Source organism: Paenibacillus protaetiae, assembly GCF_004135365.1.
GTDB classification, from domain to species: Bacteria; Bacillota; Bacilli; order Paenibacillales; family Paenibacillaceae; genus Paenibacillus_AP; species Paenibacillus_AP protaetiae.
Window position 1 is genome coordinate 57,672 of sequence record NZ_CP035492.1, and the last position, 57,671, is coordinate 115,342.

47 protein-coding genes and 1 pseudogene (2 of these 48 cut by a window edge) are annotated in these 57,671 nt (G+C 53.0%); 30 read left to right on the forward strand and 18 right to left on the reverse strand.

The window, feature by feature from the left end:
* A protein-coding gene (locus tag ET464_RS00240) for a hypothetical protein (protein WP_129437201.1) crosses the window boundary here: on the reverse strand, nt 1-211 show its start. The gene continues 593 nt to the left of window position 1, outside the view; only the first 211 of its 804 coding nucleotides appear in the window; the start codon lies at nt 209-211; its stop codon lies off the left edge, out of view.
* A 60-nt stretch (nt 212-271) separates the two neighbouring features.
* A complete protein-coding gene (locus ET464_RS00245) occupies nt 272-1,180 on the reverse strand; it encodes a hypothetical protein (RefSeq protein ID WP_129437203.1) in 909 nt (302 codons plus the stop codon).
* A 379-nt stretch (nt 1,181-1,559) separates the two neighbouring features.
* Here ET464_RS00245 and arfA point away from each other — a divergent pair, with 379 nt between their 5' ends.
* The 9 genes and pseudogenes from arfA (at nt 1,560) to ET464_RS00290 (ending at nt 17,199) form a co-directional block, all read left to right on the forward strand.
* Nucleotides 1,560-3,071, forward strand: a complete 1,512-nt coding sequence (gene arfA, locus ET464_RS00250; RefSeq protein WP_129437205.1) for an arabinosylfuranosidase ArfA — start codon at nt 1,560-1,562, stop codon at nt 3,069-3,071.
* A 90-nt stretch (nt 3,072-3,161) separates the two neighbouring features.
* The gene (locus tag ET464_RS00255; protein ID WP_129437207.1) at nt 3,162-4,088 is read left to right on the forward strand and encodes an ArsR/SmtB family transcription factor; all 927 of its coding nucleotides are present in this window, start codon (nt 3,162-3,164) and stop codon (nt 4,086-4,088) included.
* Between the two features lie 422 nt (nt 4,089-4,510).
* Complete coding sequence (locus tag ET464_RS00260; RefSeq protein ID WP_129437209.1) at nt 4,511-5,467, forward strand: ABC transporter permease; 957 nt, start codon at nt 4,511-4,513, stop codon at nt 5,465-5,467.
* Between the two features lie 18 nt (nt 5,468-5,485).
* Nucleotides 5,486-6,369: pseudogene (locus ET464_RS00265) on the forward strand (carbohydrate ABC transporter permease).
* A 137-nt stretch (nt 6,370-6,506) separates the two neighbouring features.
* Complete coding sequence (locus ET464_RS00270) at nt 6,507-8,114, forward strand: extracellular solute-binding protein (protein WP_129443911.1); 1,608 nt, start codon at nt 6,507-6,509, stop codon at nt 8,112-8,114.
* A gap of 173 nt (nt 8,115-8,287) precedes the next feature.
* Nucleotides 8,288-10,648: a helix-turn-helix transcriptional regulator gene (locus ET464_RS00275; protein ID WP_244226602.1), complete on the forward strand. Its 2,361-nt coding sequence runs from the start codon at nt 8,288-8,290 to the stop codon at nt 10,646-10,648.
* 383 nt (nt 10,649-11,031) lie between these two features.
* Complete coding sequence (locus tag ET464_RS00280) at nt 11,032-13,644, forward strand: exo-rhamnogalacturonan lyase family protein (RefSeq protein ID WP_129437211.1); 2,613 nt, start codon at nt 11,032-11,034, stop codon at nt 13,642-13,644.
* A 24-nt stretch (nt 13,645-13,668) separates the two neighbouring features.
* Nucleotides 13,669-14,946, forward strand: a complete 1,278-nt coding sequence (locus tag ET464_RS00285; protein ID WP_244226603.1) for a hypothetical protein — start codon at nt 13,669-13,671, stop codon at nt 14,944-14,946.
* A 12-nt stretch (nt 14,947-14,958) separates the two neighbouring features.
* The gene (locus ET464_RS00290; RefSeq protein WP_129437213.1) at nt 14,959-17,199 is read left to right on the forward strand and encodes a glycoside hydrolase family 88/105 protein; all 2,241 of its coding nucleotides are present in this window, start codon (nt 14,959-14,961) and stop codon (nt 17,197-17,199) included.
* Nucleotides 17,200-17,277: 78 nt separating this feature from the next.
* Here the strand turns inward: ET464_RS00290 and ET464_RS00295 are convergent, their stop codons facing one another.
* From ET464_RS00295 to ET464_RS00305, 3 genes are all read right to left on the reverse strand, one after another.
* Nucleotides 17,278-18,123 carry a carbohydrate ABC transporter permease gene (locus ET464_RS00295; protein ID WP_129437215.1) on the reverse strand — a complete coding sequence of 282 codons (846 nt, stop codon included), beginning with the start codon at nt 18,121-18,123 and terminating at the stop codon, nt 17,278-17,280.
* A gap of 12 nt (nt 18,124-18,135) precedes the next feature.
* Nucleotides 18,136-19,038: a carbohydrate ABC transporter permease gene (locus tag ET464_RS00300; protein ID WP_129437217.1), complete on the reverse strand. Its 903-nt coding sequence runs from the start codon at nt 19,036-19,038 to the stop codon at nt 18,136-18,138.
* Between the two features lie 109 nt (nt 19,039-19,147).
* Nucleotides 19,148-20,539: an ABC transporter substrate-binding protein gene (locus tag ET464_RS00305; protein WP_129437219.1), complete on the reverse strand. Its 1,392-nt coding sequence runs from the start codon at nt 20,537-20,539 to the stop codon at nt 19,148-19,150.
* Between the two features lie 297 nt (nt 20,540-20,836).
* Here ET464_RS00305 and ET464_RS00310 point away from each other — a divergent pair, with 297 nt between their 5' ends.
* From ET464_RS00310 to ET464_RS00320, 3 genes are all read left to right on the forward strand, one after another.
* Nucleotides 20,837-21,136 (forward strand): hypothetical protein, encoded by a 300-nt coding sequence (locus tag ET464_RS00310; RefSeq protein ID WP_129437221.1) that lies wholly within the window; start codon nt 20,837-20,839, stop codon nt 21,134-21,136.
* 117 nt (nt 21,137-21,253) lie between these two features.
* Nucleotides 21,254-22,276: an endo-1,4-beta-xylanase gene (locus tag ET464_RS00315; RefSeq protein WP_129437223.1), complete on the forward strand. Its 1,023-nt coding sequence runs from the start codon at nt 21,254-21,256 to the stop codon at nt 22,274-22,276.
* 142 nt (nt 22,277-22,418) lie between these two features.
* Entirely contained in the window at nt 22,419-23,198 is a 780-nt protein-coding gene (locus tag ET464_RS00320) for a Cof-type HAD-IIB family hydrolase (protein ID WP_129437225.1), read from the forward strand.
* Nucleotides 23,199-23,258: 60 nt separating this feature from the next.
* On the opposite strand, the gene ET464_RS00325 is transcribed toward ET464_RS00320, so the two are convergent.
* The 5 genes from ET464_RS00325 to ET464_RS00345 form a co-directional block, all read right to left on the reverse strand.
* Nucleotides 23,259-23,558, reverse strand: a complete 300-nt coding sequence (locus tag ET464_RS00325; protein ID WP_129437227.1) for a hypothetical protein — start codon at nt 23,556-23,558, stop codon at nt 23,259-23,261.
* Between the two features lie 177 nt (nt 23,559-23,735).
* Complete coding sequence (locus tag ET464_RS00330; RefSeq protein ID WP_129437229.1) at nt 23,736-24,950, reverse strand: ABC transporter substrate-binding protein; 1,215 nt, start codon at nt 24,948-24,950, stop codon at nt 23,736-23,738.
* Nucleotides 24,951-25,005: 55 nt separating this feature from the next.
* Nucleotides 25,006-25,986 carry a substrate-binding domain-containing protein gene (locus tag ET464_RS00335; RefSeq protein ID WP_165279856.1) on the reverse strand — a complete coding sequence of 327 codons (981 nt, stop codon included), beginning with the start codon at nt 25,984-25,986 and terminating at the stop codon, nt 25,006-25,008.
* A 19-nt stretch (nt 25,987-26,005) separates the two neighbouring features.
* On the reverse strand, nt 26,006-27,802 hold the full coding sequence (locus ET464_RS00340) for a cache domain-containing sensor histidine kinase (RefSeq protein WP_129437233.1): 1,797 nt from the start codon (nt 27,800-27,802) through the stop codon (nt 26,006-26,008).
* A complete protein-coding gene (locus ET464_RS00345) occupies nt 27,799-29,424 on the reverse strand; it encodes a response regulator (RefSeq protein WP_129437235.1) in 1,626 nt (541 codons plus the stop codon). The genes ET464_RS00340 and ET464_RS00345 overlap by 4 nt, the downstream gene beginning before the upstream one ends.
* Before the next feature lie 162 nt (nt 29,425-29,586).
* Between ET464_RS00345 and ET464_RS00350 the strand changes: the two genes are divergently transcribed.
* The 4 genes from ET464_RS00350 to ET464_RS00365 all read left to right on the forward strand — a co-directional run bounded on the left by ET464_RS00350 (nt 29,587) and on the right by ET464_RS00365 (nt 33,111).
* Nucleotides 29,587-30,291: an S-layer homology domain-containing protein gene (locus ET464_RS00350; protein WP_129437237.1), complete on the forward strand. Its 705-nt coding sequence runs from the start codon at nt 29,587-29,589 to the stop codon at nt 30,289-30,291.
* Between the two features lie 182 nt (nt 30,292-30,473).
* The gene (locus ET464_RS00355; RefSeq protein WP_129437239.1) at nt 30,474-31,016 is read left to right on the forward strand and encodes a CYTH domain-containing protein; all 543 of its coding nucleotides are present in this window, start codon (nt 30,474-30,476) and stop codon (nt 31,014-31,016) included.
* Nucleotides 31,017-31,018: 2 nt separating this feature from the next.
* Nucleotides 31,019-32,200 (forward strand): MalY/PatB family protein, encoded by a 1,182-nt coding sequence (locus ET464_RS00360; RefSeq protein WP_129437241.1) that lies wholly within the window; start codon nt 31,019-31,021, stop codon nt 32,198-32,200.
* A 359-nt stretch (nt 32,201-32,559) separates the two neighbouring features.
* Nucleotides 32,560-33,111, forward strand: a complete 552-nt coding sequence (locus ET464_RS00365) for an HNH endonuclease (RefSeq protein WP_244226604.1) — start codon at nt 32,560-32,562, stop codon at nt 33,109-33,111.
* A gap of 73 nt (nt 33,112-33,184) precedes the next feature.
* Here ET464_RS00365 and yhbH read toward each other — a convergent pair whose 3' ends face one another.
* Nucleotides 33,185-34,336, reverse strand: a complete 1,152-nt coding sequence (gene yhbH / locus ET464_RS00370; protein ID WP_129437243.1) for a sporulation protein YhbH — start codon at nt 34,334-34,336, stop codon at nt 33,185-33,187.
* A 368-nt stretch (nt 34,337-34,704) separates the two neighbouring features.
* Here yhbH and ET464_RS00375 point away from each other — a divergent pair, with 368 nt between their 5' ends.
* From ET464_RS00375 to ET464_RS00390, 4 genes are all read left to right on the forward strand, one after another.
* Complete coding sequence (locus ET464_RS00375; RefSeq protein WP_129437245.1) at nt 34,705-35,871, forward strand: exonuclease SbcCD subunit D; 1,167 nt, start codon at nt 34,705-34,707, stop codon at nt 35,869-35,871.
* Nucleotides 35,868-38,960 (forward strand): AAA family ATPase, encoded by a 3,093-nt coding sequence (locus tag ET464_RS00380; protein WP_129437247.1) that lies wholly within the window; start codon nt 35,868-35,870, stop codon nt 38,958-38,960. The genes ET464_RS00375 and ET464_RS00380 overlap by 4 nt, the downstream gene beginning before the upstream one ends.
* A 25-nt stretch (nt 38,961-38,985) precedes the next feature.
* Nucleotides 38,986-39,378 (forward strand): DUF423 domain-containing protein, encoded by a 393-nt coding sequence (locus ET464_RS00385; RefSeq protein ID WP_425271735.1) that lies wholly within the window; start codon nt 38,986-38,988, stop codon nt 39,376-39,378.
* An 88-nt stretch (nt 39,379-39,466) separates the two neighbouring features.
* Nucleotides 39,467-41,350 (forward strand): putative bifunctional diguanylate cyclase/phosphodiesterase, encoded by a 1,884-nt coding sequence (locus ET464_RS00390; RefSeq protein ID WP_244226605.1) that lies wholly within the window; start codon nt 39,467-39,469, stop codon nt 41,348-41,350.
* 49 nt (nt 41,351-41,399) lie between these two features.
* Here the strand turns inward: ET464_RS00390 and ET464_RS00395 are convergent, their stop codons facing one another.
* Both ET464_RS00395 and ET464_RS19660 read right to left on the reverse strand, forming a co-directional pair.
* On the reverse strand, nt 41,400-41,585 hold the full coding sequence (locus tag ET464_RS00395) for a hypothetical protein (protein WP_129437249.1): 186 nt from the start codon (nt 41,583-41,585) through the stop codon (nt 41,400-41,402).
* A gap of 98 nt (nt 41,586-41,683) precedes the next feature.
* Nucleotides 41,684-41,839, reverse strand: a complete 156-nt coding sequence (locus ET464_RS19660) for a hypothetical protein (RefSeq protein WP_165279857.1) — start codon at nt 41,837-41,839, stop codon at nt 41,684-41,686.
* Between the two features lie 192 nt (nt 41,840-42,031).
* Here ET464_RS19660 and ET464_RS00400 point away from each other — a divergent pair, with 192 nt between their 5' ends.
* The gene (locus ET464_RS00400; protein WP_129437251.1) at nt 42,032-42,337 is read left to right on the forward strand and encodes a YunC family protein; all 306 of its coding nucleotides are present in this window, start codon (nt 42,032-42,034) and stop codon (nt 42,335-42,337) included.
* A 126-nt stretch (nt 42,338-42,463) separates the two neighbouring features.
* On the opposite strand, the gene mtnA is transcribed toward ET464_RS00400, so the two are convergent.
* Entirely contained in the window at nt 42,464-43,528 is a 1,065-nt protein-coding gene (gene mtnA, locus ET464_RS00405) for an S-methyl-5-thioribose-1-phosphate isomerase (protein ID WP_129437253.1), read from the reverse strand.
* 17 nt (nt 43,529-43,545) lie between these two features.
* A complete protein-coding gene (gene mtnK, locus ET464_RS00410; protein WP_129437255.1) occupies nt 43,546-44,763 on the reverse strand; it encodes an S-methyl-5-thioribose kinase in 1,218 nt (405 codons plus the stop codon).
* 236 nt (nt 44,764-44,999) lie between these two features.
* Here mtnK and ET464_RS00415 point away from each other — a divergent pair, with 236 nt between their 5' ends.
* From ET464_RS00415 to sufB, 6 genes are all read left to right on the forward strand, one after another.
* Nucleotides 45,000-45,605 (forward strand): DUF1802 family protein, encoded by a 606-nt coding sequence (locus tag ET464_RS00415; RefSeq protein ID WP_244226606.1) that lies wholly within the window; start codon nt 45,000-45,002, stop codon nt 45,603-45,605.
* A gap of 175 nt (nt 45,606-45,780) precedes the next feature.
* Nucleotides 45,781-46,560, forward strand: a complete 780-nt coding sequence (sufC, locus tag ET464_RS00420; protein ID WP_129437259.1) for a Fe-S cluster assembly ATPase SufC — start codon at nt 45,781-45,783, stop codon at nt 46,558-46,560.
* A 21-nt stretch (nt 46,561-46,581) separates the two neighbouring features.
* Complete coding sequence (gene sufD / locus ET464_RS00425; RefSeq protein ID WP_129437261.1) at nt 46,582-47,889, forward strand: Fe-S cluster assembly protein SufD; 1,308 nt, start codon at nt 46,582-46,584, stop codon at nt 47,887-47,889.
* Nucleotides 47,886-49,112: a cysteine desulfurase gene (locus ET464_RS00430; protein WP_129437263.1), complete on the forward strand. Its 1,227-nt coding sequence runs from the start codon at nt 47,886-47,888 to the stop codon at nt 49,110-49,112. The genes sufD and ET464_RS00430 overlap by 4 nt, the downstream gene beginning before the upstream one ends.
* Nucleotides 49,099-49,521 carry a Fe-S cluster assembly sulfur transfer protein SufU gene (gene sufU / locus ET464_RS00435; protein WP_129437265.1) on the forward strand — a complete coding sequence of 141 codons (423 nt, stop codon included), beginning with the start codon at nt 49,099-49,101 and terminating at the stop codon, nt 49,519-49,521. The genes ET464_RS00430 and sufU overlap by 14 nt, the downstream gene beginning before the upstream one ends.
* Before the next feature lie 40 nt (nt 49,522-49,561).
* On the forward strand, nt 49,562-50,959 hold the full coding sequence (gene sufB / locus ET464_RS00440; protein WP_129437266.1) for a Fe-S cluster assembly protein SufB: 1,398 nt from the start codon (nt 49,562-49,564) through the stop codon (nt 50,957-50,959).
* A 143-nt stretch (nt 50,960-51,102) separates the two neighbouring features.
* Here the strand turns inward: sufB and ET464_RS00445 are convergent, their stop codons facing one another.
* The 3 genes from ET464_RS00445 to ET464_RS20485 form a co-directional block, all read right to left on the reverse strand.
* On the reverse strand, nt 51,103-52,173 hold the full coding sequence (locus ET464_RS00445) for an HD-GYP domain-containing protein (protein ID WP_129437268.1): 1,071 nt from the start codon (nt 52,171-52,173) through the stop codon (nt 51,103-51,105).
* Nucleotides 52,174-52,265: 92 nt separating this feature from the next.
* On the reverse strand, nt 52,266-53,342 hold the full coding sequence (locus ET464_RS00450) for a ThiF family adenylyltransferase (protein WP_129437270.1): 1,077 nt from the start codon (nt 53,340-53,342) through the stop codon (nt 52,266-52,268).
* A gap of 16 nt (nt 53,343-53,358) precedes the next feature.
* Nucleotides 53,359-54,099, reverse strand: coding sequence for a molybdenum cofactor biosynthesis protein (locus ET464_RS20485; RefSeq protein WP_129437272.1), 741 nt, complete (start codon nt 54,097-54,099; stop codon nt 53,359-53,361).
* A gap of 92 nt (nt 54,100-54,191) precedes the next feature.
* Here ET464_RS20485 and moaA point away from each other — a divergent pair, with 92 nt between their 5' ends.
* The 3 genes from moaA to ET464_RS00470 all read left to right on the forward strand — a co-directional run.
* Nucleotides 54,192-55,196: a GTP 3',8-cyclase MoaA gene (gene moaA / locus ET464_RS00460; protein WP_129437274.1), complete on the forward strand. Its 1,005-nt coding sequence runs from the start codon at nt 54,192-54,194 to the stop codon at nt 55,194-55,196.
* A gap of 41 nt (nt 55,197-55,237) precedes the next feature.
* The gene (locus ET464_RS00465) at nt 55,238-56,671 is read left to right on the forward strand and encodes a bifunctional metallophosphatase/5'-nucleotidase (protein WP_129437276.1); all 1,434 of its coding nucleotides are present in this window, start codon (nt 55,238-55,240) and stop codon (nt 56,669-56,671) included.
* A gap of 142 nt (nt 56,672-56,813) precedes the next feature.
* Nucleotides 56,814-57,671, forward strand: partial view of an HD-GYP domain-containing protein gene (locus ET464_RS00470; protein ID WP_129437278.1) — the 5' portion only. It continues 261 nt past the right edge of the window; 858 of the gene's 1,119 nt are visible here — the first part of the coding sequence; its start codon is at nt 56,814-56,816; its stop codon lies off the right edge, out of view.

Here is a 57,671-nt window from a genome sequence, read left to right on the forward strand (position 1 = left end):
AATATGCCTTGTAGGGAGACAAATCCGCTGATTCAAACGGTTTCGAAGCGATAAAAACAACTTCGTCCACGTCATCCGGCTCCCGGTAACGCCCGGCGTTGCCTGTGATGCATAAGATGATATACGCTTCAGGATGGAACTGCTTTACCGATCGGGCAAATACGGCAGCGTTCGCCAGCTGGCCAGGACCGGCAAGTGTCGCAATGATCAAAGCTGACTCACCTCTTTTTTGTTTTCCGGATTGGCTTTCGTACCGCCCGCAATCTGCGCCTTACGCCGGGTCCGCTTCTGGCGGGGAGAAATTCCTCTTCCGGCGGCGGGGCCGCAGCGGATATTTTTTGCCGGGCCGGCGCAGGTTTGGTTTTCTTCTGCTTGTTTTTCGATGATTGGTTCTGCCGGTTTTCCTTATGGGTGCCGGCTTTGCTTTACCTTTGCGCACAGGCTTAGAAGCTTCACTGCCGGCCTGCTGATCCGGCCAAAGCGGAACGCCGTCATCGAAACGAAGCTCCTCGGGGCGCGGAACATACACGCCATATTCAGCCAGCAGTGAAGCGTCCTGCGCATGCGGCGAGCCGTCCTCGTAGCCGTCATCCAGCGGAAGCGGGGCAGGGAGCGTTCGTTTTACAGGCGCCCCGTCCATAATAGCTACGCTGTGCAGAGAATGCGGAAGCAGCTTCGGCCATATGTAGCCGAGTGAGCTGCCGGATGAAGATTTGCCGAACACGGGAAGGCAAAGCCGCAGCGCTTCTGGTGTAAATACAGGTGCCGCTGAAGATACAACGTTGGTGTACCGCAGCAAATAATCGATATGATGGGCAAATAGCGGATGTTTAGCATGTTTTTTAAAAGCAGGGTGGGCGAGTGACAGCTTATATTCGGAAAACAGCTTGAACAGTTGATGTATACCGTGAACATCGGTTTGAATGTTGTCATCCGGCAGCCATATGGCCTGGTAGCCGTCAAGCAAGCCGCCAAGTTCGTTTATCCAGGCGGCCAGCGCCGCATACTTGGAGCCTTGCCGCTGCTCATAACGGTCGCAGCCTGCCGCAAAGGCGCCCGGCCGGCTGCCGCTGTAGCTGACAAATAAGTCAAAGTGGCGGGGGATAGGCGCATTCAGCCATGTTTCATGCTGAGACTGGTCTCCCGCACGCACGATGACAAGGAAGCTTCTATCTGGCATAGTACAGTCCTCCCTTGCTTATTTCTCATTGTCCATAACGTTCTACTAAACTTGTAAGCTTGTAAGCCTGCAATTGCGTCATAAGAGCCGGCTGGCCGCGAGAGCTGTCCGTTTCTACCTAACCTGCCATATTAAGTTATGCTAGAAAGAGACAGAAGCATGGACACGTATACCCGATCGCGAAAAATTGGCGTAAACCTAACGTTTGCCAGCCGGACAGATGGCGGGGAGTTAAAGTTGTCTTTGTTTATTGTATTAATAAAAATATTAATTCTACGAAGTTGTTGAAATAATTATATAAATAGGTTTTAATGAAATTGCGATTATAAGGCAGGTTTTCAGCTATAAAAATCATAGTAATCGGATGAGGTGACGGGATATGGCAAGCCATCGGGCATCTATCATTATTGACAAGGACTTTCAAGTTGGCGAAGTGGACAAACGGATTTACGGCTCTTTTATCGAGCATTTGGGAAGGGCGGTTTACGGCGGCATTTACGAGCCGGATCATCCGCAAGCGGATGAGCAAGGTTTTCGCACGGACGTGCTGGAGCTGGTGAAAGCGATTCAAGTGCCGATTGTACGTTATCCCGGCGGCAATTTTGTATCCGGTTACAATTGGGAGGACGGCGTTGGCCCTAAAGAACAGCGCCCGCGCAAGCTGGACCTCGCCTGGCGCACGACGGAAACGAATCAGGTGGGCTTAAACGAATTTATGGACTGGTGCAAAAAAGCGAACGCCGAGGCGATGATGGCCGTTAACCTCGGAACAAGAGGGGCGGATGAAGCGAGAAATTTGCTCGAATACGCCAATTATGCCGGCGGCTCTTATTGGAGCGATCTGCGCATTCAGCACGGCTATACGCGGCCGCATAATATTAAAACATGGTGCCTCGGCAATGAAATGGACGGGCCATGGCAAATCGGGGGGAAAACAGCGGCCGAATACGGCCGGCTGGCGAGCGAGACTGCTAAAGTAATGCGCTGGACCGATCCGTCGGTTGAACTTGTCGTGTGCGGCAGCTCCAGCATCTACATGAATACGTATCCGGAATGGGAAGCGACCGTGCTTGATTTGACTTACGATCAGGTAGATTACATTTCGCTGCATACCTATTACGGCAACCATAAAGGGGATTCCGCGAATTTTTTGGCACAATCGCTGGGCATGGACAGCTTCATTCATACGGTTGTATCTATCTGCGATTACACGCAGGCGAAAAAAAGAAGCAAAAAGAAAGTCAACCTGTCGTTTGATGAATGGAACGTATGGTATCATTCTAATAATCAGGATAAGAAGATCGAACCGTGGTCCATTGCACCGCCGCAGCTCGAAGATGTATACAACCATGAAGATGCGCTTGTTGTCGGCTGCATGCTCATCAGCCTGCTGAAGCGGGCAGACCGGGTCAAGATGGCGTGTCTGGCCCAGCTCGTAAACGTGATTGCGCCGATTATGACGGAGAACGGCGGCGCTGCCTGGAAACAGACGATTTTTTATCCATACATGCATGCCAGCTTGTTCGGGCGCGGAACCGTGCTAGTCCCGCTCGTGAAATCGGATAAATACGATTGCGCCGATTATACCGATGTTCCGTATGTGGAAGCGGTAGCGGTCCATAACGAAGAGCTTGGCGAAGTCACGATATTTGCGGTCAACCGCCATCTGGAGCAGGCAATCCCGTTTGAAATCGACCTGCGCAGCTTTGTGAAGGGCCAGATTATCGAGCATATCGTGCTCGAAAGCAGCGATTTGAAAGCAGCCAACACGGCGGCGGAGCCGAACCGGGTTGCGCCCCATAACAGAGGCAATGCTGCGGTTACGGATAACGGAAAAATCGAGGCTGTTCTTCCGAAAGCGTCCTGGAACGTTATCCGCATTCATGTATAAGATCATTCGCATGAAGCACGAGCCGGGTCCGCAGCGCGGGCTCGGCTTGTTTATTGCAAACAGCGAGCTGAAACGAAAAGGAGTGAACGTATGATCAGGGCAAATACGAACCCGGTTTGGCTGCCGCTGTACGAGGCGCTGGCCAGCAGCGTGCGGCTGTCCATTATTGACCTGCTGGCGGCCAAGCCCATGAATGTCAAACAGCTGGCCGAGGAGCTGGAGTTAAGCAGTGCGATCGTGTCGATGCATATCCGCAAGCTGGAGAAAGCAGGCATCGTAGAGACGCGTATGGTCCGTTTGAACGGCGGCACCCATAAAATATGCTCGCTGCTGGAGCATTCGATCGCCATCGACCTGCCGCGGGAACGCCAGGAACCGGTGAAGCAGCATGAAGCCAGCATACCGGTCGGCCACTACACCCAGTTTGAAGTGCATCCGACCTGCGGCATCGCTACCTCGGACAAAGTAATCGGGCAATTTGACGATCCCCGCTTTTTTAATGAGCCGGAGCGGATGAACGCTTCTATTATCTGGTTTGCGAAAGGTTACGTAGAATATAAGATCCCGAATTATTTGCTGCCGGGCGAGCAGCCGACGGAACTGGAAATTTCGCTTGAAATCGGTTCTGAAGCGCCGGGTTCCAATGCCAATTGGCCGTCCGATATTTCGTTCACGCTCAACGGGATTCCAATCGGCATGTGGACAAGCCCCGGTGATTACGGCGACCGGAGAGGGAAGTTTACGCCGGACTGGTGGATGGATTCCATTAATCAATACGGCCTTCTGAAAGTGATCCGCATTCAGCATAACGGCACCTTTATCGACGGTCAGAAAATGTCGGACGTTAGTATCCACGATATTGGCCTCGACCGCAATCATTGGACATTCAGGCTTGCGGTTCAAGAAGATGCGGTTCATGCCGGAGGGCTGACCATCTATGGCAAAGGCTTCGGCAATTACAATCAAGATATGCTTTTTCGCGTATTTTACCGCAGTCCTGAAGAGGGGAAGCGCTAATTGCGGTCCCCAATGCTGGCGGCCGCTTCTTTGCTGCTTTTTCCGGGCTGCAGTTATCGCCATTCCGTTCCCGCAGCTGGCGGCTCCTTCCTTTCGTCCCGATGATGAAAGCGCAGCTGAAGCAGGGAGAAATCCGTTTCTGATCTGCTTCCGCTTAAGGGCCGGCCGCTTTTTTTTCCCCATTATGACCTTTAACCGTTATCCGCTTTTCTCCTTCGCATGATGCCTGCTTCGACTTTGTTGCGAGGCGGTTTAAGCAAGCCTTTCACTCTTTTGCCATGTTTGCACTTTCTTTAAATAACCTGCGATTACCGGCGTTTTCCGGGTACAAAAATGTCTCATTGCCGGAAAATGAACCCTCGCGACATAATAGGTCAACACCGCCTCATCAGGCGATGAACGACATATGGAGGTGACAGGGGATGAAGCAAGCAACCGCTCCGGGGACGCAGACGGCCAGTAAGCCGATTCGCCGCACATGGCGCATTTCACGCTTGAAGCGGGACAAATGGCTGTATGTGCTTCTGCTTCCGGGATTGCTTTACTTTTTAATTTTTAAATACGTGCCGATGTGGGGCGTACTGCTTGCATTCAAAAACTATCAGCCGTTTACGGGGTTTTGGAAAAGCGAGTGGGTCGGGTTCGATCATTTTAAAGTGTTTTTTGAGAACCCCGAGTTTTTTATGCTGCTTCGCAATACGCTTGTTTTATCGCTGTACAATCTGATTTTCTATTTTCCGGCGCCGATCGTGCTGGCCCTGCTGCTGAATGAAATCAGGCGGGCCGTATTCAAGCGTACCATCCAAACGATGATCTACGTCCCGCATTTTATATCAATGGTTATCGTTGCGAGCTTGACCTATGTATTTCTGACGACCGAAGGCGGCGCTGTAAATGAGCTGCTTTATCAATATACAGGAAATAAAATCCAGTTCTTGTCCGATCCGGGATGGTTCCGGCCGCTCATCATTTTGCAGCTGATCTGGAAAGATTGCGGCTGGGGCACCATTATCTTTTTGGCGGCGCTTTCCGCCGTTGATTTGGAGCAATATGAAGCCGCCACGATAGACGGCGCCAACCGTTGGAGGCAAATTTGGCATATTACGCTGCCGGCTATCCGCAGCACGATCGTCATTTTGCTTATTTTGCGGATGGGCCAGGTGCTCGATAACGGCTTTGAACAAATCTATTTGATGTTAAATCCGCTTAACCGCTCAGTAGGCGAAGTGTTTGATACGTATGTGTACACAATGGGGATTACGCAAGGCGCCTTCAGTTACAGCACCGCGGTTGGCTTATTTAAATCGGTTATTGGCGTCACGCTCGTGCTCGGCACGAACTGGCTGGCCAAGAAATTCGGCGAATCGGGGCTTTATTGATGAAAGGGGTGACAGGCGTTGGTTAGACGTTACAGAACTACATCCGGCACCATATTTGATATTGCAAATTACTTGTTTCTCGCTTTGGCCGGCCTAGCCGCCGTCCTTCCGTTTCTATACGTCATCGCCGGCTCTTTCGCTTCGGATGCCGAGCTGACGAGCCGTGCCGTATTTTTTATTCCGAAGACGTTTACGCTTGCTGCCTATACGTTTATTTTTTCGACGGACACGATTGTGCAGAGCATCGGCATTTCGGTTTACGTAACGGTCATCGGCACGCTGGTTAACTTGTTTTTTACGGTAACGATGGCTTACCCGCTGGCCAAACGGCATTTATGGGGACGCAACCTGTTTATTAACCTGATTGTGTTCTCGATGCTGTTTGGCGGCGGGATGATTCCGACTTACCTGGTCGTCAAGGAGCTGCATTTGCTGGATTCATTATGGTCCTTGATGCTTCCGGGCGCGATCAGCGCGTTTAACCTCATTATTGTCAAAAACTTCTTTCAGGAGCTTCCGATTGAGGTGGAGGAAGCGGCCCGCATCGACGGCTGCTCGGATATGGGCTGTTATGGCGGATTGTGCTTCCGCTTTCCAAGCCGGTGCTGGCCACCTTTACGCTGTTTTATGCGGTTGGCCACTGGAACGACTTCTTCGCCGCTTTATTATATATTAACGACCCGCAAAAATGGCCGCTCCAGGTCATGCTGAGGCAGATCGTATTGCTGTCGCAGGCTGCCGCAGGCGATCTGAATTCGATGGACCCGAACTTCGTCAAGCCGCCGGACCAGTCGATCAAAATGGCGGTTATCGTAGTCGGCACGCTTCCGATATTGTGCGTCTATCCGTTTTTGCAAAAGCATTTTGCCAAAGGCGTATTGCTGGGTTCGGTGAAAGGCTGACCGTTCCCGCCTCAATTTGATGTAAATCCGCTTCGCCTCACCTTGCTGCGGCATATTGGTAAGCGCTTACTTGCGGGCAGGCGGTTTTGCTATAGGATAAGAACCATAAAAGGGAGGAAATAAAGGTGAGAAAAACAATGAAATCCACGAAACGTATTTCCACTTTCCTTATTCTCGGCACAGTGTGCGCCGTAGCTTTGTCGGCCTGCTCTTCCGGCAGCGGGAATAAAGGCTCGAATGGAGGCAGTGCATCGGCTACGCCAAACGCAACCTCATCCGCAACTGCAGCTGCGTCCGCAGACACGAAGCAAGACCCGCTTAAGCTTAATATTATGCTGCCGATCTTTAAAACAAACTTTCCGAAGGACGACAGCCCGGTTGCGGCGGAAATCGAAAAAAGAACGAATACGGACATTCATTTTGAGTGGGTGCCAAACGCTTCGTATTCGGACAAATTTAATATTACGCTTGCTTCCGGCACGCTGCCAAGCATCATCTACGTGCCTGACCCTAAGGCGCCAAGCTTCGTAAGCGCAGCCAAAAGCGGCGCATTCTGGGATTTGACCGATAAGCTGAAAAACTATAAAAACTTGGGCGAAGCGAATCCGGTCATTCTGAACAACTCCTCGGTCGACGGCAAAACATACGGCATTTACCGCGGACGCGCGCTTGGCCGCAATGGCGTGTATTACCGGAAAGACTGGCTGGATAAAGTCGGCTTGCCGGTTCCGAAAACGATCGACGATTTTTACAATATGCTCAAAGCGTTTAAGGAACAAGATCCGGACGGCGACGGCAAGGACGATACGTACGGGCTGGTTATGGTCAAGTGGACGGGCGGCTGGGGCGCCGGCTTCGACCAAATCAAGCTTTGGTTCGGAGCGCCTAACGTTTGGGGCGTCAAAGACGGCCAGCTTGTGCCGGAGTTTGAATATGACGAATATTTCGAAGCGCTTAAGTTTATGAAGAAGCTGTATGACGAGAAACTCGTCAACCAGGACTTTGCCGTTATGGACTCGGCCAAATGGGTTGATCCGATCGTCAACAATCAAGCCGGCGTCATTGTAGACGTTGTGGACGGAGCAGCACGCGCCGACGATAAAATTCATGCTGCACTGGCCGCTGCAGGCAAAGATGATCCTAGCAAGCAGTTTATGGACGTATTTGGGGCTGTATCCGGTCCTGACGGCCAAATCCATACGCTTCCGACCTCCGGTTTTGCCGGCATGTTGTCCATTCCGAAATCAAGTGTCAAGACGGAGGAGCAATTGGACCGCGTGCTGACGTTCCTGGATCAGCTGAACGAGCCGGATATGCAAACGCTGCTCGGCTATGGCATTGAAGGCGTACATTACACGAAGGTGGACGATAAATCGCTGGAAACGATTAAAGATACCGTGAAGCTGGAATCGGAAGTGGAAGGCTTGAACCAAATGATTCCATACATTCCGGAAACACGGGGGCTGCTGCCGAAATCGACGCCGCTGCGCGACCGTCAAACCGAGCTGCAAAAAGAAAACGAAGCCACGATCGTCGCGAATCCGGCGGCACCGTTTATTTCTGAAGTCTATTCGCAAAAAGGCGCCCAGCTGGATAATATTATCAACGATGCGCGCATCAAGTTTATTGTTGGCCAAATTGATGAAAAAGGCTGGAAAGATGCCATTGAAGTATGGAAAAAATCCGGCGGCGATGATTATGTGAAGGAAATGAATGAGCTGTATGCAGCTACCGGCGGCAAATAAACCATCATAAACGGAAACAAACGGATTTATTAAAATCAAACCAAAAGACCATACGGAAACGTATGGTCTTTTTTTGTGTTCGTTTTAACAAAATTTAAGTGGAACAATTATTCATTTCGTTATATGCTGTAAGCATAGGCCAATGGTTCGGATGAGCGGGCGGCTTTTAATTTATGAATACGCTTACAAAGGAGTCGGTTAGTAAAATGGAACTGATCAATAAACAATTAGGCAAATTCCGTTTGGCTGGCGGCTCCGGCAAATTTTATAAAAAAAGTCTGGTACTGCTCCTTATCGTAACGAGCATACCGGGAATCATTACAGGGGCGCTTGTTTATTGGATGGCGGGCGGACGGCTGGAGAGCGAGCTGCTGAAGCTTCATAACTACCAGATTGAGCAGCGGGCGGGCAATTTGGATGAGCAGCTGGAAAATTTGGAGCTGATGTTGTCCCACTGGGCGTTTGACTCCCGGTTTGATTATTCATTAAGCGGCCATGACTTCGTCCGCGATTTTGTGAAAACCCGGGATATCGTCAATACGCTGCTCGTCATGCAAGGGTCTAATACGATGATCAAAAACGTCAATCTTTATTTGCAGGGAGAGCAGCCGATCCTGTTCGACCCGGAGTATTCTTCGCTGCAGAGCGGGGCGCTGACCCATATTTATGACGGTTTGTTTACGAAAAAAAGGGAGACGTATTGGACGCAGCTGTCCTTTAATCCGTCCAATCCCGCTCAGAGGGATTTAACATTTGTCCATTTGATTCCGGGGGGAAGCATGAAGCCGTTTGGCGCATTGCTCATCCGTCTGGACAGCGATAAGGTGGCGCAAATGCTCCGGACGATGACGCCGTACAGCGACGGGGAAAATTTATTGATGGAAGAAGGCGGAGACATCTACGTTTCCGCTAGCGGCAGCTCCCAGGATTCTCCGTTCGTACAGTCGTTAAGAGGAAAAATCGAACAGCGCAAGGAAGGGCAAGGCTCGTTTTTTTTCGATTGGAACAATAAAACATACGCCGTTACTTATGGGCACGTATCCCGGATTGCGGAAACATGGATGTATGTATCCGCATCGCCGATTACAAGCATTACGGCTCCGGTGGTGCTCATATCCAAAATTATTTTTACAGTCAGCCTAAGCGCATTCCTCATTGCGGTGTTGCTGGCATGGCTGGCTTCCAAGCGGCTTTACTCGCCGGTGAAGCGGCTGATGGGCAACCTGCTTCCGGGGGTTTCTCCTTTCAGCAGACAGGAAGACGAGTTTACGCTGATTGAACGGGAGTGGAATGATTTAAGCCGGGAGAGCAAGGAGCTGAACGCCAAGCTGTCCGCCCAGCTGCCTTACGTTAAGGAAAGCTTCCTGCATCAGCTGGTACAAGGTTATTTGTACGCTTATTCCGAAGACGACCTGCTCTCCCGCATGGCCAGCTACAAGTGGGATGTAAGCGGCAAGCAGTTTGTGATGCTGTATGTGCAGCTGAACGGCATCGCCAGCATGGAGGGCAAGTTCAGCTACGGCGATGAAGGGCTTGTAACGTTTGCATCGGTCAATATGATTGAAGAGCTCGCGGGCAAATATTTTGAGCAGAGCAGCACGATTAACTTCCATGATCTTGGCGCGGGGCTGCTGCTTATACTGCCGGCAAACGAATCGTATATGGACAAAGTCCAGCCGTTCTGCGAAGAGCTGACTCAAGCGGTCAACCGGCTGCTCCTTATGCGGGTTACCGTTGCAGTCAGCCGTTCGATTGCCCATATAAGCGACGTGCCGTTTGCTTTTGAAGGGGTGAAGCATGCGGCCAGCTTCCGCAACTTCGACAATGAGAATCAGCTGATCGATATGGAACAGCTGAACTACGAGGACAGCTCCGAACCGCCTTATCCGTTTACGCTGGAGCGGGAGTTTATACAAGCGCTGCGCACCGGGCAGGAGGCCGACGCACGTACGCTGCTGTGTGATTTTATGCATGCATTGTCCGTACAGGGAGCCAAAGCGATTGACGTCCAGCAGGGCATGCTCCATTTGCTTGGTTCGGTTCAGCACGCCATACTGGTGTCCGGCATTCAGCCGAAACGGCTGTTCAAAGGCGCCAACTTATACGAGCAGCTGTCGCAAATTAAAGAACCGGGCCGCATTTGCGACTGGTTCCAGGCAAGGGTCATCGACCCGTTTATGAAAGAGCTGGTGGGACGGTCGGATTTGCAAGTGAAGCGCCTGATTGAAGAAGCGATGTTGTTCCTGCAAAAAAACTATATGCAGGATATTTCGCTGGATAACTGCGCGGACCATATCGGCACCAATCCGTTTTTCCTGAGCAAGTCGTTTAAGCAGGTAACGGGCAAAAATTTCATTGATTATTTAACCGAGCTGCGGATGGACAAAGCAAAAGAGCTGCTGCGCGAATCGGAATTAAAAATTAATGCAGTTGCGGAGCAGGTTGGGTATCAGCACAGCTATTTCAACCGGATATTCAAAAAGCTGGAAGGAATGACGCCAACGCGTTATCGCGAGCTGAGCCGGGCTGAATAAGCGCCGGTCAAGGAATTCTCTGCTGTAGGAAGCCGCTGTGCTGCATTCTCGGTGTTAAAGCCTGATTCTCCCAAGAGGAGGATCAGGCTTTTCTTTATATCTTTGGCGAATGTATTCAGGGGAGAGGAAAGCACGTATCGGAGCAGGAGGAACCCCTGATCCCAAAAGGGACAATATGCCCCGAAAAGCCCGGTAAGCTTTTAAATAGATGGCGTTATCCGTTTCATCAACAAAGTGCAAGGCGGGTGAAAATGTGCAAATCCGGCGCACGGCCCGGGCAAAAATGTGCCATTGCCGGGAAAACGGCGGTTGCCTACAATGAAGGCGTTCAAACGCGGATGAATGGGAGCGTCGCTCTACAACTGAACAGGGAGGATGAAGAAATGAGCGGAACCGCTGTTAAGGTGGGCTGGCTGAAGGAAGCGCCTTCCGTTCCGGCCGGAGTGACATGGGGCATTCCGTGGGGAGAAGGCGAACTGAACCGGAACGAGGAGCTGGCACTGGCAGTGCCTGACGGAGGCACTGCGCCGGCTTTGCAAAGCTGGCCAACTGCATTCTGGCCGGACGGCAGCGTGAAATGGACTGCGCATGCCGCTTCGTTTCCCGCTGCGGAAGCGGGGGGTTACGATGTCGTGAAAGGAAAGCAGGCGCCGGGAGGCGGCAAGCTTCTCGTGCAGGAGACAGAAGAAGAAATAACGGTGGATACCGGAATGATAGCTTTTATTGTGCCGAAATACGGGGACCGGATCATATCAAGCATTTTGCGCGGCGGCAAGGAAATATGCGGCGGCGGCAGGCTGATCGCTATGAAGGAGACTTCGTTTGCTGCCTCCGGCTTCCGGACCATCAAGGAAGAAAACTTTCATTCCCGCCTGCAGGAAGTAAAGCTGGAGCAGGCCGGTCCGGTGCGGGCGGTCATTAAGCTGTCGGGCAAGCACCGGTCCGCTGCCGGCAGCGGAGAATGGCTGCCGTTTTCAATGCGGCTGTACGCCTACGCCGGACTGGAGACGATTCGTATCGTTTATACCTTCCACTATGACGGCGACCCGGACACCGATTTTGTGAAAGGGCTGGGCATCCGCTTTACGGTGCCCATGAGAGGGAAGGGGTACAACCGGCATATCCGATTCGCCGGCGACAGCGGTTATTTCAGCGAGGCGGCCAAATCGCTCCACACCCGCAGGACGAAAGGCCGTTATGAAGCGCAATACGAGCGGCAGCTGATGGGCGAGACGTTAACGGATGAGGAGATGAATGATCCGTATTTCCTGAATCTGCTTGACGATTCCGCATCATGGAACAGCTTCAAGCTGGTTCAGTCTTCAGCGGACCATTACCGCATCATGAAGCAGACCAAGCCGGTCTGCAGCTGGGTCAAATCGGCGGAAGGCCGCAGAGCACGGGGGCTTGTGTATGCAGGAGGCGAAGGCGGCGGCCTGGCGATAACGATGCGTTCTTTTTGGCAAATGCATCCGTCCGGCTTTGAGGTCCGGAATCTGCTGCATGAGGAGGCGGAGCTGACTGTCTGGTTCTGGTCGCCGGATGCGCCGGCCATGGACATGCGCCATTACGACACGGAAACGCATGTGGAATCCGCTTATGAAGGTGCGGAGGAAATGCGCGCAACGCCTTACGGCGTCGCCCATACAAGCGAGTTGACGCTCTGGTGCAAGGCGGCGACGCCAAGCCCGGCGCAGCTGGACGCAATGGCCGGCTATAACGAATCGCCCGCGCAGCTTGTATGCGCCCCGGATTATTTTCACGCCAAGAAAGCGTTTGGCGTCTGGAGTTTGCCTGACCGGAGCGTCCCGGCCAAAGCGCAGTTGGAGGAACGGCTGGACGGCATTATATCGTTCTACCAGTCGGAGGTGGAGCAGCGCCGCTGGTACGGCTTTTGGGATTACGGCGATTTCATGCACAGCTATGATCCGGCGCGCCATGTGTGGAATTACGATCTCGGCGGCTGCGCCTGGCAAAATACGGAGCTCGCGCCCAATATGTGGCTGTGGCTTATGTTTTTAAGGACGGGCCGGGAAGATATTTACCGCATGGCCGAGGCAATGACCAGGCATACAAGCGAAGTGGATGTTTATCATTTTGGCGAATATGCGGGGTTAGGCTCGCGCCATAACGTCGTTCACTGGGGATGCGGATGCAAGGAAGCCCGAATCGGCATGGCCGGGCTGCACCGGTATTTCTATTATTTGACGGCGGATGAGCGGATCGGCGACATGATGGACGAAGCGGCCGATTCGGATTATGCAACGGTCCGCCTGGACCCGATGCGGGCGTATTTTCCGAAAGACGAGCACCCGACGCATATTCGGGTCGGTCCGGATTGGGCGGCGTTCAGCTCCAACTGGATGACCTGCTGGGAACGGTACGAGGATCGGCATTACCTTCAGAAGCTGCAGACCGGAATCGAGTGTATTAAGCAGGCGAGGTTCGGGCTGATATCGGGGCCGACCTACGGATACGATCCGGCAACGGGCGTGCTGGCGCCTATGGGCGACGACAACTGGGGAAGGCATTTGGCGCTGTGCATGGGCGGACCGCAAGTGTGGATGGAGCTGTCCGGCATGCTGAAGGATCCGCAGTGGGATGAGATGATGGCCGATTTCGGCGTTTTTTATAATTTGCCGCAAGAGGAGAAAGACCGGATCACCGGCGGAACGATCAGCGACCGGCATTTCGAGCATCCGGTGCTGACAACGGCGCTTGTCGCTTACGGGGCATGGTACAGGCAGGACCGTCGCACGGCTGACACCGCCTGGTCGATATTGCTTGGCAGTCGGTTTGCGCATACCGATCTGCAGCGGCAGGCAGCCGGCGTATCCTACGTGAGGGAACTGAAGGAAATCGGCTGGATGAACACCAACGAAGCGTCGCAATGGTCGCTTAACGTGATCATTAGCCTCGCGCTTATCGGTGAGGCGCTGCCCGGACAATGGGCGGAGTGCGCTGCGGCAGGCGGAGAAAACAGGAACTTACAATAGCGATAAACGAGGAGGGTGCACAAGATGGCACAGCAACAGGAAACGATGGAAGTGTTCCGCATTGCGGATTTGGATATTAGCGCGGCGGGTCCCCGCTGCAAAATGCTGCTGGGCGACTTAAACGGTGACGGGCGGGCCGAGTTATTGATGGTGCATCCGGATGACCGGCAAGATGTCCGGTATATTCCCCATCAGGTGCAGTGCCTGACGGCATATGATCTCGATGGCCATTTGTTATGGCAAACGGGGAAGCCAAGCGAGGAAGCGGGCAGCCAGGGCTCCGATTATCCGGCGCAAATCTACGATTGGGACGGTGACGGCAAGCTCGAGGTGCTGTGCGTGATGGACAGCCGCTTCTGCGTGCTGGACGGCGCAAACGGCAAAGAGAAGATATCCTATGAGCTGCCTTCGCCTCATGCCCATGATTGTATCATTATCGCGAACTTGACCGGCGGGCCGCGCGCGTCGGACGTGATTTTGAAGGACCGGTATCACCGGTTGTGGGCGATGGACAATCAATTCCGGCTGCTGTGGACATATGAGGGCAATCCGGGCCATTATCCATGGGTGTACGATTTGAACGGGGACGGCTTGGACGAGGTGATGGCCGGATACGATTTGCTGGACCATCAGGGGAACCGGTTATGGAGCTGCCGTGATCTGGAAGATCATGCCGATTGCATTTGGGTTGGCGATGTGAACGGCGACGGGCAGCCGGAGCTTGTCATCGGCGGCAGCGTTACCGTTATGTACGACCGGGAAGGCCGCGAGCTGTGGCGGCACTCCGGTTCGGTCGAGTCGCAGCATATCGCGCTCGGCCGCTTCCGGCCGGATTTGCCGGGGCTGCAGGTGGCCGGACTTGACCGGCTGGTGCGGGAGGACGACGGTAAAGGGTTAAAAGGCAAAGATGCGTTGTTCCTGCTGGATTCGGAAGGAAACGAGCTGTGGAAGGAAAACCGCCAGACAAGCGGCTGGCTGACCATAGCGGAAACGATGCACCGCTGGCTGCCGGATTCCGGGCAAGATTATATTCTTGCCTACCGTCGGGGAGGCGGCGTTTATCCCTCGTTGTATGACGGGCATTTAAACGTTGTCGCGGAGTTCCGCCATGACGGTTATGCCGTTCATGCCGATCTGCTTGGCACAGGAACGGAGCAGGTAATTATTTACAATGATACGTCTGCGGCTGTATTTGCAAGCCGGCCGCTTGCGCTGAAGCCGGAAGGAAAAGCCGTACCGCTGGCGCAGCCGAAACGGCTGTACAGCTCCACCTTATATCCCGGCGGTGAATATGATAGCTAAGGAGGGACGGGCATGCTGCCTTATTTTGACGCAAATGATTCCATTGCAAGGCGGACCGGCGGCAGTGACGAGCATGTGCTAGCCGCAATAGCCGGCCGTTTCGCCGGCGCGCATCCGAAGCTGCCGGTTGTTTACCGGCTGCATACGGAGCGGGGATTCCGCCGGGAGCAGGATTACCGGTATGACATGGATTTGCAGGCGCTTTGGCCGGACATGGAGGACGGACAGGCGGTATACGTATGGGGCAAAATATGGTCCGATCAGGAAACGGTTATGCCGTTTTCGTTAAGCTGCTACGGGCCTACCAAAGTATTCGTGAACGGCAGCGCAGCATTCGCCTCCAATTTGAACGATGATGTATTTCCGGACCGGCGCGTTTATTTCCGTTCCCCGATCCGCAAAGGCTGGAACCACCTTGTGCTGGAATTTGTAAAAACCGGCACCGGCTGCGGCGGCAAGTTTGGAACCGGCAGCATTAAAGGATTTCCGCTCCATGTGCTGGCGCCTTCCCCGGAGCTGTCCGGCATGGAGGGCTGGTGCTGCAGCGGGCCGCAGGCGGGCAAATGGCCGGAGGAGCAGCTGTTGTCCGCTTCTGTGGATGGGCTGGCGGATGCTGCAATATGGCATCCGCAATTGGCGGTCCGCCCCGAAGAGGCGGCATTTGGCCGGCTTGGCGCTCTATTTGCCGGAGCGGAGGCAGGGATGGCGGCTTATGCTTGGACAAAGCTGATGAACCGCCGCATCGACTCCGGTAAGGTAAGGCTGCAGGGCTCGCATGACGGCCCGTGTTCCCTATATTTGAACGGGGTACGGATCTATCAATCGGGCGCGGCAAGCGGTTCGTTTGTCGTAGAAGTGGACGGATTGCCTTTCGGCAGCAGCGATTTGCTTGTGCAAACCGTTAAATCAGGAATAAAATGGGATTTGGAACTGGAGGTCGCCGCGCCAGCCCGCCAACAGGACATGAGGGACGAAGCAATCGCATTAGTGGAACCTTATCCGGTGGAGGGTTTGCGGGAGCCATGGCTTTATTTAGGCCCGTTCCCGGCAGGCGAAGCGCCGGCGCCGGATGAACTGGGCCGGATGGACCGGGTGTACGGAGAAGGGGAATACCGGACATTTTGGCGGGGCGGCCAGCCCGGCACTTGGGTCAGGCCGTATTTGGAAAATGCGATGTTCGGCAAATGGAACTATCCGCTTGGCGTAACCTTGTATGGCATAATGCGAACCGGGGAGCTGCTGGACGATCCGCATTACATCCATTATGCGGCCGAACATATTGAGCAATGTACCGCATTGCACGATTATTCGTTATGGGACGGGAACAAATTCGGGTCGCCCGGCACGAATCACCAGCTGTCGTTTATTGACAGCCTGGATGATTGCGGTTCGTTTGGCGCCGTAATGCTGGAAGCGTGCAAACACCGGCCGCTTGAGGGGGCGGCGCAGGCAGCCGCGCATATCGCTTTGTACATTTCCCGCAAGCAGGACCGGCTGGAAGACGGGGCGCTGTACCGGGTGCGCGGCACAACGGATTTTATGGCGGATACGATGTGGTGCGACGATTTATATATGAGCACGCCTTTTTTATGCAAATATTATGAGCGCACCGGGGAAACCGCTTATTTGGACGATGCGGCGCAGCAGTTTCTGCTGTACCGGAAAAGGCTGTTTATGCCGGAGCACCAAATTATGCATCATGTATACGATTTGAAGTTCGGCAAGCCAAACGGGGTTGCATGGGGCAGAGGGAACGGCTGGGTGTTGTTTTCGCTGACCGAGCTGCTGGCCGTTATGCCGCATACGCACCGGCTGTATCCGCCGATACTCGCTTTTTTCCGCGAGCTGTGTGAAGGGTATTTGCGGCTGCAGGGCGCAAACGGATTGTGGCATCAAGTGCTGACCGATCCGGAATCGTATGAGGAAGCGTCGTGCACCTCGATGTTTGTTTACGCGTTTGCAAGGGGCGTCCGTTTCGGCTGGCTGGAGGAGCCGGAGCCTTATGCGGCGGCGGTGCTGCGCGGCTGGGAAGGTTTGAAAGCTCACTGCATCGACAAACATGGCAATGTGTATGGCGTTTGCCGGGGCTCCGGCTACTCTTATTCCCGTTATTATTACAAGGACGAGCTGACATGGCAGCTGAACGATACGCACGGCATCGGCATCGTGCTGCTGGCAGGAACGGAAACGATCCGGCTCCGTCAGCATATCAATGCGCAAAAGTCTCCGCAAGCCGGCCTCGCCGCCAACTAAACCTCAACTAATTCCGGAAAAGGGCTGAGATGATAAGCCCTTTTCCGGAATCCTGTAAATACGATTGAGCTTTGAGGGCTATTTGACCGCCCCGGCTGTAATGCCGTTTGCGATTTGGCGCTGAAAAAATATATACATAACGAGAACCGGTATGATCGTAATGAGCAAAGCGGCAAACAGCGGTCCCCATTCGGTCCGGTATTGCATCTCCGCCTGCATAACGCCGATCTCGACCGGCAGCGTATATTGGGCCGGATCGTTCACGAGAATCGTCCCCATAATATATTCGTTCCAAATGTTCAGCACGTTGACAATTGCTACCGTAATGAGGCCGGGCTGGGACAAAGGCAGCATCACTCGGAAAAACGTGCCGAAATGCGAAGCGCCGTCAACAACGGCCGCTTCCTCCAAATCTTTTGGCAGCGACCTGAAAAAACCGACAAGCACAAAGATGCCAAAGGCCAGTACGCTTGATGTGTATACAAAGATCAATCCGATCTTGGTATTGATCAAATGAAGCGAATTCATCAGGAAAAACAGCGGAATAAGCGCCAGCACAAAGGGAACCATCATGGACGCGATATAGAGCAGGTATAACGCATTGCTTCCTTTAAATTTGTAGCGGGCCAGCACATAAGCGGTAGAGGCGGAGAGCAGCAAGCCAAGCAGGACGGAGCCGGCTGTTACGATAATCGAATTCAAAAAATAGCTGCTGAAGCTGTATTTTTCCCAAACATAAGAAAAGTTGGACCATAACAGCGGAACATCGGGCAGCGCCCAAGGCGCTTTCGATAAAAATTGCTGGTTGTTTTTCAAAGCGTCCAATAACGTCCAGAGCAGCGGATACAGGACGGACACGGCCCAAATGAGAAGAATCGCATAGAAAATGATTTTGACTGCAGGATGTTTAATTGGCGATTGCATGGTCTGTCCCCCCTAAATCATCTCGATCGTTTCTTGTCGCATAATGCGCTGCAGTACGATGGTGGTGATTAGCGACAGCACCAATATTAATACGCCGATGGCCGCGCCGAAGCCAAAATGATATTGCCGGAACGCCATTTGATACAGATAGGAGCCCATAACCTGGGTAGAGTTATCCGGTCCGCCTTCTGTCATCAGCCACACGATGACGAATGACCCGTTCAGCGTTGTCATCATAATGTTCAGAATGGACACTTTCATCTGCTCCCAAATTAGCGGCAGCGTAATGCTCCGGAATTGTCTCCACTGCCCGGCGCCTTCCATATCCGCCGCTTCGAAATACGAAGACGGGATATTTTGGATGGCGGCAATAAGCAAAATCATATAAAAACCGATGCCGGCCCATATCGCCGGGGGCAGCAGCATCCAGATCGTATGCGACGGAAATCCGAGCCAGGCAATCGTCACCTGTTCCTTTGTAAAAAGCGACAGGAAGCCGTTCAGAAAGCCGATTTGCGGATTATAAATAAAATTCCACAATACGCCGACGACAACAACGGATATGACGTTCGGGATAAAAAAGATGGATCGGAAAAATCCGGCGAGCTTGAAGTTGAACCGGGTTAACGCAACGGCAAAAAAAGTAGCCAGCAGCATAATGCCGACGATTTTGCCGGCGACCAGAAAATAGTCGTTCCCGATAGCTCTCCAAACGATAGGGTCTTTAAACATATCCACGAAATTATCGAAGCCGATGAATGTTTTGTGCTGTGCCATGCCGGACCAGTCAAACAGCGAATAATAAAGCGCTTGAACAACCGGCCAAATCGTAAACAAGCAAAAAAACAGCAATGTAGGCAACGTAAAGGCGGCTATAAATATGTTTCGGCTAAAAGAGGCGGTCCCTCGTTTCATGGCGATACCGTCCTTTCTGTAAATGGGCGGAGGCAGAGCGGACTGCCAGCGTCCGCTTCTTCCTCCGCCTTTTTGGCTGTGGCGATCCCTGTTTCATGATTTCGCTGTTTTATTTGGCTACTTTTTTCACGGCGTCCGTTACGCGTTTGACCCATTCCTCCGGCGTAATTTTACTGATCGTCAATGCATCCGTTGCATCCTGCATCGCTTTGTCAACGTCGGCGCTGAACGTAATCGTCGGGATGACGACCGTGTCCGGCGAGGTCAAATATTTTGCTGCGTCCTTCACAAAGCTTGGCGCATTCGAATTGCTGATGTCGCCTTTAATGTTGGAAGGAGCACCGCTAAGCTCTGCCCATTGCGACGCTTGCGCCGCGGAGAAAATAAATTGCAGGAACGCTTTGGCTGCATCTTTGTTTTTCGCATTTTTCGCGATTGCAACCGTTGCGGTTGACGTATTGGCTACAACTTTGCCGCCCGGTTTTTGCGTTATGGACGGAATGAAGCCGAATTGGAAGCCGGACGGCACGTCTTTGGCCATTTCATTAGGCAGCCAGAGGCCGTTTGGAATAAAGGCGTCTTTGTGCTGCAGGAACATCATTTGCGAGTCGGTATGGTTGATTTGGATCGACGCTTTGTCGATAAAGCCTTTGTCGCGCAGCTCCACGATTTGATTAAGCGCAGCCAGCACGGCCGGGCTTTCATACGCTTCGACTTTGTTGGCGGCCATATCCTGCAGAATCGTATAATCGTCGTTGTTATTCGATACGATCGCCGGATACAGGAATGCACCGTTAATGTAATAAGGATATTTGCCGGTATGGATAAACGGTGTAACGCCGTCGGCGCTAATTTTGGAGCTTATATCCAGGAATGACTGGAAGTCGGTTGGTTCCGTCCAGCCTTTTTGCTGGAACAGCGCTTTATCCCAGAAAATGCCCCACGAGTTCAGCACAAGCGGAATGTTGTAAATTTTGCCGTCGTATTGCTGCGGCTGCTGGGCAAGCAGATCCAGAATCGGCGAACCGTCAATGTTTTTGGCTGTTTTGATCCAGTCCGTCAAATCTTCCAGCTGGCCGTCTTCGACCATTTGGCGGTCGTTCAGCTCAGGGCCGTCGATGTACACGAAATCCGGCGGGTTGCCGGCAATCCAGCGCGGTTTATTTTGCTCGTTAATTTTTGGACCGGCGGAAACTTTAATTTTGAGGTCAGGATTGGCGGCTTGAAAGTCATCAACCACTTTTTTCCACCATGCGTCGCCATATCCTCCAACAAAGTATTGGATTTCAAAATCGCCTGTCAGCTTTGTAGCCGTTGCGTCCGGAGTCGCGCTGGCGTCGGCTGAAGGGGCTGCTGATGCTTCAGCAGATGCCGAAGGCGACGGCGATGGTTCGCTGCTCGAGCCGCTGTTGTTCGAGCCGTTGTTGGAACCGCAGGCAGAGAGGAAGACGGAGACGAGCAGTATGGCGATTCCCAGCGAAGTCCATTTTTTAAATCGCATAAAACCAAACCCTCCTTTTAGATGTCAAATCGCGCTGCAACTGCGCTTAAGTCCATCATAAAGAGAACAAGCCGTACGGACTATTGAATATCTTCCATGAATTCTTTGTTATTATCTTTTTTGTAAAAACGGCCGATGGATACACTGTACGCAAACGGGAGAAGCGTTTCCTTATCGAAAGAGCAGCAATCGCTTTTTTGATTGGCGCTAGGGCGGAAAGGGAATTCAATGCATCAAGCTATTAACATGTTAAATGTTACATATAATGGAATATATTTAACTTGAAACAGGGAAGGGTTGAAGAACGTGGTTATTGCCGTTATTTTATGGTTATTTTTTGCTGCTATTTTCTTTTTCATCTTATACGGCGTCATCATGTGGGCGATGAATGACAGTAAGCTCGCGCAGGATGTCCGTCAGATCCGGCTTATTCTCGAAAAGCGGGCGGAGCTGGACGGCATTGACGTTATAACGGACGAACTGTCAGACCGGCCTTATGAAGTTCTGGCATGCCCGGAATGCGGCTATGGCTGCTCCGTAGACGATATTTATTGCTCAAGCTGCAAGACGAAGCTGCAGAACGAACCACAGCTCTAAACCAAAAGCGCAGGAATCGTAGCATATAGCGCATTTGTTGAGAGGCATGTAAGCGGACGGTTCCTTATAATGGAACGAAAAATGCTGTTTCTTCTAAGCATAAGGAGGGTTACGTTCATGACTTACGATAACAGCCGCCCGCAAGCGCCGGTTCCATCGCTTAAGGAACTTTACCTGCCGTATTTCGACATTGGCGCCGCCGTTAATTTGCGTACGATGGAGTCGCAAAAGGAGCTTTTGGCTGCGCATTACAACAGCTTGACAGCGGAAAATGATATGAAGTTTGAGCGGATTCATCCGCAAGAAGGCGTATATGCATGGGAAGCGGCCGACCGGATTGCCGATTTTGCGGCGTCAAACGGCATGAAGCTGCGCGGCCATACGCTTGTATGGCATAATCAGACGCCGGACTGGGTATTTGAAGGAGAAGGCGGCGCGCCAGCCAGCCGGGATACGCTGCTTGCGCGCATGAAGGAGCATATTACAGCGGTTGTGTCGCGCTACAAAGGCCGGGTGTACGGCTGGGATGTCGTCAACGAAGCGGTGGAGGATCAATCAGGCGACCGGCTCCGCCAGTCCAAATGGCTGGAGCTGGCCGGGGAAGATTTTATCGCAAACGCATTCCGGTTTGCGCATGAAGCGGACCCGGAAGCGGTATTGTTTTATAACGATTATAATGAATGCAATCCGGAGAAACGGGATCATATCATCCGGCTTGTCCAATCACTCCAAAACCAAGGGGTGCCGATTCACGGCATCGGACTGCAGGGGCATTGGAACTTGCATGGCCCAACTATCGGTATGATCCGCGAAGCGTTTGAGCGGTACGCCGAGCTTGGGCTGCAGCTGCAAATTACGGAGCTGGACATTTCGGTATTTGACCAAGCTGACCGCCGCACCGGCCTTACCGCGCCGTCCGCCGAGATGATCGAGCGGCAGGCCGAACGTTATGAGCAGATTTTCGGTTTGTTCCGCGAATTTAAAGAAGTATTGACGGCGGTTACTTTCTGGGGAGCTGCTGACGACTATACGTGGCTGAACGATTTTCCGGTCCGCGGACGCCGCAATTGGCCGTTTGTATTCGACGCGAACCATCAGCCGAAACCGGCGTTCTGGAAAATTGCAAACGGGTTGGAATAGGCTGGCGCAAGGCGTCTGCACAATTTTTACTGGCTGGAATTGTAGACATAACGGCACTTCTGTCCGTATACTAGACAACAATAGAGACAAGCCGCAGGATAGGGCGGTTACACATCAGAGATAGAAGAGGAGCCATAACGAAATGAGTTATAAAATTGTTTTTTTCGATATCGACGGAACGCTTGTGAACGAGGACAAGCAAATTCCTGCCGACGCGCTGCAGGCGATTGCTGAACTGAAAGCAAGCGGCGTGGAGCCGGTGATCGCAACCGGACGCGCGCCTTATTTTATTAAACCGCTCGCCGAGCAGGCAGGCATTGATTCCTTCGTAACGTTAAACGGCGGTTACGTCGTATACAAAGGGCAGCCGCTGTATTCCCGCACCATTCCCAAAACAAGCCTTGAAGCGCTTGTCAAGCTGGCTGGCGAGCATCAGCACGGGCTTGTTTTTGAAGGCGAGCACGAATTTTTTGCCGATACGGAAGACCATCCGTTTATTACGGATTCGGTTATGTCGCTGAAGGTGGACATGCCGGGCTACAATCCGGAATATTGGAAAACCAATGACATCTTCCAAGTATTCCTGCACTGCGAAAGCCAGGATGAACACTTGTACGAAACGCTTCTTAACGAGCTGAAGCTCATCCGCTGGCACCCGCAGGCGATGGACGTGCTTCCGGCCGGCGGCTCCAAAGCGCAGGGCATTGAAGCGCTGCTCGATAAGCTGGGGCTGACGAAAGAAGAAGCGGTAGCATTTGGCGACGGGCTGAACGACAAGGAAATGCTCGAGGTTGTTGGCCTGGGCATCGCAATGGGCAATTCCCACCCGGACCTGCTCCCGTATGCCGATTACGTCACGACCGACGTGAATGAAGGCGGCGTACGCAACGGCTTGATCCATGCAGGTCTGCTGAAAGGGTAACGCATTCAATGAAAGGGGCGCCCCGAAAGCGATTAAGCCGGCGGAGACGCCCCTCATTGTTTATTCCACGCCGTCCGTGAAGTTTTTAGTATATTGCTTAACCCCTTTATGCTCCAAATCCTCCAGCGTTTTCTCTAAAATCGTGACAATACGTTCTTTCACCTGATTCAAGGTCTCGTAAAACAGCTGCTCTTCGCCTCCGATAATTTTGACGCCGCTGATCGCCTGCATCGACGTAAACAACCGGTGCTGCTCGGCTAAGTTGTCAATCACCTCCAGCGTATGTTTGGTCTGCAGAAATAAATCTTTATGGTGCTGTTTGGACAGCCGCGACTCGAGCTTCTCTAATCTCTCACTCATCGATCCCACTCCTTTCGTTCGACAGAACCACCTGATACTGTATATGTACGAAAGAAGAGGTAGTTGTATTACGAAACAAAGCTGGAATCCGCGTCTGTCCCGAGGCGCTGTTCCGTCCTTTTTACCGGCTTTTGTCCAATGCAAATTGCTGCAGCTGATCCAGCGCATTTTGAGGGCTTAAGCCGTCATACAAGACGGCGTCCCAAGCTTGCGCGCCCGGTCGAGCACGGCCTGCCATTCCGGCTGCTGCACGGGATAAAAGCTTGCTTTCATTAAAGCGTCCAAATTGGAAGCCATCACCTCGTCAGCTGCGGACATCTGATCGCCAACGGTACGTGTCACCGGCAAAAATCCTTCGCGCAGTACCATTTCTTCATAGTTGGCATCGTTGTACAGAAAGTCCAAAAATTTGCCGAGCGCTTCTTTATCCGTGTGGTTTGTTTTAAATGACACTAGCACATCATGTACGCCAAACGAAATCGGCGGCTGCCCGTCTTTGACCGGAATCGGCCCCATCCCCCATTTCAGCCCGGGAAACTCGCGCGGCACAACGGATGTAAAATAATTGCCGGAAATCATCATGCCAAGCTTGCCGTCGCCAAGCACCCGCTGTTTTTCATCCCGTGTAGTTACCGTCGGTTCGGGATCGGTTAACCCTTCATCAAACAGCTTTTTAAAAAAAGCCAGCCCCTCGACATTTTCAGGGGAGTTGATCGTCCACTTCCCGTTGTTCATCCAGCCCCCGCCGGAGCCTAGAAATACATATGACAAATAAGCTTGGGTTTCGTTGTCGGTCAAATCCAGGCCAAATCCGTAAGCTTTTCCCTTCGCTGTAATCGCGGCAGCGTCCGCCTCCAGCTCTGACCAGGTGGCGGGAGATTTCGTTATGCCGGCATCCGCAAACAAATCTTTGTTGTAATAAAGCTTGCGTGTCGTCGCTACATACGGAATAGCATATTGAATGCCGTTGTACCGGTCAATTTCCGCCATATTCGGATAAAACTTCGCTTTCAGCTCGGGAGACAGGATGGCGTCCATGTCGTTCAGCAGGCCGTCTTTGGCAAAATGCGCGTACACATTCGTGTTCAGCAGGTCAGGGGGGTCGCCGCTGCTGATCATCATCGTATAGATGCCGTCGAGAATATCCCAGTTGACGACCTGCAGCTCTACGTCGATATCCGGATTCAGGAACATAAATTGGCTGACCAGCTTTTCTAACACCGGCTTTGTTTCCGTGCTGTATTCGGAGGCGACAAAGCGGATCAATGATTTTTTGCCGGAAGGGGAAGCGGGCTGACTGCTCTGTTCTTCGCCGGTTGAGCATGCGCCAAGCAGACAGCTGAATACAGCGGCCGCCAAGCAGGCTGCAAAGGCTGTTCGTACGATTCTCAAGGACTCACCTCATTCGTGTTGGAACGTAATCGGAAATATGCGGATTCAGGATTCATCAGTTGCCGGTAAGCGGGAAGAGCAGCTTCTGGTTTTCGGGGTTATACATATTGTCTCTCGTTACAACCTGAGGATCGATCAGCGTTATGCCGGCCCGTTCGCCGTCGATCATTTTTACCGCTGTTTTAACAGCCAGATAACCCATATTAAACGGTTTCTCCACAATAAGGGCATCCATCGTTCCTTCTTCCATCAGCTGTATTTGATAGATGGAGCTGTCGAATCCGATAAGCCGGGTGCTTTCCGTCTTGCCCAGCTCCTTCAACGCCTTGGCCGCTCCAAGCGCGGTTGTTTCGTTTAGCGTAATAACGGTATTGACGTTTGTATTTTTGCCCATCAGAATTTTGACCGCTTCATACGCGCCGTCTTCCGTACCGCCGGCGTAATAGGTGTCGTAATAGCTGTCCGGATAATCGGCAATAGCGGACAAAATGCCTTTTTCCCGGGCTGCCGAGACGGGAGAAGCCGGCGTATCGCTAATGATGCTGACGACCGGCCGGCCGCCGTTTTCATTTGCCGCTTCGGCTCCTGCCTTCATGCCGGCTTCCACATGGTTGTTGGATACGAGAACTGGCTGATAGTGATCCAGCTCGACGGGTGAATCCATCGCCACGAGCTTGATGCCGGCTTGATGCGCTTTATCCAAGGCCGGAAGCAGTTTCCGGTCGTTGGAGGGGGCGATGACAATCGCCTGCGGTTTTTGCTTAACCGCTTCCTCCAGCAGCTGGATTTGGGAGCCGGTATTTTGTTCCTGCAGCGGGCCGACGATACTGACGTTGGCGCCGGTTTCCTTGGCTGCCGCTTCCGCGCCGGCGCGTACGGTCTGCCAGAAGCTGGAGTTCATATCGTTTGATTTTAAAATGACGGTAATGGTCCTTACCCGTTCCGATGCTTGAAACAGCTTGAACGAAAATGCCGCATAAATCGAAACCGCAACAAGCAGCAAAGCGGCGGCTATAAGAAGGCGTTGCATGCGCATTAATGAAGCAGCTCCTTTGCTACTCAAGTTTCGGGATCGTAATCGTAATGATAGTGCCGCGCTCGAGTTCGCTCCGAATTTGAACGCCGTAGGCATCACCGAAATACAGCTTGATCCGTTCATTTACATTGGCGATGCCGATGCCGCCGCGTTTGGCGGAAGGATGCTCGGAAGGATGCGGCGGGTTCCAGATCTGTTTCAATTGGGTTTCGGTCATGCCAAAGCCGTTGTCTTCGACTTCGAACCGGATAGCGCCGTCCTTTTCCTCGCCGCGGATAATAATAAGGCCGGATTCGCCAATGTTTCGGATTCCGTGGTAAATCGCGTTTTCAACAAAAGGCTGCAGCAATATTTTTAACGTTTTGTAGGCGGAGATGTGCTCCGCAATTTCAATCCGGTAATCGAGCTGCTCTTCATAGCGCATTTTCTGGATGAGCAAATAATTGGTAATATGCTCGATCTCCACCTGAATCGGAACAAGCTCCTGATCTTTCGCGATGCTTGCCCGGAACAGCTTGGCCAAGGCTGAGGTCATGAGCACGACTTCTTCATGCTGCTTCTGCTCCGCCATCCAGACGATGGAATCCAGCGTATTGTACAAAAAATGCGGATTGATTTGCGATTGCAGCAGCTGCAGCTCGCTTTTCCGCTTATGCTCCTGCGTTACGATTATTTCCTGCATCAAGTTGCGGATTTGGCCAACCATCAAATTAAATGTGCGGCCAAGCTGGCCGATTTCGTTCATAGCGCCGATCTCGGTCTGAATATTGAAGTTTCCCTTCTCAACGAGCTTCATATCGCGGCGCAAGTTTTTGATGGGACGCGAGAGCTGGTGAGACAGCAAAATCGACAGGAGCAATGTCAGCGTAATGCCGAAGAGAGCGTACCAAATAATCGACTTGCGGATCGCTTCCTTGTTGACGATCAGCTCGTCCGTATACGCGACGCCAACGATTTTCCAGCCGAAATTCGTATCCTGCACGGAGTAGATCCGTTTGCCTTCATTGTCGCTGGTCATAAACGAGCTTCCGCTTTTGGCGGCCAGCACCTTCGCGATCTGCTCGTTGCGGAGATTGCTGTATATGAGCTGCTGCTGCGGGTGGTACACGATATTGCCCTGCTTGTCCACGATAAAGACGTAGCCTTTATCGCCGAGGTGGATGTTGCTGCAAATATCGTTTATGACGTTCAGCTTCAGATCAACAAGCAAAATGCCTTCGCCCTGAATGCCATCCGTGCTTTTCAGCTCGCGGCTGAGCGAGACGACCCAGCGGTATTCGTTCTGGAAAATATTTTGGACATGCGGCGATGTAATAACAGAGCGTCCGCCCTGGCTCATTGCGTTAATATACCAGTCCTGCTTGTACAGCTTCGTATACGGATTCAAGCTGGTAATCCTCCGGTCAGATACAAACCGGCCGTTATAATAGCTGAATACCATAATATCCGCGATGTCCTTGCGGGACTGGATGATAGTCTGGAACAAATCTGAAATTTTTTTCTCGTAGGAGCGCCGTTCCTCATCGCCGATAAACGTATTGGAGGATATGTAATATTTTACGTCCTTGTTGCCCATGGCAAGCTGCGAAATGTTTTCCATGTTATCAATATAGGACTGGATGTTGTAATTGACCTGATTGATTACTTCGCCGACGTATTTTTGCGAATTCCGCTCTACGGAGTCTACCGTGAGCCGGTAGCTCACAAGCGTGGTAACGGCAATGATGATAAGAATAAGGCAGGAAAAAGCAAATGAGATGCTGGACTGGATGCTTTTGAGCGGAAACAGCGGTTCAAACCGGCGGCCGGGCATCATGGCTTTAACTCCTGCGCGCAGCTGTCCCGGAACTCGCGCGGCGTTACGCCGGCATGTTTTTTGAACAAAATGCTGAAGTAATTCGGATCGGCATAGCCTACCTTTCCGGCGATTTCATACAGTTTAAGCGAGCTGTGCTGCAGCAGCTCTTTAGCTTTTACAATCCGCGTGCGGGTTAAATATTCAATAAACGTTACGCCGGTTTGTTTTTTGAAGACCAGGCTGAAATAGCTGGTGCTCATATGCACGTAACGGCAAATGTCCTGCAGCGACAGCTTTTCAAGGGTATAATGCTCTTCAATATATTGCACGGCGCGGGCAATTTGCATCGTGATGTAATGGTTCCGGTTGTCGGCGATCAGCTGAATGACGGAGCCGGCGGTTTCTTTCATCCAGCTTTCAATCTCGTCCAGCGTATGGAGCTGGTACACCTTCATCATAAGACCCGCCTGGTCCAATGAAATCTCCTTATCAGCGGTTCCAAGCTCCTGTATGGCTCCCAGCAGCGCCAGAACGACTTTTTGCGTATAGAGGAAACAAGCCTCGATCGGCAGCATGGCCGATTTGAGACCGGCGACAAGCTGCTCGATCAGCGCATGAACGTCCTGGAGCGACCCGGCTTTGACAGCGGCGGCAAGCTTGCGGTCGTCGTCCCAGTCGATCGGCAGGGTGGTTCTTTTTTTGCCTTCGATATCGCGGATGCTGATAATGCGGTTTTTGCCGAACATAAACCGGTAATCCAGCGCGGCAAGCGCGCTTTTGTAAGAGGAGGGCAAATATTCGGAGGACAGGCATACTTGCCCGATGCCGGCCGTAACCGTAAATTTCAAATACCGTTCAATCCGGTGGCGGATATCTTCGGCGATGCGGAACGCTTCCTCGTAAAGGGCGTGTTCTTCACATGGTCCGGACAAAATTAGCACCATTTTTTCCTCGCGGGAGCGGAACAGCAAGGCAGCTGTATGTTTGACGCTTTCTTCGGCCAGATCAATCGCGGCTAACCGGAGCATTTCTTCATCCAGCTCGCTGCGGGCCCATTCATCGTGGTTAAAATCGTCAATGTCTATGGCGGTTATTAAATAAGGCGGGGAAAGCTCGGGCAGTTCAAAATAAGCGAGCCGCTCTTTCAGCTCTTCGCGGCTGAGCCCGGCGGCGGCAAGCCGTTCCAGAAACCGTTCCTTGAGAAGCGGGAAGCTTTGGCGGAGCAGCGACTGCAGCCTGCTGATGTCTTCGTGGCGGGCGGCTTCTTCATCCATTTCGGAACGGATTTTGAGGAGCAAATCTTTCATTTCGCTGGCAGTGACAGGCTTTAATATAAAATCGGATACTTTCAGCCGGATCGCCTGCTGCGCGTATTCGAATTCATCGTAGCCGGTCAGAATGACCATTTTCATATAGGGGTAATGGGCGGCGACGGAAGCGGCAAGCTCAAGGCCATCCATAATCGGCATGCTGATATCGGAAAGAATGAGATCCGGCTTCAGCTCGGCAACCGCTTCCCAAGCTTCGCGCCCGTTCGTATAATCGCCTAACAGCTCAAAGCCGCAGGCGTTCCAGTCAATCGCAGCCCGAAGGCCTCTTCTTACAACGGCTTCGTCGTCGACAATGATCGCTTTATACATACGCCAGTCATCCTCCGTTTGATAGAACGGTAATAGGAACAAAGCTGCGGGCAAGACTAAGAAAAAGAATATATCGATTATACTACAGCCCGTCTGCAACCTTCCATAATCTTCTGCCGTCTATGCAGGTGCAAGCTAATTTAAACAACGAGGTGACTCATCATGGCTTTATGGAAAACAACTTCAACCGTTTCGGCGTCGATTGTGCTTGCTGCATCTATGCTGGCTGGCAGCGCGTTTGCGGCATCCGGCTTTACGGATATTGGGCAATCGCAGGCCAAGGAACAAATTGAAGCGCTTTATGACAAAGGGATCGTGACAGGGGTGACGAGCACGGCTTTCGAACCGAAGTCAAGTATTGACGCTGCACAAGGCGTAGCGCTTATTGCAAGAACGTTTAACCTTAGTCTGGCTGCTATTGATTTTAAGGAAGCGCCTATTGCTAACCAGTTGTTCCCGAAGGTGGCGAATGACGCGTGGTATGCGGAAAGCTTCATCAACGCCCATTTCAACGGCTTGGACATACCGGAATCGGTTGATCCGGCTCAAACGATGACACGCGAGCAATTCGTCCACTATGTTGTGCAGGGCTTGGAGTCGACCGGACAATATCCGCTTATTAAAATGTACATTCCGATTACCGATGAAGATTCGATAAATGTGGAATATCAAGGCACGATTGAGCGCGCTTTGCTGTATAAAATCGTGTCGCTGGACGATAACGGCAACTTCCATCCGGAGGCGCCGGTGACCCGCGAGGAAGCGGCGGCGGTGCTGTATAATGCGCTGCAGTTTGTTGAAGCGCATGCAGATTCCGGCGCAGGAAGCGGCGATACCAGCAGCGGCAGCAGCGAAACAAACAGCTGACATTTTCTTATATAGGCAGCATAATATAACCGCGCCGGCGGCAAGAAGCCGTCCGGACGGGCCGTGTAACAGGCCCTGTCCGGACGGCTTTGTTTTTTTATCCGGTTTCGCGCGGGCAGGGCGGGACGAAGCATGGCCTTATTGGTATAATGGGAGCAGGCAACTGACAGGAGGCTTGCGGCATGAATCACTCAAATGTGGAAATTGAACGAAAATATTTACTCGGGCGTTACCCGGAAGCGGAGCTTGCATCCGGCGGGCTGCGTCTCGTTGAACGAAAGCATATTTATCAAACCTATCTGGCGTTTAGCGGCGATCAGGAAATCCGGATCCGCAAGCTTGTGGTCGAAGCGGGCGAAGCCCAAGGAACGGAACAATATACGCATACGTTTAAGCGCGGCACCGGCTTATCCCGGGAAGAAATCGAATACCCGATTTCACGGCAAGTGTATGAGCAGCTCCTGGGTCTCGGGGAGCTTGTTCCGCTTCAGAAGACGCGGACAACCGTCGAGGACCGGAACGGCCGCCTGTTCGATATGGATGACTACGCGGGACTTCAGCTGCTGACCGTAGAAGCGGAATTTGCTTCCGAGCAGGAAGCATTGTCGTTCCAGCCGCCGGAATGGTTCGGGCGGGAGCTGGGCAATGAAGAGGAATTCCGCAACAAGAAGCTGTGGCTTGATTTGCAAACAAGCGGTATCGTGGGCCGGGAAAGGAAGGAATAAGGATGAAATATGATTTTGACCGGATCATTGACCGTACCGGAACGAGGGCTGTGAAATGGGACAGCCAGTTTCTGGACAAGGTGATGGATGCAAAAGATGCGCTGCCGCTATGGGTGGCGGACACGGACTTCCCGGCTCCGGAAGTTGTTGTCGAAGCGCTCCGCAGCCGGGTGGAGCATCGGATCTTTGGTTATCCTTATGCGGATGACGCTTATTACGACTCGGTTATTTACTGGATGGATAAACGGCACGGCTGGCCGGTCCGGAAGGAATGGATATCTATAATGCCGGGTATAGTGCCGGCGTTAAGTTTTATTGTCCGCGCCTTTACGGAGCCGGGAGAAGGCGTCATCATTCAGGAGCCGGTATACGCGCCTTTCCGGCAGACGATTGAAGGCCACGGCCGGCAGCTGCTGAACAACAAGCTCGTAGAAACGGACAGCGGTTATTGCATCGATTACGAAGATTTGGAGAGCAAGGCTGCCATGCCGGCTGCCAAGCTGCTTATTTTATGCAATCCGCATAACCCGGTGGGGCGCGTATGGTCGGAGGAAGAACTCCGGAAAGTCGGGGACATCTGCTTAAAGCACGGCGTTCTTGTCGTTTCGGATGAAATTCATCACGATTTGATATTGTTTGGCAATAAGCATACATGTTACGCCAAGCTTGGCGAGCAGTACGCGGCTCAGTCGATTGTTTGCACCGCACCAAGCAAAACGTTTAATATTGCCGGCTTGTCCACATCCAACATCATTACGCCGAATCCGGCCCTCAAGAAACGGCTGGATAAAGAAATGAACTTATTTCATGTAGGCGGCGCCAACCTGCTTGGCCTTACAGCTGCGGCGGCAGCTTATTCCCCGGAGGGCGAGGAGTGGCTGGAGCAGCTGCTGGCTTATTTGGAAGGCAACGCTGTTTTTGTGAAAAATTTTTTGGCGGAGAAGCTGCCGAAAGTCCGTTACCGGCTGCCGGAAGGCACTTATTTGGCATGGCTTGATTTCCGGGGCATCATGGGAAGCAGCAAACAGCTCGAGCGTACGATAAAAAAAGAAGCAAAAGTATTGCTGAATCCGGGGTTTGGTTTCGGTGAAGGCGGGGACGGGTTTATGCGGCTGAATTTCGGCTGTCCGAGAGCGGTGCTGGAAGAAGCGCTGGAGCGCATCAGCCGGCCTTTTCAAGTATAAATAACCATTTAAGCGTCTATTCCGCTTTGTGCCGATGTTGTCCAGCTATTGTAATGATACAATAGAAGAAAAAAACCAGAGGTGAATCTAACCGGCGGGTTAAACGCCTGTCCGGAGCGTGCCATGGCAACTACAGAACATCCCCCCTTAAAAGGTGCGTGCAATGCCGTGAGCTTAAACCTTTGTCTGATTTTTTAAGGAGAACAGGGAGGCGTTCCGGGCCTTTATCCAGGCGCGGCACTTGCAAAAGCTGCCGCAAACGCCAAGCGCAAGGCAAAGCAGGCCATTCAGTTACTCCGCAGCAGGAAGCTGCGGGACCGTCTTATCCGGCCACTGAACCGTTAGCAGGCAAGTCGGCAGTGGATCAAACGAAAAGCATTAGGGATATTCAGCTATTGGATCCCAACGATATGAGGCAGGCAGCAGCCCCGTTAAAGAGAGCCGCCGGGTCCGCCGGCGCAAGAAGCGGAAGATCGAGAGGATTGACGAGCCGCGGGGCCAACAAATCCAGAGCGCTTCATCCGGTGTCCCATTCGCCGGCGGATACCAGCTTTTTGAAGGAAACCCGCCAAGGGACCATCTGGATGAGAGGGAAAACGGACAAGGGCAGGCGCTGGTACCAGGAGATCGACAAGGCGCTGGCCATTACGCTGGTGAAGGAAAAAGCGGCGGTTGTCGTCAACCGCCATACGATTAAACGGCTGTTCAGCAATAAAGACTTCCGCAAATATATTTTAACCCGCGACAACTATACGTGTTATTTTTGCGGAGGATACGGCGATACGATTGACCATTTGCTGCCAAAGGCGAAAGGTGGGCACACCACGCCCCTCAACTGCGTCTGTGCCTGCAGCTTATGCAACCAGTCCAAAGCCGACAAAGATCTGGAAACGTTTATGCGTGGCGGCTGACCGCTTCACGCATGGCTGTAAACAAGCTGATCGAAGCGTAGCTCTATCGCTTCGATCAGCTTTTTTTGGCGGGTTACGCTCCGGCAGCCGGCTTGGAGAAAAAGGTTTTTAACGCTTTGTACACTTCGCCTTTATCGCGGATGATGGAATACATAAAACGTTTGTTGCTAATATTTTTGTAAGCGGACATCAGCGTGCTGCTCCGGTTGTACTGGTTCACCTCGCCGTAGCCAAACAGATTGGACCTCTCCAGCAACTTGTCGATCAGCTTTACACAGCGTTCGTTGTCGCTTGTCAAATTGTCGCCGTCGGAGAAGTGGAACGGGTAGATGTTCCAATTCGCAGTCGGGTACCGGCTTTCTATGATTTCCAGCGCCTTCAAATAAGCCGAGGAGCAGATCGTGCCTCCGCTTTCGCCCCGGTTGAAAAATTCCTCTTCCGTTACTTCTTTGGCTTCCGTATGATGAGCGATGAACACAATTTCAACATGCTCGTATTTCCTTCTCAAAAACCGCGTCATCCAGAAGAAAAAGCTGCGTGCGCAATATTTTTCGAATGAGCCCATGCTTCCGCTCGTGTCCATTAGCGCAAGAACAACGGCATTGGACTGCGGCTTAATGACCTCGTTCCATGTCTTGAATCTCAAATCGTCCGGCGAAATGCCGCCGATGCCTGCTTTGCCTGCGTTGGCATTGCGTTTCAAGTTTTCGATCAGCGTCCGTTTTTTGTCCACGTTGGACATAATGCCTTTTTTGCGCACATCGTGAAAAACTACTTCGGTTGTTTCCAGCTGATCGCGCTGCTTCTGCTCCAGATGCGGCAGCTCCAGCTCGTCGAACAGCATATCCTCCAACTGGTCGATGCTGATTTCCGCTTCCATATAATCCTCGCCGGGCTGATCGCCCGCCCCTTGCCCTTTGCCGGGGCCTTTGGCCGCCTGCGGATCGACTCCCAGCACATCGCCTACCTGCGAGTCGCCGTCGCCTTGTCCGACATGCTGCTTTTTGTTGTAGTTGTACACAAAGTGGGTTTCGTCGATGCTTTTAATCGGGATTTTGACCGTTTGCTTGCCGTCCGACAAAATAATGCTTTCATCCGTTACAATGTCGGGCAAGTTCTGCTTGATGGCCTCGCGTACCTTATCCAGGTGCCGCGCTTGATCCTCATACCCTTTGCGGTGGAGGGACCAGTCTTCGCGCGACACGATAAACAACGGTTCAGTCATAGTTATCCGCCTCGCCTTCAAATGGTGTAGCCGCCGTGAACTGGACGATCATAGCTTTCCGGTGCATGTTGCCTAAGACAAACACAGGGGGTCATGAAGTGCATGTCGTTCGCCTTTGTTGAACGGTAAAATCAGCTTGTTAAACAATATATTCAATACTGTGGCGGTTATGTGAAGCAAAAGCGGCCTAAATCTAGCAATCTAGCGCCCTGCCCGCCCTTTGCGATCTAGTGCGGCCTGCTGCGCGCCGCCAAACGACAGGCTGCTTCTGTAAATAAAGGCAATTTGATGACCGGTGTAGCGCTCCATTGCCACATTCGTTATGATGAATACAGGAGAAGAATTGCCGGAAAAAAGGGGCTGTTGTCATGAAGTTTATCCATACGGCTGACTGGCACTTAGGCAAGCTGGTGCAAGGCGTATATATGACCGAAGATCAGCAGCATGTGCTGCTGCAATTAATAGAAGCGATAGAGAAGGAGAAGCCGGACGCCGTCATTATTGCCGGCGATTTATATGACCGGGCGGTGCCGCCGACAGAAGCGGTGGAACTGCTGGACCGGTTGCTGGAGCGGATCGTCATGGAGTTGGATACGCCGGTGCTGGCGATTTCCGGCAATCATGACAGTCCCGACCGGCTTGATTTCGGGACGGGGCTGATGGAAAGCCGCGGCTTGTATTTGGCCGGGAAGCTGCAAGCGGCCTTAAAGCCGGTTGTCCTGCATGACCAATACGGCGAAGTTCATTTTCATCTGGTGCCGTATGCCGACCCGGCTCAAGTTCGGACGGCCTTTGGCGATGAGACGATCCGTTCGCATGACGATGCAATGAGAGCCGTAATAGAGCGGATTCAGGAGCGGATGGACGGACAAGCCCGCCATGTGCTGATCGGGCATGCCTTCGTCACGCCGGGCGGAGCGGCGGAGCCGAATACAAGCGATTCCGAGCGGCCGCTGGCTATTGGCGGAGCGGAGCATGTCAACGCCGATTATTTCAGCCCGTTTCATTATACGGCGCTTGGCCATTTGCACCAGGCGCATTTTGTAGGCTCGGAACGTATCCGGTATGCCGGGTCTCCGCTTAAATATTCGATTTCAGAGGAACATCACAAAAAAGGTTATTACGTGGTCGAAATGGATGCAAACGGAGATGTGCAGATCGACAAACGCGAGCTGAAGCCGCTGCGCGATATGCGGCGGGTGCAGGGCATGATGGAAGAAATCGAACAGCATGAGCCAAGCGATGACTATGTATTTGTAACGCTGCTGAACGACAATCCGGTTTTATTTCCGATGGAGAAGGTACGCGCCATTTATCCGAATGCGCTTCATGTGATGCGGGCGCCGGTGCGGGCCGAATCGGAAGCTGCTGCCGCCGCTGCGGGTGATGCGCCCAGCCGCAGGGAAGCAGATCCGGCTGAGCTGTTTGGTTCTTTTTATTACGAGGTAAAGGGTATTCCGTTATCCGAAGACAAACGGAAGCTGTTTGAAGAGGTGTATGCGGAGCTGCTGCGAGAGGAGGGGGATGCGCTGTGAGACCGTTAAAGCTGACCATGACAGCATTCGGGCCGTACCGGGATACGGAGACGGTTGATTTCAGCGAGCTGGGCGGGCAGCGCCTGTTTGTCATTTCAGGCAATACCGGCGCAGGCAAAACATCCATTTTTGATGCGATCTGCTTTGCTTTGTACGGCTCGGCAAGCGGCGAGGACCGCGCAGAGCCGCGGATGCTGCGGAGCCATTTTGCCGATGACGATACCCATACGTCGGTTGATTTCGAGTTTGCGGTCGGTACGCGGTCGTTTCGTATTTTCCGCCAGCTGCCGCACCGCAAAGGGAACAACAAAAGCGAAACCGGCGGCAAAGCCGAACTGTACGAGCTGACCTCCGGGCAGGAAATTCCGGCCGTCGACCGGTTTATGATCAACGATGTCAATGCCAAGCTGGAGACTATTATCGGGCTGACGAAAGACCAATTCAGCCAAATTGTCATGCTGCCGCAAGGCGAGTTCCGGAAGCTGCTTACATCGGACACGGACAATAAGGAAGAAATATTAAGGCGGATTTTCCGCACGGAGCTGTATCAGAGGCTGGAAGGGCGCTTCCAGAAAAAAAGCCGCGATTTAAACGATTCGCTGAAGGAAGCAAAGCTGCGGGCTGATATGGTGATGCAACAAGCGCAGGACAGCTTGCCGGTACGAGAAGGCAGCGGGCTGCACCGGACGTTTGCGCAGGAGGTTTACAATGCGTCGCAGGTTGCAGAAGGGCTGGAACAGGAAGAAGCTTATTATAAAGCGGAAGCGGGCAAAGCCGAAGCGCGCAAGGCGGAGCTTGCCGAAGCGCTGAACGGGCAAGAAAAGCGGCTGCGCGAAGCGGAGACGCTTAACGCCAGATTCGCCGAACTCGCCCGCGAGAGGGCAAGGCTTGCCGAACTGGAGCGGCAAGGCGCCGATTACGACAGCGGCGAGCAGCGGCTCCGGCTGGCGGAGCGGGCAGCTCTGCTTGTGCCATATGCCGAGCAGGCGCGCCGGTCCGCAGGCGACGAGGCCGCCAAGCGTGCGGCCAGCGCGGATCGCCGCCGCCATGCGGAGCAAGCGGCGCAGCGGCTGGAGCAGGCCATGGATCGGTTCCGCGAAGAAGAGCAGCGCGAGACGGAACGTGCGGATGCGGAACGGAAGCTGCAGAAGCTTGCCGAACTTGCGCCTGCGGTTGCTTCCATCGGCGAGCTGCGCCGCGATGCGGAGCGGCTTGCCCGCGAGGAGCAGGCGCTTGCCGCGCAGCTTCGCGAAGCGGAAAGCGGGCTTGCTGCGACCCGCGAACAGCGGCAGCAAACGGTGGCGCGCGTACGTCTGATCGAAGAAGCCGTTGCGCTGCTGCCGGACAAGCGGGAGCAGATGCGGGAGCTGGAACAGCTTGGCAAGCAGGTAAGCGAGCTGCTGAAGCTGGAGCAGGCGCTGGCCGCTTACGAGGCGATGGAAGCGGAGCGGGCAGCCGGACTTGGCAAGCTGCGCGCCGAGCATGACAAGCTGGAGCTGGCGTGGATTGAAGGGCAGGCGGGTTTGCTGGCCGCCCATCTGCATGACGGCGAAGCTTGTCCCGTATGCGGCAGTATGGAGCACCCGGCCAAAGCGGCTGTATCGGAGCGGCTGCCTTCACGCGAGGAACTGCAGGAGGCGAAAGCAAAGCTGGCCCATGTGGAAAGCGAGCTGCAGGCCGCCAAATCGCAAGCGGCGGTTGCCCGTGAAACCTGGCATCGCGGAGCGGAGGAGCTGACACGGTTTGGAGTGGCGGCGGATGATCTTACCGCCCGCCAGGCGCAGCTCCGCCAGCAATATAAGCAGCTGCGCGATGAAACGGCGGTTATGCAGCAGCAGCAAGCCGAGCTGCAGCAGCTGAAGGAAGCGGCCGCCCGGCTTGAGCAGCAGCAGGACCGGCAGCAGCTGGTGAAGGACCAGCTGCAGCTGAGCTGCCAGCAGGCGGCGGTCGAGCGAAGCTCGAAGCAGCTGCTGCTGGAGAAAGAGCTGGAGCGGATTCCGGAGGCATACCGCTCGCCGGAGCGTGTGCACGCCGCGCTGGCGGAAGCGCGGCGTCATGCCGAGGCGCTTGCCGCAGCCTGGAAGCAGGCGCAGGAGCAGCGGCAGGCGGCGCAGGTGGCGGCAGCGGAAAGCGCCGCCTATGCTGCGCAAGCGGAGCAGCAGCTTGCGGAAGCGGAAACGGCCGCCCGCGAGGCGGCGGAGCGGCTGCAGGCGGAGCTGGCAGCCGCAGGTTTTGCCGATGCGGCCGCGTTCGAGGGCGCGGTTATGGAGCCGGCTGCGCGCGAAGCGCTGCGCAAACGGATCCAGGACTACCGCGCGTCCGTGAAAGCCGCCGCCGAGCGTGCGGCGGCGCTGGAGCGGGAGCTGGCCGGCCTGGAACCGGCCGATACGGGTAAGCTGCAGGCGGAGCTGGCGGAAGCGAAGCAAAGCCTGGAAGCGGCTGCCGAAGAGCTGCAGCAGGCTGTCCGTTTCGGACAGGAGGCCGCCCGCCTTTGCGGCGCTTTGCAGGGTGCGCAGAAGCGGGTGAAGGAGCTGGAGGGCCAGCTGGAGCAGGTGCTGGACCTGTTCCAAATGCTGAAGGGCGATAACGCCATCAAAATGTCGTTCGAAAGGTATATCCTCACCGAATATTTGGAACAAATTTTACATGCGGCCAATATCCGCCTGCGGGAGCTTTCCAACGGGCAGTTCATGCTGCTGCGCAGCGACCGTCTGGAAACAAGGGGCAAGCAAAGCGGGCTTGGTCTTGATGTATACGACGCGTATACCGGCCAAAACCGGGACGTCAAATCGTTGTCCGGCGGCGAAAAATTCGGCGCCTCGCTTAGCCTTGCGCTTGGCATGACGGATGTGATCCAAGCGGCTCAAGGCGGCGTTTCGATCGAAATGATGTTGATTGACGAAGGATTTGGCTCTTTGGACGAAGAAGCGCTGAATAAAGCGATAACCGCATTGGTGGACTTGCAGCGCAGCGGCAGAATGATTGGCGTTATTTCCCACGTGCAGGAGCTGAAGCAAGCATTCCCGGCATGCCTGGAAGTGCGCAAAACCAAAGAAGGGCACAGCCGCACTGCGTTTGTGCTGAAATAATAAAAAGACCGGAAAGGCGGATGAAATGATGTCATCCAAATATTTTGCAATCGGAGCTATCGGGGCGGCGCTTGGCGTTGCAATTGGCGCCTTTGGCGCGCACGGGCTGGACGGAAAAATTACGCAGCATTACATCGACATTTATGAAACAGGCGTCCGTTACCATATGTACCACTGCATCGGCATTATGCTGATTGCGCTGCTGGCCGGACGGATCGGGGAGTCCAAGCTGCTTCGCGCCGGCGCAAACCTGCTCATAGCGGGCGTTGTCATCTTCAGCGGCAGCCTGTACGCGCTTGCGCTCAGCTCGGTTGATGTGCTGGGCGCCATTACGCCGATCGGCGGCGTTGCTTTTATCGCCGGCTGGATTTGCGTCGCAGCTGCGGCTTGGCGCGCAAAAGGGAATCGTGCTTCATAGTTAGCAAATATTGCTATGCCGAATCATTAACATCGTTTATAATATAGCTGATATGCGCATGACTTGAGACAAGGAAGGAAGTTGGTGCGTGACGAAACGGAAGAGAAGTTCGTTTGAAAGACGAATGCCGTCCCGGACCGGCCGCGGTTTGACAAGTTATATGCTTGTTGCCGCAGCGGCAGCGGTATGGATCGTTGTTTCATTTATGTTATTTTCCGCTCCGGCACCTCGTTGGATCGTTGCGGCATTAGCGGTTCCAATGGCGGCAGCGGCTATGTTTCGCATGCAACTGCCTTCTAGGCCTATACGCTTCAGCAAATACCATACGCCTATCGTGGAGGCGCTGCTTCAATCTGAGACTTTTCCGATCGTTGTGCTGGATCATAACGGTACCGTCCTGGAAGCGAATGAAGCGGCACCTGAATTGTTTGGCTACTCTCGCGAGGAACTGCTCGGAAAGCCTTTTGAGCCGATTGTAGATACGGGAAGCAGCCAGCAATTTCAATCCGGTCTGCAGCGGGCGCTTGCCGGATCCGTCGAGCGGGAAACGGTTCTGTTCATTCAGCGGACAGGGTTTCCGCTGGAGCTTCAAGTGATCTACTCGCCGATACGGCAGGCATCGGATACGATCGGTATTTTGTTGCTGCTGCATGATTTAAGCGACCATAAGCGCAATTTGGAACGGATACGATACATGGCTTATTACGATGATATGACAGGACTCCCGAACCGCACCTTGTTTCATATGAAGCTTGCGGATGTGCTGGAGTCGGCAAGGCAGGACGGAACGGTTGCAGGCATCTGCTATTTGGATTTGGACCGCTTTAAGCTGGTGAATGCTTCGTTTGGGCGCGAATTCGGCGATATGCTGCTGCTTCATGTGGCGGAGCGCTTAACCCGCTTTACGGCTGATCATGACCGGGCAGCCCGGCTTGAAGGCGATGAATTCGCCGTTATTTTTGCCGGCATGAATTCCGAAGAAGAGCTTCAGGAGCATGCCCAGACGATATTGAAGGCGATTGAGGAGCCGTTTGAGCTGAAAGGGTTCCCGATTCAAATTACTGCGAGCATGGGGATCTCCACGAACCGGCTGCCTGAGGATGACAGCTACTCGCTGCTGAAGAAAGCGGATATTGCCTTGATCAAAGTGAAAGAAAACGGTAAAAACGACTGTCTGTTTTATTCCGAAGACTGGAGCAACTCCTCGATGGCCCGCCTTACGCTGCAGCATGAGATGTACCGGGCGATTCAGCGCAAAGAATTTGTTCTCATGTACCAGCCGCAATACGATCTTGCGACCGGTGCCATTATAGGTGCCGAGGCGCTTGTCCGCTGGAACCATCCGGAGAGAGGGATCGTTTCGCCAAGCGAATTCATTTCGTTAGCGGAAGAAAGCGGCATGATCGTGCAAATTGGAGACTGGGTGCTGGAAGAAGCTTGCCGTCAAAATAAAGAATGGCAGGACAGCGGACTTCCGCCGATTCCGATTTCTGTTAATTTATCGCTGCGCCAGTTCATGCAGCGCGATTTGGCGGCAAGAATTGCAGCGATTTTAGATCATACCGGACTTGAACCTAAATATTTGGATCTCGAAATAACCGAGTCGATGACGATGGATTTGGCGCATGTGGCCCGGTGCCTTGTCGAGCTGACGAACTTGGGCGTAGGCATTAGCGTCGATGATTTTGGAACAGGGTACAGCTCGTTTCATTATTTAAAAAATTTCCCCATCGACCGCCTCAAAATCGACCGCTCGTTTGTCCGTGATATTCAGCAGGACCCGAGTGACGCGGAGATTGTTGCTGCAATCATTGCTATGGCCCACAGCCTTGATATTCAGGTCATCGCCGAAGGCGTTGAGACCGAAGCGCAAATGGCATTTCTTAAGCATCATAACTGTGATGAGATGCAAGGCTATTACTGGAGCCCGCCCGTTTCCAGCCGCAATATTGAGCAGCTGCTAAGCGCTTAAAATGATGATGCTTATGAAAAAAACTCAGCCGGAACCCGGCTGAGTTTTTTTATTCGATGATTTCTTCAATTTCCGTCAGCGTAAACGAATACACTTGCTTTTCGTCCACATGGTAGACGGTCAGCTTATTGCTTTGCTCGTCGGCCTGAATAATCCGGCAAGGAATGTTAAGTTTGACGCCGAAACCTTTATTCACAATAAGCCGGATCAGCTGATTGCTTTTTTGCAGCTCCATCAGGTGTGTCCATCCGTTTGTCTGTGCAGGCGGATCGATTGTGACCGGCACGGCAGTCTGGACTGGAAGCTTATATTTGCGCTGGCTTATTTCTTCTCCTAAATGGACCCGCTAATAATCCGGTAATCCTCAAATCGGGCCTGGTTCAGCTTATGTATCAAACGTTCGAGCGCTGCCTTATGATCTGCATCTTCTACAAGCAACTCTACTTGAAAAAGAAACGATTGGTTGTTTTTGCTCTGGTTGGTATCCATAAGACCTCCGCGCTAGTTATTATACTTTTGAACTAGGATAAATATATCATTAAATCGTTTTCAAGAGTAGAGCGAAATCGGATACTGCAAGCAAACCAATTGGACTTATGATGCATATAATGGATGGCAATGGCTTCTTCAGATAAGAATTCTTCACTTTAAGGCGGATGGCCAAAGGAGGTGGAACCCGAAATGATGCGTATGGTTCCGGTTGCATTGGATAATGGGGCTGTCGTAGTAGGGACAGAGGTGAAATTGCCCAAAACGACGTTAGTTGTTCTATCAACGGACAAAGGCTACATTATGTGCGGCGCCTTGGACGTCGGGCTGCTGAACGAGCGGCTTAAAGACCGCGGCATAATTGCCGGGAGGGCGGTTGGCGTCCGTACTTTGGAGGAATTGCTGGAAGCCCCTTTGGAATCGGTGACGTATAGGGCGGAATCGCTTGGCATTACGGTCGGCATGAAAGGTTCAGAAGCGTTAAAGCGGATGCTGTGACCGTTTCTAACGGCTGTTGAATAAAACGCAAGCCAAAAGGCAGCCGCAGCATTGCCGGTGAAACGTACAAACGGTGCTGGTTTCGGATCTTGTACCGAAACCAGCACCGTTTGTTTGCCCGGCTGCTTATTGCTCTTCAAACAGCTTTTTCAAATTGATGTTAAAAGGCGCTTTAACAATGCCTTTTTCTGTAATAATGGCCGTTACATACTCCGCTGGAGTAATGTCAAAGGCCGGATTATACACTTTGACGCCTTGCGGAGCGGTCCGTTTGCCGAAGCCTTCCGTCACTTCCTCCGGATTGCGTTCTTCGATCGGAATTTCTGCGCCGGTTGGCGTGTTCAAATCAATCGTGGACAACGGGCAGGCCACATAAAACGGAATGCCATGCGCTTTGGCCAACACGGCTACGCTGTAGGTGCCGATCTTGTTGGCAACGTCGCCGTTGGCGGCCACGCGGTCCGTACCGACGATCACCGCATTCACCCAGCCTTTGGACATGACCATGCCTGCCATATTGTCGCAAATCAGCGTAACATCCACGCCCGCCTGATGAAGCTCGAAGGCGGTCAGGCGCGCGCCCTGCAGAACGGGGCGTGTTTCGTCCGCGAATACTTTAAGCGTAATGCCGCGCTCCTGCGCCAAATAAAACGGTGCAAGCGCGGTACCGTATTTCGCCGTCGCAAGGCCGCCCGCATTGCAATGCGTCAGCACGCCCATGCCGTCTTCAAACAGCGATAACGCGTGTTCGCCGATCTGGCGGTTTGTTTCTTCATCTTCGCTTTGGATCGTAACCGCTTCGTCCAGCAGCGCTTGTTTGGCTTCTTCCAGCGAAAGCCCGGCTTCAACGATCGCAGCCGCCTTCGCTTTCATCCGGTCCAGCGCCCAGAACAGGTTTACAGCCGTCGGGCGGGATGTCGCCAAATATTCGGCTTGCTTGCGCACTTCCGCGAGCCAGCCGTTCGTGCCTTCCTGCACTTGGCGGCTGCCAAGCACAACGCCATAAGCGGCGGCAATGCCGATTGCGGGAGCACCCCGTACCTTCAAATGCCGGATGGCTTCCCATACCTCTTCGGCAGTTGTAAGCGGCAGATACACAATTTCCTCGGGCAGCAGGCGCTGATCCAGCAGATCCAGCTTATCGCCCGCCCAAATGACCGACTGCAGCCCGGCGTATTCTTTTGTCGTCATAAATGCAATTCCTTCCTTTATTTATTTGCGGCGGCTGACAGCGCAATGTCAATCGCTTCGTCGATCGAACGGACGCTGCGGTTCGCTTTAATTAAAGCGGTGCCGATACGAAGCGCCATGCGCTGAGCTGTTTCACGAGCAGCGGCATCGGGAATGGAGTCGATGTCCGCCACATGGGACAGGCCAACAATGCGGCGCACGATTTTGCAGCCGGCGAAACCGACAGCATCCTGCAGCAGGCGGCTCATGTAAAAGGCTTTAAAAGCCGGCGTAGAGGAAGCGAGGCGGTCGACATTGTGCTCGTCCCACAGCTTCCGGAATTTGGCGTCAAATTGAGTCCATAAGCTGCGGACTGTTTCCACCAGGTAAGCGCGGAATTCGGCGCGCTTGCCGGCATCGCCGATCCAATGCTCCTGGCCGGCATAGTTCATAAACAAATTGGCGATAATGGCTCCGATATCAAAGCCCATCGGCCCATAATACGCAAATTCAGGGTCGATCACTTTGGTCGATTCCGGCGTTGCGAACACGCTGCCTGTGTGCAGGTCGCCATGCAGCAGCGCTTCCGCTTTCGTCAGAAACTTGTCGCGCAAAATCGCCACTTCCAGATGGAGCGCAGCATCCGTACGCAAAGCTTCGGCCGCATCTTCAATAGCCGCTTCATAGCTGTTGTTGGGCGATACCGTATACGGATCGTCGAAAATAAGGTCTTCCGTTATTTTGCACAAGTCCGGGTTAATGAACTTGCCCAGCTGCACTTTTTTTTGCTGCTGGTTCATGCCGAAATCCGATGTGAAAAATAACGTCTGCGCTAAAAACGTGGACAGATGCTCGGCCGCATGCGGATACACGGTCCCTTCGATCAGCCCTTTGCGCATAATGACATGGTCGCTTAAATCTTCCATAATCGTCAGCGCGAGCTCCGGATCGTAGTGGTATACAATTGGCGCAAGGCCCGGCGCCAGCTTGTTTTGCAATATAAGCGCTTCGCTTTCAATACGGGAGCGGTCCAGCGACAGCGGCCATGATTCGCCAACGACTTTGGCGTAAGGCAGCGCTTGCTTCATAATGAGGCTTTTGCCGCTTTCGGAGTCGGTAATATGAAATACGAGATTCAAATTTCCATCCCCGATTTCTTTGGAAGAAAGCTTGGCGTTTGCCGGGAAAAAGTGATCCAGCGAACGGGCGATTTCAATCGCTTCCTGTTCGGAAAGCGGATGATACGTTGTTGTCATTCAATTTCGCCTCCATTATATATGCATGGGAGGATCCGGCTCATCCGGCCGAATCCCCCGGCAATGGTTTGTTCTTTACAGGATTGCGTTCCTTGCAGGAAACGCCGCGCCGCAGCGCAAATGCCGCGTCCTTGCGGGCTGTGCCCGATTTTAATTCATCGTTAAGTATAAAGGATATTATTTCGCCTTGGAATACCCACCTTTGATATAATACAGCTTAAAGAAGCCAATACGAAATGGAGAGCGAAAAAATGGGAATAACGATACATAGAGACCCCATTGTGCTGAAGGAATGGGCCGTCATTATAAAAGCGCTGCTGGAGGGCAAGCAGATTGTCGTTATGCGCAAAGGAGGAATCCGCGAAGAAGCAAAAGATTTTCAGCTGGTTAGCGATTCGTTTTATTTGTTCCCGACCTATGAGCATCAGAAGGAAGAATTGCTGAAGGAACAATACCGGGGAGAACTGGCGGAGACGCTGACCGAATGGCCGCTGCCGGAAGGCGTTCCGCTCCGCGCTTATGCAGCTGTGGAGGAGGATATCGAAATTACCGACCCGGAAACGCTGAAAAAGCTGGAGCCGTTTCATATATGGACGGAACGGTTTGCCGAGGAGCGCCTGCGCTGGAAAAAAACAAAGCCGCTTCATTTACTGCTGCTTCGTGTCTACCGGCTTGACGAGCCGAAGAACATGCCGCTGCGGGACAGCTACAACGGCTGCAAATCGTGGGTCAGGCTGGAGGATGAAGCACCTTCGGGCGGCATGACGCCGGTGCTTTCGGCCGAGCAGTTTCAGGCGGAGGCAAGCCGGATTCGGGAGGCTTTGCAGCGTATACAGTCTTGAGAGGCGAACCTACCCGCTCGTAAAAGGAATGGAGTGATCCGGTAGACGGAGCTCACATTGCTTTATAACAAGACTTATAATAAAATAATTATTGAGAATCAATGAGAATCACTTCATTTTGATTTTGCAATGGGGTACTTACTTTACAAACTAACCTTGGAGGGATAAGCATATCATGGCAACACATTTTGTCATCGAAGGACTGAAAGCGTCCATCGAAGAAAAAGAAATTTTAAAAGGCATCAACCTCGAGATCAAAGGCGGCGAAATTCACGCCATCATGGGACCAAACGGTACAGGCAAAAGTACGCTGGCTTCCGCGCTGATGGGCCATCCTAAATATGAAGTAACGGAAGGCACAGCTACGCTTGACGGCGAAGATCTGCTGGAGATGGCTGTTGACGAGCGCGCACGCGCCGGTCTGTTCCTGGCAATGCAATACCCAAGCGAGATTGCAGGCGTAACGAACTCCGACTTCCTGCGCAGCGCCATTAACGCGCGCCGTGAAGAAGGCCAAGAAATTTCGCTGATCAAGTTCATCCGCCAAATGGAAGGCAAAATGAAAGAACTCGAAATGAACCCTGAGTTCGCACACCGTTACCTGAACGAAGGTTTCTCCGGCGGCGAGAAAAAACGGAACGAAATTTTGCAAATGATGATGCTTGATCCCAAAATCGTCGTGCTTGACGAAATCGACTCCGGTCTCGATATCGACGCGCTGAAAGTCGTTGCTAACGGCGTTAACGCGATGCGTTCCGAAGACCGCGGTTTCTTGATCATCACGCACTATCAGCGTTTGCTCAACTACATCCAACCGGACTTCGTGCACGTTATGATGCAAGGCCGCATTGTGAAATCCGGCGGTCCTGAGCTTGCAGCCCGCCTGGAAGCGGAAGGTTATGATTGGGTCAAAGAAGAACTTGGCATCGTGGACGAAACGGTCGGCCAGGCTTAATTAACGGAGGGGGCAAAACGAATGAGCAGCACACAACTTTCGACGCCTACTGACCGTCAGTCGGCTGAGGCGCTGGCACGCGCCAAGGGAGAGCCGGAATGGCTTGTTGCCCTTCGCGGCGAAGCGGCTGAGCTGGCTGCAACACTGGGCTGGCCGAAACCGGAAAAAATGAACATCGAAAAATGGAATTTGACAGCTGTCGGCAGCTATGAGAAAGCAAACGCCGTAACATCGGCAAGCGAGCTTCCATCTGTTGTCCGCGAACTCGTGACAAACGATACGGACAATGTGCTTGTACAGCAAAATTCCGGAGCCGTATACAGCAAGCTGTCCGCTGAGCTGTCGGCTAAAGGCGTTATTTTCACCGATCTGGAGACGGCATGCCGCGAGCATGGCGACCTCGTTCAAAAATATTTGTTCAAAGCATTAAAGAAAGATGAAGACAAGCTGACGGCGCTGCATGCCGCGCTTTGGAACGGCGGAGTATTCCTGTACGTTCCGCGGAACGTGGAAGTGGAAGTGCCGCTTCAAGCGATCTTGTCCACGACCAATGCAGACGCTTCGTTTGCGCCGCATATTGTTATTGTGGCGGAGAGCAACAGCCGCGTAACGTACGTTGACAACGTCGTATCCGAAGGCGCTGCGGGCGAATCGTATGTGCATCATGCCGGCATCGAAATTTTTGTCGGCCCTGGCGCGCTTGTCCGCTTTGGCTCCATTCACCAGCTGTCCGAAGGCGGCATCGACCTTACGCTTCGCCGCGCCGTTGTGGAAAACGACGGGCGGATCGAATGGGTTATCAGCGACCTGAATGACGGCGCTACAATGTCCGACACGTCTTCCTTGCTGAAAGGCAACGGTTCGACCTCGGACGCGAAAGTGATCAGCATCGGCAAAAACAGCCAGCAAATGAGCATCACGACACGCGCTGTGCATATCGGTCTTTCTTCGGAAAGTGATATGATTACGCGCGCAGTTATGAAAGATTCGGCTACGGCGATCATCAACGGCATTACGAAGATCGAGAAAGGCGCTACGAAAGCAAACGGCCAGCAAACGGAACGCGTGCTGATGCTTAGCCCGAAAGCGCGCGGCGACGCGAACCCGATTCTTCTCATCGACGAAGATGACGTTAAAGCCGGACACGCGGCCAGCGTTGGCCAAGTGAACCAAGAGCAAGTGTACTACCTGATGTCCCGCGGTATTTCGAAGCAGGACGCTGAACGCCTCATCATTTACGGATTTTTGACGCCTGTCGTAACGGAAATTCCGATTGATGCTGTACGCGAGCAGCTCGAGCGCGTGCTCGAAAGGAAGCTGGAAGGATGAATATTCAAGCAATAAAGGAACAGTTTCCGATATTGCAGCAGGAAGTGAACGGGCATCCGCTCGTTTACCTGGACAGCGCGGCGTCTTCACAGAAGCCGCGTTCCGTCATTGATGCGATATCCCGCTATTACGAGACCGACCATTCCAACGTTCACCGCGGCGTGCATACGCTTGGTTCGAGGGCGACGGAAGCGTATGAGGGAGCTCGCGAGAAGGTTGCGTCTTTCCTGAACGCCGCCCATCCGGAAGAAATCGTATTTACACGCGGCACGACAACGGCGCTTAATCTCGTGGCTTCGTCATATGCGCGTTCGGTATGCAAGGAAGGCGACGAAATCGTCATTACGCCGATGGAGCATCACAGCAACCTCATTCCTTGGCAGCAGGCTGCCAAAGCAACCGGGGCGACGCTGAAATATATTCCGCTCCAGCCGGACGGCAGCTTGTCGCTTGCAGATGTGGAGAAAACGATCACGCCGAACACGAAAGTCGTGTCGGTCACGTACGTTTCGAATGTGCTGGGCGTTGTGAACCCGATTAAGGAAATTACGGCCATTGCCCACCGGAACGGTGCCGTAATGGTAGTGGACGGAGCACAAAGCACCGCCCATCTGAAAATCGACGTCCAGGACCTGGACTGCGATTTTTACGCTTTTTCCGGTCATAAAATGTGTGGTCCTACCGGCATCGGCGCCTTGTACGGCAAAAAATCGCTGCTGGAGAAGATGGAGCCGATTGAATACGGCGGCGAAATGATCGACTTTGTTGACCTGTACGAGTCGACCTGGAAAGACGTTCCGTACCGGTTTGAAGGCGGCACGCCGATCATTGCCGGAGCCGTAGGCTTAGGCGCTGCCATTGATTTTCTGCAGCAGATCGGCCTGGATGAAATCGATAAGCATGAACGGCGCCTTGCCGCATATGCTTACGACAAACTGACGGCGATGGACGGCATTACCGTGTACGGGCCTTCGTCCAACCGGGTAGGCCTCGTGACGTTTAATTTGGGCGACATTCATCCGCATGACGTCGCAACTGTCCTGGATTCCGAGGGCGTTGCGGTACGCGCAGGCCATCATTGCTGCCAGCCGCTCATGCGCTGGCTGAATGTTTCGGCTACGGCGAGAGCAAGCTTTTATTTATACAATACCGAGGAGGACATCGACCGCCTGGCGGATGCCCTGCTCAAAACAAAGGAGTTCTTCGGTCATGCAATTGGATGATTTATATCGCAGAGTCATCATGGATCATTATAAAAATCCACGCAACCGCGGAACGATGGACAACGAAGCCGTAACAATCAATTTAAATAATCCGACCTGCGGCGATCGGATTCAGCTGCAATTGCAGGTGGAGGAAGGCGTTGTGAAAGACGCGCGCTTCACCGGCGAAGGCTGCTCGATATCCATGAGTTCCGCATCCATGATGACGGAAGCCGTTAAAGGCAAAACATTTGGCGAAGCTCAGGCCATGGCGGAAAAGTTCTCCGCTTTGATGAAAGGCGAGCCGGCTGAATTTGAAGAATATGAAGAAATTGAAGCTTTATCCGGCGTGAACAAGTTTCCGGCTCGCATCAAATGCGCAACGCTGGCATGGAACGCGCTTCGCAAAGGCATTGAGCAGCAGCAGTAACGGCTGCGTATTCGCAGCAAACAGAAGGAGATGAATGAACATGGCAAAAGAAATGCCTGAACTTGATGAATACAAGTATGGCTTCCGTGACGAACATAAAGCCGTATTCCAATCCGGCAAAGGCTTAACGCCTGAAATCGTCCGCACAATTTCCGAAATGAAAGGCGAACCGGAATGGATGCTGGACTTCCGCCTGAAGTCGCTGGAGCAATTTAACAAAATGCCGATGCCGCAATGGGGCGGCGATCTGAACGAGCTTGATTTTAACGACATCCAATACTATGTAAAGCCTTCTGAGAAGCAAGGCAAAACATGGGAAGAGGTTCCGCAGGAAATCAAGGAAACGTTCGATAAGCTGGGTATTCCAGAAGCAGAGCAAAAGTTCCTGGCCGGCGTATCGGCGCAATACGAGTCCGAAGTCGTTTACCACAGCATGCAGGAAGATCTGGAGAAGCAAGGCGTTATCTTTACGGATACCGATACGGCGCTTCGCGAACATCCGGAAATTTTCAAAGAATACTTCGGTACGGTTATCCCGTCCAGCGACAATAAATTCGCGGCGCTCAACAGCGCGGTATGGTCCGGCGGCAGCTTTATCTACGTGCCAAAAGGCGTCAAATGTGAAATTCCGCTGCAAGCGTATTTCCGGATCAACTCGGAGAACATGGGCCAATTCGAAAGAACGCTCATTATCGCCGACGAAGGCAGCTTCGTGCATTACGTAGAAGGCTGTACCGCTCCGGTATACAGCACGAACTCGCTGCACAGCGCGGTCGTTGAAATTCTCGTGAAGAAGGACGCGCGTGTCCGTTATACGACGATCCAGAACTGGGCGCCAAACATCTATAACCTCGTGACGAAACGTGCCGTTGCCGAAGAGAACGCCAACATGGAATGGGTCGACGGCAACATCGGCTCGAAGCTGACGATGAAATACCCTGCGGTAATCTTGAAAGGCCGCGGCGCCAAAGGCTCCGTGCTTTCGATCGCGGTTGCGGGCAAAAATCAGCATCAAGATGCCGGCGCTAAAATGATCCACCTTGCACCGGACACGACTTCGACGATCGTATCCAAGTCCATCAGTAAACACGGCGGCAAAGTAACGTACCGTGGTCTCGCATCGTTCCGCCGCGGCGCGGAAGGTTCGAAATCGAACATCAAATGCGATACGCTTATTCTCGATAACGAGTCGACGTCGGATACGATTCCGTACAACGAAATTATGAACGACAACATTACGCTCGAGCATGAAGCGACGGTATCGAAGGTATCCGAAGACCAGCTCTTCTACCTGATGAGCCGCGGCTTAAGCGAAGCCGAAGCGACGCAAATGATCGTTATGGGCTTCATCGAGCCGTTTACGAAAGAACTGCCGATGGAATATGCGGTAGAGATGAACCGTCTCATTAAGTTCGAGATGGAAGGCTCGATCGGTTAAACTCGTTTCGACCGATTTTATAGCACTGCAAAAAGGCTGTCCCGAAGTCATCCAGGATGATGACGGGACAGCCTTTTTTGGGGTTCAAGCATAGCTAGAAAAAAAAGGGAAATAACGGAGTGCGGCGAGCAGCGGGAAATCCGCTACAAATAAATTTCTTGAATGACGTAATTCCGTTCAACGGTCAAGTCGATAAACTGGTCGTCTACCTGGATCAACGGGCGGAAAAACTCGATCGGGTGCGTCATAATGATGGTGCCGATTTCGCCGGTTTCCAGCTTTGCTTTTTTGCCGATAAAATTAGGAATCATATGTTTAATGAAGGTTTGCGTAATATGAGGGTCAAGCTCGTTAAAGCTCATCCGGTACAATTCTTTCAAGACGAACAGCAAGTCGCGTTTTTGCCGGTATACCCGTTCGGAAATCATCGCGCTGTAAATATCGACTACACTAATGATTTTGGCTACCGGATGAATGTCTTCGCCTTTCAGGCCGTATGGATAACCGCTGCCGTCAATGCGTTCATGATGCTGGACAGCGCTTACAGCAAGATAAGGCTCGTCCCCAAACCATTGCATAATGAGATCATGCCCGAAAAGGGTATGTTTTTTTACTTCATCGAATTCTTCTTCTGTTAGTTTGCCAGGTTTGTTTAAGATGTCATGGCTGATTTTGGATTTGCCGATATCATGCAAATAACCCGCTTTGGAAATAAGCAGCGCTTCTTCCTTCGGGTAACCGAGCCATGAAGCCAAATAATAGGACAACATGCCGACCTGCACCGAATGCTGGTAGGTATAGTCGTCACTGGTGTTTAAAAGAAGAAGTAGCGATACGACGTCGCGCTCCATCTGGAAATTGTCCAGAAGAGGCTGAACCGCATCGGAAATTTCCTGCTTGTTTACGACACCTTCTTGTTTGGCGATATCGTATATGTTTTTAAAGGAAGTAACGGCCGATTCATATAGAGGCTGGACTGTAGGAAGCCATTTTGGATTAACGATCGTTTCCAATGTTCTGGCTGCCGGCATGTCCGCTGTTGCGGCAGAAGATCTATTCTCTATTTCGACATATTCAATCTGATGCTGTTGTAATTTGGAAATATCAGCGTAGTTTAATATAGTGCCTTTGGAGAGCACATGAAGCCCAAATTGATTGAATGTGTCCCGGCTTAATCGGTCGCCGCTTACTAAGTCCGTTACATGAACTCTCATTCACACACCTCTGCCCCAGTTAGTTAGACTATATAACACTAATAGTAACAACGCTTTTAATTGTTGGCAATAAGATGGTATTTCAAATGAGTCTAAATGCCTAATATTTCGGCATAAACCGCCCTTGCTTTTGTTGGGCTGTCCGTTCCTTGGACTAACGCTCTGCCATCCGGGAATAGGACTAACACGATGCCGTCCGGCCGCTCCAGACGAAGCAGATAAGGGCTAAGCGTCACATGTCCCGCGGACTGAAGCCGCGCAGCTGTTTCTTCCAGCGCAGGAGGCATAGAGCTGCGGCTTGGCGTAATTTGAATCGTATTGCGCCCGCATAAAGAAGCGGCAGCAGCTTCATCGGTATGGCGTTCCAGTAGGCTGTATTCCTGTCTTCCGCAAACCGGACAGTCGGGCCGGCGAGCTTCCTTAATATCAAGCGGCAAATATCCGTTATTCCAAAAGTCGAGCTGCATCAGCTTGCCGTGCAGCTTGCTGTGCTGTCCGGTCAGCAGCTTGATGGCTTCCAACGCTTGATGGGACGCGATAATGTCGACTACCGGCGATAATATGCCGGCCGTCTCGCATGTATCCGTGCTTCCCGGAGCAGGCGTTTCCGGGAACAGGCAGCGGTAGCAGGCGGTTATGCCTGGCCGCACCGTCATCGTCGCTCCCGCGCCGCCGACTGCACCCCCGTATATCCACGGGATGCCGTATTTGGCGCTGACTTCGTTTAACAAATAACGCACCGAGAAATTGTCGGTTCCGTCTAAGATGACATCCACATCATGGAGTAGGCTGGCGGCGTTATCGGCCGTAACATCAGCGACAACCGGCTCGACGGCAACCGAGCTGTTCATGTCGCGCAGCCGAGCAGCCGCCGCTTCGGCTTTGGGCAGCAGGTTAAGCACGTCGCGTTCGCCATACAGCATTTGGCGCTGCAAATTGCTCCATTCCACGATATCGCGGTCGATAATCCGTACGAACCCGATACCGGAGCGGACCAGATGCTGGGCAATGACGGAGCCTAAGGCGCCCATACCGACAACTGCAGCTTTGCTGGCGCTTAAAGCTTGCTGGCCAGTCCGGCCGACGCCGGCAAAACGGATTTGCCGGGCATAACGTATGTCATCAGCCGGGAGCTGATCAGATCCTGCTGATTCTGCTGGCTCGTTCATCGCTGCTGCGCTCCTTCTATTCATAATGTTCAAGAGGTACGGTTGGATTCCATGGTCCGTTCTGATGCCCTACCCACTCGGAGCCGTCCTCCCAAATTTCTTTTTTCCAGATCGGCACGATTTGTTTCAGCCTTTCGATAGCATAACGGCTTGCTTCATAACAAGCGGCGCGGTGAGGTGCGGAAACGGCAATCACAACGCTGGTTTCCGCAATGCCCACTTCGCCGAGCCGGTGCGTAATCGCGCAAAGCGCGCCCGGCCAACGTTCAGCAATTTCCTCTCCGATCTGCTCCATTGTCCGAACCGCCATCGGCTCATACGCTTCGTAGCTTAATCGCAGCGTGCGTTTGCCTGCCGTCCACTCGCGAGTCGTGCCGACAAACGCAATCGACGCCCCGTGTTCGGGAACGATGACTTTGGCAAGCACCTCGTCTGCACCGATGTTCCCGGTCGTCAGAACGTAACGCCGCCCCTTTCCGGAGTCCTCTTCCGAAGGCCCGGGTTCACCGCCGGAAACAGGCGGAAGCATAGCCAGCTCGTCGCTTGCGAGAATAACAGTATCATCGGAAGCATACATGTGGTTGCGGGCGATAAACGATGCGCCAAGCAGCGCGGCGTGCTCCGGATAAGCTTCCGCCAGCCGTTTCTTTAAGTCGGATACCGCCATCGAGCCATCCGCCGTTTCGACCGTAATGGCGGATGTTCCAAACCGTTCCGCAAGGCCGGCAAACAGCTGGATGGACCAATTATATGTCATGGATATAACCTCGTATTCGCATAGTTTTTGAATAGTTACTAGCATATCATAATCTTTTCAAAAATGTTATTCTAGGAACATATCGAAAGGATGTGCGGCTTGTGTTAACGGACCGTTTTGGAAGAGTGCATGATTATTTGCGCATTTCAGTAACCGACCGCTGCAATTTGCGCTGCTTGTATTGCATGCCCGAGGAAGGCGTTCAGTTTATGGAGTCTTCCGAGCTGCTCAGCTATGACCAAATTGTAGAGGTTGTGCAGGCGGCCGCCGCCATGGGGATCAGGAAGCTTCGGATTACAGGGGGAGAACCATTGGTACGCCCGGGGCTGCCCGGCCTGATTGAACGGTTGTCGGCCATTGAGGGCATTGAAGATATTGCATTAACGACAAACGGCATTTTGCTTGCGAAGCAAGCGGATGCGCTGAAGAAAGCAGGGCTTTCCCGAGTAAACATAAGCTTGGATACGCTGGATGCGGCTAGGTTCCGCTTTATCGCCCGCCGCGGCGATTTGCGCAAAGTGATGGAAGGCATCGAAGCGGCGTTTGCCGCCGGTTTTTCGCCGATCAAGCTGAATTGTGTTTTGTTAAAAGGAGTTAATGAGGACGAGATCGCCGATTTCTTGAAGCTAGCTTACGAACAGCCGCTTCATGTGCGATTTATCGAATATATGCCGATCGGACATGAGGATGAAGGCTGGAGAAGCCACTATTTGCCGCTCTCGCGCGTGCTGGATATTGCGGGTGAGCAAGGGTACCGCATAAAGCGGCGGGAGCTTGTAAAAGGGAACGGCCCTTCCGATGACTGGCAAATGGAAGGCGGAACCGGTTCCTTCGGGCTGATTCATCCGATCAGCGACCATTTTTGCGCAAGCTGCAACCGGCTGCGCCTGACGGCTGACGGCTCCATCAAGCCTTGCTTGTACTGGGTGGATGAGCTGAACGTCAAACCTGCGCTCGGCGATGAAGAAGCGCTCCGGGCTTTGCTGCTGCGCGCTATGGATGTCAAGCCGGTCAGCCATGAGATGGCGGCTAAGCTTGCAGGGCAAGCGGTATCTCATCAGCCGACGGACAGGCGGATGTCGCAAATCGGGGGGTAACCGGCGGCGGTGCGCATGAGCATACAGCAAGGAGGCTGGAAATGGACGTTTCCAAATTGATTATTATTCATAGCAACGATATTCATAGCCGCCTTGAAAATGCGGCAAAAATCGCTTCGATTATTGAAACGGAGCGGCAAGCGGCAGGACAGGAGCATGTGCTGGCAATTGATATTGGCGACCATATGGACCGGATGCGCGCCGAAACGGAAGGAAGCGACGGACTTGTTAACGCTGAGCTGCTCAGCGCAGCAGGCTACGAGCTAGTTACGCTTGGCAACAATGAAGGCTTAACCTATATGCCGGAAGTGATGGAGCGGGCTTACCGCGGATCAGGATTCCAGGTTCTGTGCGCCAACTTAAAGGCGGATGCGACCGGCGATTACCCGTCATGGCTGCAGCCAAGCGCCATTGTGGAGAAGGGCGGATTCAAGATCGGAATGATCGCCGCTACGGCCAATTTTCACGAATTTTATACGTTGATCGGCTGGCAGTCCAGCGAACCTTTGGCGGCTGTACGGGAACAGGTGGATAAGCTGCGCGAGCAGGTGGACATCATTGCCGTCATGTCGCATCTCGGATTGTCGCAGGACCGCCGAATGGCCGAAACCATTCCCGGCATCGACCTCATTATGGGAGGCCATACCCATCATTTGCTGGAGGAGCCTGAACGGATTGGCGGCACGATTATTTGCGCAGCGGGCAAACATGGCGAATATGCGGGGCGCGTCGAGATTGAGCGGAGCACGGAAAATGGCGGCCGACCGGTTATCCGGGCATCCGTCATTTCAACCGCGGCATGGGAGGAGCAGCCGGAAGCGGCGGCTGTCATCGCCCGTTATCAACAGTCGAGCTTCCAGCGCCTGAGCCGGGTTATTACCCGGCTCGAGCAGCCGCTGCCCGCCGAATTAAACGCGGAATCCCCGCTCGCTAATTTGCTGGCGGACGGGCTGCTCGCCTGGACGGATGCCGAGATTGGTCTCGTCAATACAGGGCAGCTGCTGGGCGGGCTTGCGGCCGGGGAAGTTACCGCAGGGCAGCTGCATGCGCTTTGCCCTTCGCCGATTAATCCGTGCCTGTTGCGGTTAAGCGGCGAAGATTTGCTGCTGGCGTTGGAGCAATCGCTTCTGCCGGATTTTATTGAAAAGCCGATCAAAGGTTTTGGTTTCCGCGGGAAGCTGCTTGGCACGCTGGCCGTTGCTGGCATGGAAGTAGCTTGCGACTTGGATCAGCCCCCTTACAGCCGGATCATATCCGTAACGGTGAAGGGCGAGCCGATTCGGCCGGAGCGGATATACCGGGTTGGCACCATTGATATGTTTACGTTTAAGGTGGGTTATGAATCTTTATCCCGTTCCGACATCCGGAACTATTATTTGCCTGAATTTATCCGGGATGTATTGGCGTCCCAGCTGCTTCATCCAGACCGGCTGGAAGCTTGCCGAAGCAAACGGTGGGTAAGTTTAAGTCTGTAGACACATTCGAAATGTGACGATTTTTGTCGAATTCACGTTGAAAAATGGTTGAATTTTCCTGAAAATTCCTTTACCATTAACAATAGAAATGGTTTTATCCGATGAATAGGATAATAGACCATTAGGGGGAAGGATCAAGGAAATGCGACTGCTGCCTATAGCAAGCTGCCGGCCGGGCATGAAATTGGCCAAAAAAATTTTCACCCAAGATGGTCTGGTACTATTAGGGGAAAATGTCGAATTAACGCAGCGGCTTCTAACCCGTTTGGAGCAATGCGGAATTCAATATGTATATATTGCGGACCCGAAGACGGACGATATCGTGCTGCCTGAGCTGATCAGCGAAAATACGATGCGTCTTGCGCTTCATGAAATAAAAACAAGTTTTCGCGAGCTGATGGACAGGCCCAGCCTGAAAAAAGGAACGTTCCATCCCTATGTCGCCCAGCCGTTTAAGCAAATTATGAGCCGGATTATCGAAGATTTGTCCAGCCACCGGGATGCGATGATTATGCTGATGAATATGGGTACCGTTGACCATTATTTGTACCAGCACTCGCTTAACGTTTGCGTATATACAACCTTGCTGGGCATGGCGCACGGCTATTCGCAGGACGAGCTGACGGTGCTCGGCATGGGCGCTTTGCTGCATGATGTCGGCAAGACGCAAATATCACCGGATGTGCTGCTTAAGCCGGGGAGGTTGACGGCGGCTGAATTCGAGCATATGAAGCAGCATGCGAAGCTGGGGTTTGAGCTGCTGAAGGATGAGCCGAACATCCCGTTAATCGTTGCCCACTGCGCATTCCAGCATCATGAACGGCTGGATGGAAGCGGGTATCCGAGGGGAATCGGCGGAAATGACATTCACGAATACGCCAAGTGGATTGGACTCGTCGATTCCTACGATGCGATGACGACGAACCGGGTTTACCGCAAGCCGCTGCTTCCGCATCATGCCATTGAAGTGCTGTATGCCGGGACAGGAACTTTATATGAG

What these genes read in the sequence shown, in the direction of transcription:
- ET464_RS00430 (WP_129437263.1), top strand. Translation starts at nt 47,886, where the DNA reads ATGAATATTCAAGCAATAAAGGAACAGTTTCCGATATTGCAGCAGGAA.
- ET464_RS00285 (WP_244226603.1), top strand. Translation starts at nt 13,669, where the DNA reads ATGGCACAGCAACAGGAAACGATGGAAGTGTTCCGCATTGCGGATTTG.
- ET464_RS00465 (WP_129437276.1), top strand. Translation starts at nt 55,238, where the DNA reads ATGGACGTTTCCAAATTGATTATTATTCATAGCAACGATATTCATAGC.
- sufU (WP_129437265.1), top strand. Translation starts at nt 49,099, where the DNA reads ATGCAATTGGATGATTTATATCGCAGAGTCATCATGGATCATTATAAA.
- ET464_RS00345 (WP_129437235.1), bottom strand. Translation starts at nt 29,424, where the DNA reads ATGTATAAAGCGATCATTGTCGACGACGAAGCCGTTGTAAGAAGAGGC.
- ET464_RS00450 (WP_129437270.1), bottom strand. Translation starts at nt 53,342, where the DNA reads ATGAACGAGCCAGCAGAATCAGCAGGATCTGATCAGCTCCCGGCTGAT.
- ET464_RS00300 (WP_129437217.1), bottom strand. Translation starts at nt 19,038, where the DNA reads ATGAAACGAGGGACCGCCTCTTTTAGCCGAAACATATTTATAGCCGCC.
- sufC (WP_129437259.1), top strand. Translation starts at nt 45,781, where the DNA reads ATGGCAACACATTTTGTCATCGAAGGACTGAAAGCGTCCATCGAAGAA.
- ET464_RS00335 (WP_165279856.1), bottom strand. Translation starts at nt 25,986, where the DNA reads ATGCGCATGCAACGCCTTCTTATAGCCGCCGCTTTGCTGCTTGTTGCG.
- ET464_RS00275 (WP_244226602.1), top strand. Translation starts at nt 8,288, where the DNA reads ATGAATACGCTTACAAAGGAGTCGGTTAGTAAAATGGAACTGATCAAT.
- ET464_RS00355 (WP_129437239.1), top strand. Translation starts at nt 30,474, where the DNA reads ATGAATCACTCAAATGTGGAAATTGAACGAAAATATTTACTCGGGCGT.
- ET464_RS00295 (WP_129437215.1), bottom strand. Translation starts at nt 18,123, where the DNA reads ATGCAATCGCCAATTAAACATCCTGCAGTCAAAATCATTTTCTATGCG.
- arfA (WP_129437205.1), top strand. Translation starts at nt 1,560, where the DNA reads ATGGCAAGCCATCGGGCATCTATCATTATTGACAAGGACTTTCAAGTT.
- ET464_RS20485 (WP_129437272.1), bottom strand. Translation starts at nt 54,099, where the DNA reads ATGACATATAATTGGTCCATCCAGCTGTTTGCCGGCCTTGCGGAACGG.
- ET464_RS00290 (WP_129437213.1), top strand. Translation starts at nt 14,959, where the DNA reads ATGCTGCCTTATTTTGACGCAAATGATTCCATTGCAAGGCGGACCGGC.
- ET464_RS00415 (WP_244226606.1), top strand. Translation starts at nt 45,000, where the DNA reads ATGGAGAGCGAAAAAATGGGAATAACGATACATAGAGACCCCATTGTG.
- ET464_RS00360 (WP_129437241.1), top strand. Translation starts at nt 31,019, where the DNA reads ATGAAATATGATTTTGACCGGATCATTGACCGTACCGGAACGAGGGCT.
- ET464_RS00305 (WP_129437219.1), bottom strand. Translation starts at nt 20,539, where the DNA reads ATGCGATTTAAAAAATGGACTTCGCTGGGAATCGCCATACTGCTCGTC.
- ET464_RS00280 (WP_129437211.1), top strand. Translation starts at nt 11,032, where the DNA reads ATGAGCGGAACCGCTGTTAAGGTGGGCTGGCTGAAGGAAGCGCCTTCC.
- sufB (WP_129437266.1), top strand. Translation starts at nt 49,562, where the DNA reads ATGGCAAAAGAAATGCCTGAACTTGATGAATACAAGTATGGCTTCCGT.
- ET464_RS00350 (WP_129437237.1), top strand. Translation starts at nt 29,587, where the DNA reads ATGGCTTTATGGAAAACAACTTCAACCGTTTCGGCGTCGATTGTGCTT.
- ET464_RS00340 (WP_129437233.1), bottom strand. Translation starts at nt 27,802, where the DNA reads ATGATGCCCGGCCGCCGGTTTGAACCGCTGTTTCCGCTCAAAAGCATC.
- sufD (WP_129437261.1), top strand. Translation starts at nt 46,582, where the DNA reads ATGAGCAGCACACAACTTTCGACGCCTACTGACCGTCAGTCGGCTGAG.
- ET464_RS00395 (WP_129437249.1), bottom strand. Translation starts at nt 41,585, where the DNA reads ATGGAGCTGCAAAAAAGCAATCAGCTGATCCGGCTTATTGTGAATAAA.
- ET464_RS00320 (WP_129437225.1), top strand. Translation starts at nt 22,419, where the DNA reads ATGAGTTATAAAATTGTTTTTTTCGATATCGACGGAACGCTTGTGAAC.
- ET464_RS00400 (WP_129437251.1), top strand. Translation starts at nt 42,032, where the DNA reads ATGATGCGTATGGTTCCGGTTGCATTGGATAATGGGGCTGTCGTAGTA.
- ET464_RS00385 (WP_425271735.1), top strand. Translation starts at nt 38,986, where the DNA reads ATGATGTCATCCAAATATTTTGCAATCGGAGCTATCGGGGCGGCGCTT.
- ET464_RS00315 (WP_129437223.1), top strand. Translation starts at nt 21,254, where the DNA reads ATGACTTACGATAACAGCCGCCCGCAAGCGCCGGTTCCATCGCTTAAG.
- ET464_RS00245 (WP_129437203.1), bottom strand. Translation starts at nt 1,180, where the DNA reads ATGCCAGATAGAAGCTTCCTTGTCATCGTGCGTGCGGGAGACCAGTCT.
- ET464_RS00270 (WP_129443911.1), top strand. Translation starts at nt 6,507, where the DNA reads ATGAAATCCACGAAACGTATTTCCACTTTCCTTATTCTCGGCACAGTG.
- mtnK (WP_129437255.1), bottom strand. Translation starts at nt 44,763, where the DNA reads ATGACAACAACGTATCATCCGCTTTCCGAACAGGAAGCGATTGAAATC.
- ET464_RS00375 (WP_129437245.1), top strand. Translation starts at nt 34,705, where the DNA reads ATGAAGTTTATCCATACGGCTGACTGGCACTTAGGCAAGCTGGTGCAA.
- ET464_RS00255 (WP_129437207.1), top strand. Translation starts at nt 3,162, where the DNA reads ATGATCAGGGCAAATACGAACCCGGTTTGGCTGCCGCTGTACGAGGCG.
- mtnA (WP_129437253.1), bottom strand. Translation starts at nt 43,528, where the DNA reads ATGACGACAAAAGAATACGCCGGGCTGCAGTCGGTCATTTGGGCGGGC.
- ET464_RS19660 (WP_165279857.1), bottom strand. Translation starts at nt 41,839, where the DNA reads ATGGATACCAACCAGAGCAAAAACAACCAATCGTTTCTTTTTCAAGTA.
- ET464_RS00260 (WP_129437209.1), top strand. Translation starts at nt 4,511, where the DNA reads ATGAAGCAAGCAACCGCTCCGGGGACGCAGACGGCCAGTAAGCCGATT.
- ET464_RS00325 (WP_129437227.1), bottom strand. Translation starts at nt 23,558, where the DNA reads ATGAGTGAGAGATTAGAGAAGCTCGAGTCGCGGCTGTCCAAACAGCAC.
- ET464_RS00445 (WP_129437268.1), bottom strand. Translation starts at nt 52,173, where the DNA reads ATGAGAGTTCATGTAACGGACTTAGTAAGCGGCGACCGATTAAGCCGG.
- yhbH (WP_129437243.1), bottom strand. Translation starts at nt 34,336, where the DNA reads ATGACTGAACCGTTGTTTATCGTGTCGCGCGAAGACTGGTCCCTCCAC.